This is a genomic window from Ignavibacteriota bacterium, from assembly GCA_016707525.1.
Classification (GTDB): domain Bacteria; phylum Bacteroidota; class Ignavibacteria; order UBA10030; family UBA6906; genus JAGDMK01.
In genome coordinates this window covers 57,672-115,342 of record JADJHP010000017.1, presented here as the reverse complement: position 1 = coordinate 115,342, position 57,671 = coordinate 57,672, and the positions used below count along the sequence as shown (strand labels likewise).

Sequence of the window (57,671 nt, the reverse complement as noted above, 5' to 3'; positions counted from 1 at the left end):
CGTTCTGCCGAGCCATGCGCAGCCGACGGTGGCGCACGACCTTCGTAGCGAGCGGCTGGCCCCGGTGTGGGACGAAGCTCTTCCGTTAGGGAACGGTATGCTCGGCGCACTGGTCTGGCAGAAGGAAGGGAAGATCCGGATCTCGTTGGATCGCGCCGACCTCTGGGATCTCCGTCCGATGAAGGGGTTGGACCGTCCGGAGTTCCGGTTCGATTGGGTGCGCGGACAGGTGGCGAAGAAGGAATACGGGATCGTGCAGGAGTATTTTGATGCCCCGTACGAACGGGAGCCGGCGCCGACAAAGATCCCCGGGGCCGCCTGGAATTCGATACGACAGGATTCGGTACGGTGACGTCGGTGCACCTCTCGCTCGCGACGGCCACCGCGCACGTTACATGGGCGAGCGGGGTGGAGTTGACCGCATTCGTTCATGCGACACAGCCCGTCGGTTGGTTCACGTTCCATGGTGCACCGAAAGGGTTGCAGCCGGTCATCATCCCGCCTGCCTATGCGGGCGGTGCGGATGCGGGGCCTGCAGGTTCCGTGGAGGGCGACAACCTCGTCCGCCTCGGCTATCCGCAAGGGAAGGTGGATGTGCGTCCGGGGAATGCGGTCTATACCCAGGCCGGCTGGGGAGGGTTCCGCTATCAGGTCGTGGTTTCCTGGCGCACGACCGGCGCCGGGGGCGTGGAAGGAGCCTGGAGTCTCAGTTCGCAACGCGGAACGAAGGCGGCCTCCGTTGATGCGCGCGAAGCCTGCCGCAGTGCGCTGGTGCGTGGTGTTGCCGCCGATGTGCGCACGCACAGGCGCTGGTGGGATGCGTTCTGGTCGAAGTCCGCGATCCATGTCCCCGATCCACTTCTTGAGAAACAGTGGTATCAGGAGCAGTACCGTTTCGGCTCAACCTCGCGGCGCGGTGCACCGCCGATCTCGCTCCAGGCGATCTGGACAGCGGACAATGGGCGCATCCCACCGTGGAAGGGGGATTTCCACCACGATCTGAACACGCAATTGAGCTACTGGCCGTGCTATACCGGGAACCATCTGGAAGAGGGACTTGCCTATCTGGACCACCTCGACGGGAACAGGAACGCGTACAAAGAGTATACGAAGCGGTACTTCGGTCTTGAGGGGCTCAATGTGCCGGGTGTGACCACCCTTGATGGCCGTGAGATGGGTGGATGGATACAGTACTCGTGCGGTCCGACGGTTGGCGCATGGCTTGCGCACCACTACTGGCTGCACTGGCGGTACAGCATGGATACCGTCTTCCTCCGCACCCGAGCCTATCCGTGGCTCCGCGAGACGGCGGAGTTCCTCGAGCGCCTCAGCACGAAGAATGCAGCCGGCGTCCGCATGCTACCGCTCAGCGCCAGTCCGGAGATCAACAACAACGACATTACCGCGTGGTTCACATCGATGACGAACTACGACCTCGCCCTGATGCGGTTCGCGTTCGGGGCCGCGGCCGACATGGCATCCGTGCTCGGTCGCAGGAGCGAGGCGGAACACTGGTCGGCGGTGAAGGATGAATTGCCGCAGTTCGTCGCAGAGCCGTCGGGTGCTCTCATGTTCGCACCGACGCTCCCGTACCGCCAATCGCACCGGCACTTCTCGCATGCGATGGCGATCCATCCGCTCGGGCTCATCCGTTGGGAGGACGGCGACGATGCGCAGCGCATGATCCGCGGGACGCTTGCACTTCTGGATTCCGTCGGCCCGGCGGAGTGGTGCGGGTATTCGTATTCCTGGCTCGGGAACATGAAGGCGCGGGCGAAGGACGGCGAGGGCGCGGCCCGGGCATTGGGCATCTTTGCGCGCGCGTTCTGCACATCGAACGGCTTTCACGTGAATGGCGATCAGACGAAGTCGGGGTATTCCAACTTTACCTACCGTCCGTTCACGCTGGAGGGGAATTTTGCATTCGCGGCGGGGCTTCAGGAGATGCTGGTGCAGAGTTACGCCGGACAGATCGAGCTGTTCCCGGCAGTTCCGTCATCATGGAAGGACCTCTCGTTCCGTACGCTCCGCGCCGAAGGGGCGTTCCTGGTCAGCGCGAAACGGGAGGGTGGACAGGTGGCAGAGGTGACCATCACCGCGGAGAAACGCGGCACCGCCCGGCTGAAGAAGCCATTCCGCACCTGGTTCATCGCAGCACAGCGTGGGGCGACGATGACACAGGAGCGTGATCAGTTCGTGATCGAACTTCAACCGGGCGGTACCATCACCCTCAAGAATGGGTACGAATAGCGCCGGTCAGCGCGCCCAGAGCCATCCGAAGGTCCCGGCGGTCACCAGCGCATACAGCAACGCATCGAAGGTATTCTTGAGCGTTGTGGACCACGGGCGTTTGTACCAGATGGATTCCTGCCATCCGCCCAGTGCGTAGGCGACAAAAGCGGTGACGCCGGCAAAACGGAAGACCGCGAGGTAGTGTGCATCCGGTCCGAGTGCGCGCCCGGCGACGTAGGCCGCGAAGATGCCGATCAGAATGGAATAGACGAACCATTGGATCATGGGGCCGGCCATGGAAGGGTTGGTACCTGCCCAGATCGTGATCATCGCATTCGGGCCCTTCTTGACCTTCTCCTGATGCTCCGGAGTGCCGAACTCCTTCATGGAAGCCGCACGGGGCAACTGATACGAGCCGTCGGGGATGGAGAACTTGCGCAGTGCATCGGCGATGCCTTCTTCGTTCGGGAGCTTCTTGTAGTCGCCGGCATGGTAGCCGAAGACCATGTGCACGAGCGAGCTGAGGATGAAGACGAAGATGGCTGACACCAGGATGGGCAGCCAGAGAGCCGGGATGGGGACCATGAGTGACTCCTATGGGGTGTGGAAAGAACAGGTGGATATGTCTGGGAAATACGGCCTTTTAGGGTGAGATGCAAGGGCAGGAAGGTGGATTAAGAATCAAAAGCTAAGAATTCTTCATTGAAAAGACCAGAATAGGAAGCAATGGTGGTGGGAGATACTGAGATGCAAGACAGACGAGGTTTTTTGAAGAACGGAAGTGCCGCAGTAGCCGGGCTGCTGGCCGCGGGATGGACCGCGCCCTCGATCGCCGGGCGCACACGTTCTTCGCGCATTCCGCTGATCCACATCACCGACATGTACCATCCCCCTCAGGACCCGGATGATCATTTCGACCTGGCAACCATTGCCGCCCTTCCGGAGTTCGACCTGCGGGGTGTGATCCTCGACGTCACGCAGAAGTTCCTCGATCCCGCTCCGGCCGGATGGGACATTGCGCGCGATCCGGGCTATGTTCCTGTCGTTCAACTCGGACACATCCTCGGACGCGCCATCCCCGTCGCCGCGGGGCCCGTGGCGCCACTCGACTCCGTCGGCGACGATCTGCGCGGCCGGCCTGCAGCGCAACAGGCGGGTGTCACATTGTTGTTGGAACTTCTCGATGCTTCTCCGGAACCCGTCGTGCTGTCCCTTGTTGGCTCTGCACGGGTGGTCGCCGCGGCGTTCAACCGCGCGCCGGACCTCCTCCGATCGAAGACGGCTGCGGTCGTCCTCAATGCCGGTTCCACAGGAGGGCCGAAGAGAGAATGGAATGTGGGGCTCGATCAGGCAGCCTACGTGAGACTCTGGCGCTCCGGTCTCCCGATCCACTGGTACCCCTGCGGAACTCCCTCAGGCGCATTCGATCCGACACACGAGCGAGGGACATACTGGAAGGCCACTCATGGCAACCTGCTTGGGTCGCTCTCCCCTGCGATGCGCGCGTGGTTTGCCTGTGCGCTCTCGGGTTCGCGGCGTGGGGATGTCATCCAGCTTCTGGCCGACCCGATCGACAGCGCCTTCTGGGAAGGGGCCATGCAGGAGGCGCGGAACATGTGGTCCACGGCCTCTCTCGCAATGACGGCGGGGCGGGATCTTGTCCACACCGGAGAGGGGTGGCGCTTCGTGCCAGGCGGGAGTGCCGGGAGTGATACGGTGTGGCCCTGGCGGTTGGATCCCGTGTCAGCGTCGGTGGACGACGCAGGGGTCGTTACGTGGGCAGTGGCCGGCGGTGCGTCGCACCACCGGCTCTTCGGGAGAAAGGGCGGTGCCGCCTTCGGGGCCGCCATGGGAGAAGCTCTCGGTGCGTTACTCGGTACGATCGGCTGAACGGGAGGCCGCTCAGTAGACGACCACCGTGGTATTGCGGTCTGGAGCCCCGGCCGGATACCGTTGTACACCCCGCGTGGTCGCCGCTTCGATGTAGTATTCAATGTCATCCCGGACCGCCATGGAGCGGATGACGCCATGCCATACTGCGCGGCCCCGGTTGATAAGTGGCTCTGCGCGGAATGCCTTCTCTCCGATCGTTCTCCAGAAGATCCGTGCGGTCTGCATCCCTTCCTGTGGCAGGATCACCTTCAACCGCAGGTCCTCGCCCTTGCGCAGCGATGTCCGTTGCGTGGGCACGATGATCCTGTCCTGATGCATCATGATATTCGCCGGCCAGCACGAGGCAGGGAGTTGCGCACCCAGGAGCGTTTCCATTTCACGGCCGGGAATGGTGACCGTGAGGGTAACGACATGTTGCTGCCAGTTGGCGATGGTCCCGAGTTCGCCGTTGGTGCTGACGGTCTGGAGGAGCAGGGCGATCGCTTCTTCCAGTTCCTTCATCTGCCGCGACCGGAGATCGATGGCTCGCTGGCGGTATCGGGACCGGTCGCCCAGAGAATCGGCGCGCATCGCCTTGAGGAGCCGGTCGATCTCGCCGTACGTGCATGCATAGCGGCCTGTTGCACGGAGATACTTGAACGTGGAAGCCCAGTAGTCGAACCGGTCGAGATGCCATGGACCGATCACGAGCGGGCGGAGGTGTTCGAACTCATCGACGAACCGGTATTCTCCACGGCGTTGTTCCCAGGTCAACGTGTCTGCTTTGATGCCTCCCGGTCCACTCACCCAATCGGCCGGGACCGGCATGTTCATCCGGCTGGCGCGCCCGCGGTCGTACGTGTCGAGTCCATCGATGCGCGAGAAGATCGCCGCGGCACCCGCGCACGGCTCTTCACCGAACAGTGTGCGGCACCAATCAAGATAGAAATCTTCCACCGGCATGTCGCGCACAGGGTCCTTGCTGCGCTGCACGGCTTTTTCGGGAGAGACGCGCTCGCCGGCATCCGGGTTCCAACCCTTCTGTGACCACCCCGCGGCCGCGAGCGAGGCGATGTTCGGACTGAGGACGCGGGTGCGCCAATGGATGCCGATGAGTCCGGTGCATCCGTACGCGAGCGCATCGGCAGCGTCGGCGCGCATGCGTCCTGCCCAGAGTTGCGGAATGATCAATGCGGGATCGTCCTCGAGCCAGGGGATCGCCCAGAGCGGACGGCCGGTGATCTTCGCAAAATCCGGGTCCACGGGATCGTAGCCCACGTTGCGGTTGATGCAGCTCATCGCCCACGACTTCGGCAGGAACGTGTCGAACATCGCGCGGTCCTGTGCCGGCCCGAGCACCCATCCGCATGTGGCGAAGGAGAACGGCGCGTTCAATTTCTCCGCGGCGCGCATGGCCGCGTCCAGGGTCGGCTCGTGTCTGAGCGATGTGCGCATCGTTGGTGCCGCTCCAGGTCCAATCCTCCGGCGTCCAGAACCAGTAGTAGTCCAGCGGAATGGTCTGCATGATCCTTGTGAACATGCCTTCATAGAGGTCACGCCTGAGGATGCGGTCGGTGGTGTCCTTCCCGAGTGCGAGGGCACGTTGTCGTACGGCGGCCGGTACCGTCAGGGGTGTCTCGGTGCCGATGCACATCTTCACTCCGAGTCCGCGTCCAAAGGTGAACGCATTGGCGAAGAGCCTGGCGGTACGGTCGAACAATCCATTCCACCCCTCCGCGGGAAGGCGCGTGGGGTCGGGATGCCGGAGGACATCCGGCTTGTACGGCATGTTGGTGCCGATCGGATCATGCGGTGCGTACCCGGCCATGAACATGGAGCCGTAGGCCTCGGCGTCGAAGTATTGTCCACAGCCGAACAGATACGTACTCGTCAGTTGTGGATTATATCCCCATGCGGGGTCGCCTGCGGTCGTGAAATACCGCGCGGGATATGCCCTGGCAACGCCCGTTCCCGGGAGGATATCTTCAGGATAGCCGATCCATACCGTTGGCTCCGGACCGACGCCGCCTTCGGGATACGTGTGCAGCCCGAAGAAATTCATCCGCATCTTCACCATCTGGGCGAAGAGCGCCTTATAGTCATCCACGCTCCACCAGTCGGGCCCTTCGGGGAAATCATGGAAGGGCTGGAGGCCGCGCGTTGCAAAGAGCGGTGTATGCCATTCGGCGAGGACCGGGGGGGACCAGGTGATGCGGCCATCGGGGATGTCATCGCCATGGGCGGAGAACCGGATGCCCATCGTCTCTGCGAGAGCGTAGGCCCCGTAGAGCGTTGAGATATCCGTTGCGCCGCACACGAGCAGGATCGATCCGGTGGCGGTAGGCAGGGTGCGGAGGCAGAACCCTTCCAGCGGCATGGCGTGGAGCGAGTCACGCAAGCGTTTCTCGACAGGGAGGTTCGCCAGGAGTCGGGACGCATTGGGTGCGATGGCGATCACCGACCGGGCCCGCGGTATCTTCTGGTTGTCGGAGACGATGACGGGCAGTTTTCCGGTGCGGATATAGACATAGCGCCGCACCTCTTTCGAAGCGAGGGTGACCGCCGGGGACGGATTCGTTGGGATAACGATAATGGGCGGTTCCTGTGCGTTACAGATGGTGGCGATACACAGGATCAGTGCGACCGCAGTGGTCTTCATGGATGCTGGCGTCCGGAGGATGGGGGGTTCGGGTTGACAAAAAGTAGGCGAGACGCACCTGAGAAGCAAGAGGGTGGCCCAAACCCCCGGGCGGGGGGGGGGGGGGGGGGGGGGGGGGGGTTGTTTTGCCGGGGGGGGGGGTGGGGGGCCCGGGGGGCCCCCCCGGGGGGGGGGGGGGGGGGGGGGAGTTTTTTGGGGGGCCCCGGGGGGGGGGGGGGGGGGGGGGGGGGGGGGGCCGGGCCCCCCCGGCCCGGGCCGCGGGGGGCCCCCGGGTTTTTTTTTTTTTTTGGGGGGGCCCCTTGTGCTTTTTTGGGGCCGGGGGGGGGGGGGGGGGGGGGGGGGGGGGGGGGGGGGGGGGGGGGGGGCCGCCCCGGGCCTTTGGGGTTTTTTTTTTTTTTGGGGCGGCGGGGGGGCGCCGGGCGCGGCCGGGGGGGGGGGGCCCTGGCCCGGCCCCGCCGGGGGGGGGGGGGGGGGGGGGGGGGGTCCGGGGCCTCGCCGCCGGGCCCGGGCTGGCCCTGGGGGGGGGGGGGGGGGGGGGGGGGGGGGGGGGGGGGGGGGGGGCGGGGGGGGGGGTTTTTTTGTTGGGCGGCCCGCCCCGCGTTTTGCCTTGTGGGGTGGCGGGGGGGGCGGGGGGGGGGGGGGGGGGGGGCGGGGGGCCCCCCGGGGGGGGGCCCCGGGGGGGGGGGGGGGGGGGGCCGCGGGGGGGGGGCCGGGGGGGGGGGGGGGTCTTTGGGGGGTTGTGGGGGAGGGGGGGGGGGCGCGGTGCCTGGGGGAGGGGGGGGGTGGGGGGGGGGGGGGGGGGGGCGGGGGGGGGGCCCTTGGGCCCCCCCGGGGGGGGGGGAAGGGGGGGGGGGGGGGGGGGGGGGGGGGGTGTGGGGGCGGGGGCAGCGGGGGGGGGGGGGGCGGGGGGGGGGGGGGCGGGGGGCGGGGGCGGGCGCGCGGGGGGGGGGGGGGGGGGGGCCCGCCCCCTTGCCCGGGGGGGGGGGGGGGGGGGGGGGGCCGGGGCCCCCCCCCCCCCCCCCCCCCCCCTGGGCGGGGGGGGGGGGGGGGGGGGGGCGGCGCCGCCGGGGGGGGGGGGGGGGGCCCTCCGGGGGGGGGGGGGGGCCCGCCCTGGGGGGGGGGCCCCCCCCGCCGGGGGCGCCCCCCGGGCGGGGGGTTTTTTTTGGGGGGGCCCCCCCCGGGGGGGGGGGGGGGGGGGCGCGGGGGGGGGGCAGGGGGGGGGGGGGGGGGGGGGGGGGGGGGGGGGGGGGGCCCGGCCGGGGGGGGGGGGGGGCGGGGGGGGGGGGGCGGGGGGGGGGGGCCGCGGGGGGGGGGTTGGGGGGGGGGGGGGGGGGGCCCCTTGGGGCCCCCTTTTTTTTTGGTTTTGGGGGGGGGGGGGGGGGCGGCGCGGGGGGGCGGGGGCGGGGGGGGGGGGGGGGGGGGGGGGGGGGGGGGGGGGGGCCGGGGGGGGGGGGGGGGGGGGGGGGGGGGGGGGGGGGGGGCGGGCCGCGGTGGGCTTGCTTCTTTCCCTTCAAAATCATACAATAAATCTGCTAATCTTATCAAGAACGGCTGAGGGAACAGGCCCTGAGACGCCGTAGCAACCGGTCCCGTGAGCGAAACGGGGCGCCAGGTGCTAAATCCTGCCCCGGGGTATTTTTCCGGGGGAAGATGAGGAGAAGACGCGCCGCACGGTTCATGCCTCTTCCGATCATCGGAAGAGGCATTTTTCATTTCACCCTAGAAGGATGAGGAGCAGCGCGATGCGCTTTCAGACCAAAGCGATCCATACCGGTGTGAACAAGGATGCTGCGTACAACAGCGTCATGACGCCGATCTATCAGACGTCGACCTTCCGGTTCGAGGATATCGGGACCACCAAAGGGTACGACTACACGCGTACCTCCAATCCGACACGCAAGGCGCTTGAGGAGAACATCGCGGCTCTGGAAGGCGGTGCGGGTGCGGTGGCGGTGGCAACAGGGATGGCTGCGATCGCGACGACCCTGCATCTGTTCAAGTCGGGCGACCATATCATCGTCACGCACGACTGCTACGGCGGTACGGACCGCATCATGCGGACCTACCAGGAGCAGTTCAACATCCAGCTCAGCTACGTGAACATGCAGGATCCGGCCAACCTCAGGAAAGCGTTGCGGCCTGAGACAAAAGGCGTGTGGATCGAGACGCCGAGCAATCCGCTCCTGAACATCCTGGACATCCGCGCGCTCGCCGATATTGCACGCGCGCACGGGGCGCTCTCGATCGTGGACAATACGTTCCTGACCCCGGTGAACCAGCGCCCCTTCGATCTGGGCGCCGATGTGATCGTGCACTCCACAACGAAGTATCTCAATGGCCATAGTGACGTGGTGGGCGGTGCGGTGGTTGCGAAAGAGCCGAAGGTCGCGGAGCGGATCGCCTATCTGTGCAATGCCCTCGGACAGGGGCAGGCACCCTTCGATGCGTGGCTTGTGCTTCGAGGCATCAAGACCCTGGTTCCCCGCATGGCGTTGCATGAGACCAATGCCCGTGCCATCGCGGAGTATCTGACGAAGCATCCGCGGGTGAGCAAGGTGTACTACCCGGGACTTCCCGGTCATCCGCATCACGCCACGGCGAAGGCGCAGCAGAAGGGGTTTGGCGGCATGGTGTCCTTCGAGGTGAAGGGGACCATCGACGATGTGCACCGGCTCCTGCGTGGTGTGAAGGTGTTCGCGCTTGCGGAGTCGCTGGGTGGCGTGGAATCCCTGATCGATCATCCGCAGACCATGACCCATGCTTCCATGGATCCGGTCCTGAAAGCGGAAGCGGGTATCACGGATACCACGATCCGGTTGTCCATCGGGCTGGAGGATGTTCAGGATCTGATCGAGGACCTTGACGCCGCGCTGCCTCCCCGGACATAAGGGGGGCACGTACGCGGACCACGGATATCAGGAACCTTTCCCGGGCAGGGGACGTTACACTGACATGAAGAATCGTGCAGCACATATGACCAATGGCACGGGGGCCTGCGCCTGTTGTTGTCCCATTCTACACCGGAGGGCGGCGGCCGTGCCATGCTCGTAAGAGCGCACTGACGTTGTATTCATTGTTGAGGCCCTTCGGACGACCGGGGGGCCTTTTTAATTATCCATGATCCATGGATAATCGATAATTGATAATTCCAATGGACAATTGATAACCACATTCGAATAGAGGAGGAAGGATGAAAGCACAGAACATTCTCGGAACGATCGGCCGGACACCCGTGGTGCGGCTCAGCAAGTTGTTCCCTGGCGACCGTGAAGTGTGGGTGAAGTTGGAACGCGCCAATCCCGGCGGGAGCATCAAGGACCGCATTGCATTGTCGATGGTCGAGGATGCGGAGAAGCGCGGGGTGTTGAAGCAGGGGAGCGTGATCATCGAGCCGACCTCGGGAAACACCGGTATCGGGCTGGCGATCGTTGCGGCCGTGAAGGGATACCGGCTCATACTCGTGATGCCTGAATCGATGTCGGTGGAACGCCGCCGGATCATGTCGGCGTATGGTGCCGAGTTCGATCTGACGCCGAGAGAGAAGGGGATGAAGGGAGCGATCGAGCGTGCGAAGGAACTTGCGGCGGCGACTCCCGGCGCGTGGATCCCCCAGCAGTTCGAGAACCAGGCGAATGTGGAGGTACACAGGAATACGACTGCCCGGGAGATCCTTGAGGATTTTCCGGAGGGATTGGATGTTCTCATCACCGGCGTCGGGACCGGCGGGCACATCACGGGCGTCGCGGAAGTTGTGCGGGCGAAGTTCCCGGACCTGGAGGTCTTTGCCGTAGAGCCGGCCCTGTCACCGGTCTTGAGCGGCGGTGCGCCCGGCCCACATCCGATCCAGGGGATCGGTGCAGGATTCGTGCCCGCGATCCTGAAAAAGGAACTGCTGGACGGTGTCATCCAGGTGACGAAGGAAGAGTCGTTCCAGTACGCGCAGCGTGCGGCGAAGGAAGAGGGGATCTTCCTCGGGATCTCGTCCGGTGCATCGCTCGCTGCCGTGGCAAAGAAGCTACCCGAGCTCCCGGCAAAGTCCAGGGTACTGACCTTCAACTACGACACGGGAGAGCGGTATTTGTCGATCGATGGGTTATTCGCGTAGTGCATGCGTAGAGGTTCTGGGGTGGGGTCGTTGTAGGGGCCGAGCATGCCCGGCCCCTACACGTGCATTCGGGGCATGATCAGGCAACGGATCGCGGATGCCTCGGATGTGGATTTGTTGTAGGGGCCGGGCATGCCCGGCCCCTACGGGTGTATCCGGGCACCAGGATAGTCAAACCTGTCAGTGATATTGATAGTTTCATAGAGTAAACAGCGTTTCATTCCTTGCATTTGGTCACTCGACCGTCGTATATTTCTGTCAATCTCGCCATATTCCGACAGGACGATCCACATGACCAACTCCTACTCTTCGCTTGCGATCAGCGATCCTGATGCGCTCTGTTTCGGCCACTCACCCAAACCCGTGCACTGCGGGTTCGGCATCACCATCGGGGGTGGGCAGGTCTATCCTGAGCTGAACTTCACGCTCCCCACGATGACCATCGAGCAGGCCACCTGGGCCGATGTGCGGAAGCACTATCAGGAGATCGCGGACATGGTGATCCGCGCAGGGAAGCGCCTGCATCTTCCCGGGTTGGTGTTGGAGTTCGAGTTGTTGCCTCCGATGACCGAGGCGCCGGAGTGGGGAGCGGAGATCACGGCGATCCTCCATGAGGCGTTGAAGAAAGCCCACGAGGCCTATGGACTGCCGTGTGCGCTGCGCGTGACGCCGACCGACGTGCGCGACCGCCAGCGGCCACCGCTTCTCCGTTCCGGCGAGGAATGGGATGTGCTTCGTTCATCGTTCGAACAATGCTCGAAGGCCGGTGCGGACATCCTCTCCATCGAATCGGTGGGCGGGAAGGAAGTCCACGACGAGGCGCTGATGTACGGCGACGTCCGCGGTGCGATGTTCGCGCTTGGCGTTCTTGCCCCCAGGGACATGGAGTTCCTCTGGACCATGATCGTTGATGTGGCATCGAAGCACAGGGTCGTGCCCGGGGCGGATTCTGCCTGCGGATTTGCGAACACCGCGATGCAGCTTGCGGGTCAGGGGATGTTGCCGGAAGTGCTTGCCGCGGTGATCCGTGCCGCCAGTGTGGTGCGGAGCCTTATGGCGTACCGTGTCGGAGCGAAGGGCCCGTCGAAGGACTGCGCGTATGAAGGCCCCGTCATCAAGGCGATCACGGGAACGCCGATCGCGATGGAAGGAAAGTCGGCGAGCTGCGCACACTTCAGTCCGGTCGGGAATGTCGCCGCGGCGATGTGCGATCTCTGGAGCAATGAGTCGGTGCAGAACCTGCGGCTGCTATCGGGCTCCGCGCCGGAGGCCTACCTGGAACTGCTGGCATACGACTGCCGTATCTTCAATGAAGCGACACGCCAGAAGAAGACCGCCGAGTACCGTTCGCTGCTGGTGCAGTCGGATATCGGGCTGAGCCCGCAGGCACTCGTCCTGTCGCCGGAGTCGACCGTTGCGATCGCCCAGGCCATCGTTGGCGCGCCCGATCCATACCGTCAGACCGTGGCCGCTGCCCGCACCGCCGTGACCCTCATCGCGCGGGCGCAGCAGGAAGGGAAGCTCTCGCTCGTGCCGAGGGAGATGGAGTGGCTGGGCAAGATCGCCGCGGCGCTTGACGACATGCCGGAGACCGAGGGAGAACTCATCGGTGAGATGGCCGATACCTACGGCCACAAGTTCCTGCCCTCAAGCTACGGCCTCTGATCCCACGGGGAGAGGCGTGCAACTCAACGGTGCTGGACGATGTCCCGCACCGTTTCTGTTATGGCGCGGAAGTCGATCTTGCCGCTCCCCATCTTCGGCATCTCATCCACATAGACGAAGCGCGAGGGCATGGCGATCGGCGGGAGGTGCAGCGCGAGCTGCTTCATCACGGCCTTCTCGTCGATGCGGCCGGTCAGTGCCGCAACGATGCGCGCGCCACGAAGTGCGTCCGGGATCTCAACGACGCAGCATTCGATATCCGGTGCGATGACCTTCTGGATCGCGTCCTCGACACGGATCAGCGACACCATCTCTCCACCGATCTTGAGGAATCGCTTCAGCCGGCCCACGTGCCACAGGTATCCATCAGGATCCACATACCCCATATCGCCTGTGTCGTACCAGCCGTGCCGGATGCTGAGCGATGTCTGTTCGAAATCGTCGAAGTACCCCTTCATCACGCTCGCACCCTTCACGAGGATCTTGCCGATCTCGCCGGCCGCGCAGGATTCGCCGGTCTCGTAGTTCTCGACGCGCACCTCCATGCCCGGAATGGGCCGTCCCACGCTGCCGGGGCGGTTGTGGTCCACCGTATTCATGGTGATGGCCGGGCTGGTTTCCGTTGCGCCGTACGCTTCCAGCAGGACCTTGTTGTGCTTTGCGAGGAACCCGTCCCGCAGGCCGTCGGGACACTTGTCCGCGCCGGTGAGGAGGATACGGACCGTATCGAAATCACCCTCTTTCCCGTTCCGCAGATATCCCCAGAAGAAGGTCGGGGTCCCTGCCATCATGGTCACTTTTTCTTCGCGCACAACGTCGCAGATGGTCTTGAAGTCGAGCGGGTTGGCGTAGGTGACCAGGGTTGTCCCGACCACGAGCGGCACCCAGAGGTTCGCCGTCTGTCCGAACACATGGAAGTAGGGGAGATTGGCGAGGAAGATGTCCTCGGGAACGAACGTGAACGCCTTGGTGATGCCTTCGAAATTGGCGGTGATGTTCCGGTGTGTGAGCTGGACGGCCTTGGGCTCCTTCTCGCTCCCACTGGTGAAGAGGATCACCAGCGTCTCATCCTCATCCCCGCGGTGGATGCGGGTCAGGAGCTTGTCGGTGGGGAGGTGCGCTTTGAGTGCCGCGCGCACTTTGTCCACCGGCCCGATGCTCGCCATGATGTCTTCGAGAAAGACCATGCCCTCCACGGGGCGGCACCCGATCTTTTCGCACAGGGCGCGCGAGGTGATGATCGTGCGGAACGCGCATTTCTTCTGGGCGAACTCGCAATTCCCCGCAGCGCCTGTTGCATAGTTGATCATCACCGGTGTCCGCCCGCTCATGAGCGTCGCGAGGATCGCGAGGATCGATCCGGCGGAGTTCGGCAGCATGATGCCGAGGAAGCCAGGATCGTAGGCGCCAAACTTCCGCGCCAAAATGAGTGTACCGATCAGGGCTTTGCCATACGTTACGCGGCGGCCCAGGGTGCGGTCGATGATCGCGAGCTTGCCGGAATACTTTTTTGCGCTGCGGACGAACGCTTGATGTAGAAGCATGGGGGACCTCCCGGTAGGTGCAGAATGATGGTAGCCAGAAGCCCCGTAAAAAGCCACAAGAAAATCTGTCAACCGCAGGCAAACGCAAAGCCGACACGATCGGTTCCCGGGTCCTGCACGTCCCGTGACCATGGTCACATGCGTCGCGCTTCTCGTGTGCTATATTGTTCCACGCTTCACCTGCAGTACGCCTATGACGCTCTATCACATGAATCGCACTTCCGGAGGTTGCATGAACCGCTTCATGGTCCTCACATTGACTGCTGCATCCCTTTGTCTGCTCATTGGTACTTCAGTGTTCACAGCGAATGCCCAGATCACATTCACTCCGTATCAGATGACCAGCAATGCCATCGATGACGGCTCTGTCGATGCTGCCGTGGATGGTGACGGCAACACCCATGTTGCGTATGCACGTGACGGGAACATCTATTATAAGTTGAACATCGACGACGAAGAGCTGGTCGGTCCGGGATCGAACCCTGCGATCGCCGTCTCCGGCGCGAGTATTCCGCATATCGTGTACATCTCGGGTGGATCGGCCATGTACGCCCACCGTGCGTCAGGAAGCTGGAGCACGCCGGGTGCCCTTGCCTACAGTTCGGTCGGATTCGTGGACATCGATGTGGATGGGTCGGGTCACGCGCATATCGTGTATTATTGCAATACGGACGGGGACGGATATGGCGAGATCGTGTATGCGAAGAATACCACCGGCTCCTTTGCCGAGACGGTGATCGCCGATGGGTGGTACGACTCCGGTTCGGGTAACTACTTCTATAATCCGAACATCAAGATCGATGGGAATGGGAAGTACCACATCGTGTTTGAGGCGCAGAATTGGGGCGGCAGGGCGTCCTGGAGCAGCAAGAACCTGGCCTTCGTCACTGATGCAGCGTCCGGCTCCGGTGGCAGCGAAGGATTCGATTGGAACGCCGGCGTGACCACGGGCAAGAACAGCCTCGCCCTCGATGCATCGGGGAATGCGTATGTTCTGTACTACTCGGGCAGCATGATGTACTTTGGTGTGATGACCACTTCCTGGACCGGTGGCGCGCTCGTTACGGGTTCACAGGGCGCGATCGCTGTCTATGGTGGGACCGTTGCCATTGCGTACAATGACGGCACGGACCATATCGCCTACAATGAGAATACTGGTTCCGGCTTCGGTGTGCCGCAGACCGTGGACGCCGGCCGCTCTCCGTCGGTTGCGCTGGACTACGCCCGCCACATCTTTTATGACAAGAGTGACGCCAGTGACAGGGAGATCTTCCTGGCCTCGGATGCAGCACCTCTTCCGATCCAGCTCGCGTCCTTCGTCGCAGCGCAGACCGGCGAGAGCGTTTCGCTCCAGTGGCAGACCGTCAGCGAGCTGAACAACTATGGATTCTTCGTGCAGCGCCTTGGCACCGACGGCGTCACGTATACCGATCTTCCGGGGAGCTTCGTTGCCGGGCACGGTACGACGGGTGAGGCGAACGTCTACACGTTCGTTGATCGCGCGCCGGAAGGTGAGGGCTGGTACCGGTTGCGCCAGGTCGACCTCGATGGTTCGGTCCATGTCAGCGAACCGATCCGTGTGATGAGCACGACGGGAGTGGAGTCCGACGGGCCCGTGGCATTCGCGCTGTCACAGAACTATCCCAATCCGTTCAATCCGGCAACGCAGATCGCGTTCCAGACCGCGGAAGCGGGGCAGGTGCGGCTCGTGGTCTTCGACCAGTTGGGCCGGGAGGTGGCGACCCTCGTGAATGGCGACATGCCTGCGGGCCGCCATGCGGCGTCGTTCAACGCCGGCGGGTTCGCCAGTGGCGTGTACTTTGCCCGGCTGAGCGCCGGCAGTCAGACGAGCATGATCCGCATGATGCTGATGAAATAGGTGGTGGTGTGGTGAAAGCGCGCGAGGGCCCGTCCCGTTGTTCCGGGGCGGGCCTGTTGCGTTTCATCCGTACCACCCGATACTCGTCAACCCCCGTCTGCTTATCGCCGGAGTCTCCGGGAGATCTGGACGATGACCACGGAGAGCACCAGGACGCCCGCCGTGAAGATCGTGTCGCCCACCACGCGTGACCACCGGAATGCAGCGATCACGTCCGTCTGCAGGAATTCCGCACTCCGTGCATACCAGTAGCCATGCTCCACGGAGGCCCACGTTTGCATGAGTCCGACGGGCAGGAGGCTGATCACCACCATCGCCATCAACCCGATATTGATCGACCAGAAGGTGAAGGACAGTGCGCGATCCGGCCAGACCGCCGCCGGTCGGAGCGCCCGGAGGCAGAACAACATGAGTCCGATCCCGAGCATCCCGTACACGCCGAACAGCGCTGCATGTGCATGCACCGGGGTCGTGTTCAACCCCTGCATATAGTACAGCGCGATCGGGGGGTTGATCATGAACCCGAAGAGTCCGGCACCCACCATGTTCCAGAACGCGACCGAGACGAAGAAGTAGATCGGCCAGCGGTACCGCACCACCCATGCCGTTGTGCGCGAGAGCCGTATATTCTCCCACGCTTCATACCCCACGAACACCAGTGGCACGACCTCCAGAGCGCTGAAGACCGAACCCAGCGCGAGCACGATCGTCGGGGTGCCCGAAAAGTAGAGGTGGTGCAGAGTGCCGATGATCCCGCCCGACAGGAAGATCGTTGCGGCGAGGATGGTCGCTTTGCCGGCCGCGACGACGCTGACGAGCCGCAGCCGGGCGAACAGGAACGCGATGACCACCGTCGCGAACACCTCGAAGAAGCCTTCCACCCACAGATGCACCACCCACCACCGCCAGTATTCCGCGATCGCCAGGTTGGTGTGCTTGCCGTACATCAGGGCAGCGGCATAGAACGAGGCGATCGCAACGGAAGAGATCAGGAACAGGGTGAGGATCGGTTTCTGTTCATCTTTCTTCCGCAATGCCGGGAGGATCGAGCGGACCAGCAGGAAGAGCCAGAGGAACAGTCCGACCAACAGTGCGATCTGCCAGATCCGGCCCAGATCGATGTATTCATATCCGCTGTGTCCGAACAGGAACCAGAGTTCATCCGGGAGCACGTTCTGTATGCTGAGCCACTCGCCTGTCATGGACCCGAGGACGACGACGACGAGTGCGCCGAAGAGGACATTCACGCCGAGGCGTTGGCCTCTGGGTTCGACGCCGCTCACCGCGGGCCCGATGTAGAGGCCTGCGGCCAGCCATGCCGTCGCGATCCAGAAGATCCCCAACTGCGTATGCCACGTCCGCACCACGCTGTAGGGAAGTATCGACGACAACGGGAAGCCGTAGAAGGCGTCGCCCTCGACGGCATAATGGGCTGCCACCACACCGGCGATGATCTGCAACAGGAACAGGGCGGTGACGGTCCAGAAGTACTTCACCACTGCCATTTGTGATGGGGTCGGTGACGCATCGAGGAGTGGATCTTCTTTGGGGATCTCGCCCAATGCCGGCGTCCGCTCGAGCGATGCATGATACCACGCCATAGCGCCGATGCCCGCAAGCAGCAGGATGATGCTCACACCGGTCCATACCACTGCGTCGCCGGTGGGAACATTGCCGATGAGAGGCTCGTGCGGCCAGTTGCTCGTGTAGGTGACATTCTCCCCCGGCCTGTTGGCAGCGGCGGCCCAGGAGGTCCAGAAGAAAAAGGCCCCGAGTTGCTGCAGCTTCCTGGGATCCGGCTGCGCGTTCTTCGGTATCGCGTACTCGGGACGCCCGTTGGCGAAGATATCACTGTAGTATGCCACGTTCGCACGGAATGCCTCGGCGCGGATCGGGTCGATGGTCAGTGTGCCGGTCGCCGGATCATACGTATTGGTCCGGATCAGTTCCTGCAACCGCCGGGCGAGCTGCGCCCGCTGTTCAGGCGCCAGTGACTCGTAGCTGTGGCCAAAGTCGCTTCCCGCCCACCGTTGGAGTATGAACATGCATTCCCTATGCAGCCAGTCAGCGCTCCAATCCGGCGCAACGTAGCTCCCGTGCCCCCAGACGGAACCGACCTCCATACCGCCGAGTGCCTGCCACACATTCTGGCCAGCACTGATCGTTCCTTCGTCGATCACGACGGTTCCGTCCGCCGTGATCACCCTGTCGGGGATGGGCGGGGCCTTCTGGTAGATCGAGACGCCGACCCAGCCCAGGACGGCGAAGGAGAGGATAAGTACAGCGGCGAAACCTGTCCAATATGCCTTCATGATCGTTCCCTTATGCGATAGGTGACCGGTGCGCCGCTGCCGCCCCGTTCTCCAGCGCGATGGCACCGGGGAACAGGATGTTGTTCTCGAGGTGAACATGCGTATGGAGGTCCTCTTCGAATTGCCGGAGCTCCTGATACGTCACCTGGTACGTCGTGCATGCATCCGCAGGGGTCGTGTAGGTGTCGCTCAACGACCGGATGGTCGCGAGGGCATCTCCGGCAGCAACATGTTCTGCTTCCATCATGCGAATGGGGTTCGCCGCGCTCCCGAACGGCGGAGGAGCCATGTGCCGTCCTTCACGGCGTGCACGCGCGAGGGCGGTGACGTAGGGGAAGAGGATGCGTTCCTCTTTCATCATGTGATGCTGGAGTTCCTCGGCAACGGCAGCGAATCGTTCCGCGATCGTGACGACTTCAGGGTGCCGTTCGCCGTGGACGCGCGCAACCTTAGCGGTGTGCGTCAGGAGTGTGGGGATCGCGTCCCGGACATAGGAATGGTGGACGGTGACGATATGCTCGATGAGGTCTTCGAGGGCCAGCCGGGTGAAGCGGTCGTCGGGAGGGAGCGGGGAGCGGCCGAGGTTTCCGAGAGCTGCGATGATGGGCGCCGCATCGAGGCGCCGTGCGGCACATGCCTGTTCGATCGTGACGCCTCCGTTGCAGCAAAAATCCAGCGCATACTTCTCGAAGATCGCCGCGGCGCGGAAATCCTGCGTCACGATCTCTTTGAGCGTTGTGGTGTTGAGTGATGTCATGGCCCTGCTTCCTTCTGTTGTGTCTGCGCGTGTCTCCAAACGATCTTACCGTCGGTATCGATCGAAAGGAGTCTTCGTTGTTCCATTGCTTTGATGGACCGGATGACCGTTTCCACGCGGAGGCCGGTCATATCGGCCAGCAGTTGGCGGGTCAGCGGGACCCGGAATGACCGTTTGGTCCCTGTTCCGCTTTCTGCCCGTCGAAGATACTCGATCAGGGTGGTGAGTCGGTGCTCGGCCTCTTCCACCGCGATCTCGGTCAGCATCATCGACTTGTACAACAGCCGGCTGCTGAGTCCCTGTGTCACTGCGAGGTGTATCCCCGGGTTCTCCCGCAGTAGCGTGAGGAATCCGTCGCGCGGGCATGCCCAGACCTCACCGGCGATCATGGCGACGGCGGAGGCGGGGTAGGGTTCGTTCAGGAAGAACGGGGGCTCCCCGAAGCTCTGGCCGTCGGTGAAATACCCCTGGACGAACTCGCGGCCTTCTTCCGTGTGGGTCATCATTTTTATCTTGCCCGTGCGGACGATGTAGAAGTGCGATGCTGTATCACCCTGTGCGAACAGGACCTCGTTCCTGTCGAGGTGCCGGAGGCGTGCGCCAAATGTGGTGACGATATCATCTGCGATCATGTCGGGATCCTGCTTTCCGGAAGCACCGGGCTTCCGTGCTGGTGAGAGAATCTCATCATTCCGCGGATGAGGTGTATATGACCTATCTCATAGAACGAGGTGTGCCGTGGTTGATTCCCGGGTAGCACTCTGTGCGGCCGGAGAGTGGCATCCGGCCGTCTGGAGAGTGGCAGCGAACCCGCATTGTTCGTATATTAATACTTTATGCATATCCATCAGGGACCATGGGGCTGAAAGACGATATCCTGCGCCGCCGGACGTTCGCGATCATTTCGCATCCGGACGCGGGAAAGACAACACTGACCGAGAAGTTCCTTCTCCATGGCAACGCCATCCAGCTTGCCGGCTCCGTCACGGCGCGGAAGAACCAGCGCCAATCCACATCGGACTGGATGGAGCTCGAGCGCAAGCGCGGCATCTCCATCAGTTCCACCGTGTTGCAGTTCGATTACGACGGGTACCGCATCAATCTGCTGGACACCCCCGGGCACCAGGACTTTTCCGAGGACACCTATCGTGTGCTCACGGCGGTCGATGCCGTGGTGATGGTCATCGACTCGGCAAAGGGCATCGAAGCACAGACCCGGAAGCTCTTCGAAGTATGCCGGCGCAGGCACATTCCGATCTTCACGTTCATGAACAAGCTCGACCGTCCGACCATGGACCCACTGGAGCTTCTGGACGAGCTCGAGCATGTGCTGGGGATCGCGGCGTTCCCGATGGTGTGGCCTCTGGGGACGGGCTTTCATTTCCGCGGCGTGTACGACAGGATGAAGAAGGAGGCGCATCTCTTCGAATTCGGATCGAACGGTGCCTACCGGGTCCCCGAGCAGGTCGGTTCTCTTTCCGACCCGATCGTGAACGAGCGGATGGACCCGAACGAGCATGCGATACTTCTTGAACAGATCGCGATGCTCGACCATGCCGGAGCGCAGTTCGACCTTGACGCGGTGCGGGCAGGCCGCATGACGCCCGTCTTCTTCGGAAGCGCGCGGAACAATTTTGGCGTCCAGCTCCTGCTCGATGGGTTCCTGAAGTATGCGGATCCGCCGCGCCCGCGGTCGAGCAATGGCGTGGAAGTGCAACTCGACAGCGAGACCTTCTCGGGTTTCGTGTTCAAGATCCAGGCGAACATGGATCCGCGCCACCGCGATCGCATCGCGTTCCTCCGCATTTGTTCCGGCAGGTTCGAACGGGATATGACGGTGACGCATGCGCGGAGCGGCAAAACGATCCGTCTCTCCAATGCGTCCAAGTTGTTCGGACGCGACCGTGAAACGGTGGATGAGGCCGTGGCGGGCGATATCGTCGGCTTCGTCGGCCAATCGATCCTTGGTATAGGCGATACGCTGACGGAGGATCCGGCGATCGTGTACAATGAAATCCCCCGGTTCCCGCCGGAGTGCTTCTCACTTCTGAGCAATCCCAACCCGTCGAAATTCAAGCGGTTCCGCGAGGGTGTGGATCAGTTGCTGCGCGAGGGCGTTGTTCAGGGATTCCAGCCGAGGGGTTCGGCGACCCAGATCCCCATCCTTGCCGCCGTGGGTCCCCTGCAGTTCGAGGTCTTCAAATTCCGATTGGAATCTGAATACGGGGCCGAGGTGGATCTGGGTGCGACGGATTGGAAATTCGCCCGATGGGTGCACCCCTCGGTCGACCGATCGACCCTGACCCCCGGCATCCTGCCGACCGGCGCGATCATTGCTGACGATGCACGCGGGCAGACCGTGATCCTCTTTCCCGGGGACTGGGCGCTTTCGGTCTTCACGCAGAAGCATACGTCGATCCTGCTGTCGGAGGCCCCGTATGACGACGGTCCGGGAGCCTGAGTCTTGCGCTTCACGTTTTTTCTCTCTATAGTAATGGTATTCTCATGATGCGGGTGAACAGACGCCCGCACTCCCCGTATCCACGCAAGGGACATCGTACATGCGCATCCTGATCGTCGAAGACGACCAAGCGAGCATGCTGGTCCTGTCAACGTATCTCACACAATTCGGTGCCGTGTCGACCGCTCCTGACGGTGAAGCGGGAGTGGAAGCGTTCCGCACGGCGTTGGCGGAGGGGAACCCGTTCCAGTTGGTTTGCCTCGACATCATGATGCCCAAGCTCGATGGCCAGGCTGCGCTCAAGCAGGTCCGTGTGATCGAGAAGGAGTTCAGTATCCCGGCGGCGAAGCAGGTGAAGGTGATCATGACCACGGCACTCGGCGACCGGGAGAATCTTCTGGAAGCGTTGCCCCAGTGTGATGCCTATCTGCAAAAGCCGGTCGACCGGGCACAACTGCTTTTTTATATCAAGCGCTTCGGTCTGCTGAAGGCGTAGCCCTCCGTCCGTTCCTTCTGCTGATCCCCCGGGCGATGCCCGAGCAGGTCCCCCCAGAGACATTCAAAGTGTGATGTGCTGCCGTGATCCCGTGGATCCCGTGTGATCCACCGTATGGTTGCGTCCCGCGTTGCCGTTCCGTACATTCTGTTGGGGTCTGCTCTCCCTCTTCGTAATCCCAATCCGATGGACAATCATGTGGAGGTGCCATGTACTTCCAGATCCAGACGTCCTCACTCCTCGTTGTTGCCGTACTGATGCTCTGCAGTGCAATGTCGTCACCGGCCGCGGATATCCGCGAGACCATCCGGTCCGCAAAGGCCGCCTTACGTGCTGCAGAGAACACCAATGATGCCCAGGTCAAAGCCACGAAGCTCAGCGAAGCACGCTCTCTCATCGATCAGATAAAGGCAGCGGAGCCGGGCAACAGTGAATTGCGCACTCTGGAAAGCAAGTACCGCTACCTTGCGCCTGACGCTGCACCTGCCACCCCGTCGTCCTCGGCAACGCCCGTTGGTGCGGGGGGGTCCCCGGAAGCGCTCAAAGATTGGACCGCGATCGTTGAGATGCACAAGGCACTCCGCGACAAAACGCAGCGGTTCTTCCCGAATGCCGTGAACATCGCCTATGGTCCGGAGCAGACCGCTGAGGTCATCGCTCTTGCCGCTGATGTCATGAAGAATGACAGGCCGCGCATCCTGGGCTTCCTCAAGGAGTTCGCCGCGAAATACGGCCAGCCCGATGATGCCATGGACCGGAAGATCATCGCCTTGACGCCAAAGGATCCGAAGAAAGGGATGTATGATGAGGCCAACCAGCGCCCCGACGATCTTCCGAGTCAATGCTATCTTGGCCTGGTCGACCGCCTGACGTGGGTGCAGGAGAACACGGCGCAGGAAGCGAAGAACATCATGCGTGATGCCATGCTGAAACTTGCCGATGCCGAGTTCATCATGGACACGCACCGCGATGCACAGTATCAGAGCATCGAGGCCGAGCTCAAACGCGCGCTGCAATTCAACCCGAAGGATGCGGAGATCTCCACCGCGCTCGGGAACGTGCAGGCAAGCAGGAAGCGGTCCGCCGCCGATGCGAAGAAGGCACTCGAGTCGGCGCGCTTCCCCGCGCATGCGGCGGGATTCGCTGGACCGGGAAGCGTACCGGACCTTGTTGCGGCAGTGCGTCAGTACTACGCCGGCGCCTACCCGAAGGAACGTGTGCTTGCGGTTTCTGTGTCCGGTGGATGGGTCGTGACCAAGACCACCATCCTGGGCGCACCGATCCAATGGGGATTGCCGGTGTACTGCGCTGCACAACAGAACGAAGCCGGGATCTGTCGGGTCTTCAAGATGACCATCCTGACCGGGATCGGTGCAGGCATCGCAAAGGCTCCGCCGTTCACCGACCACTGGACAGGGGATTCCTACCGGATGCTTGTCTCGAACGTGAAATGACCTTGATGGGATATCTGCCTCCTGGAGTGGAAGGGGAGAGAAGGCAAGATCTGCGAGCGGGGGAGGAGGCAGATGGCTGATTTTAGCCATGCGGGTGGATCGAGGCGCTTCCTCCCCTGCATTCCTGCTGGAAATCTCCACGGTTTGTAGGCACGCAGTTTGCAACTCCAACTGTGACGAACAATGTCGTCCCCGGAACCCGGGCAAGGCAGCGAGCGGGAGTCCCTGGTGGGATACCGGGATCGCAGCAGAGTAAGATCACGAGCGAAAGGACGAGCCGGTCATGCGGATCCTGGTCGTTGAAGATGATAGTGCGAGCAGCTTCGTTCTCACCACATTGCTGAGTCCGTATGGTGAGACGGCCGCTGCCGTTGATGGGAAGGCCGGGCTCGATGCATTCCGACAGGCACACGCCGAGGGGAAACCCTTCGAACTCATCTGCCTTGACATCATGATGCCGCAACTCGACGGTCAGGGGGTGCTGCGGGCCATACGTGCATTCGAGGAAGAGAAGAGGATCGACAGGAAGAAGGCCGCACGGGTCATCATGACCACGGCATTGGGCGACAAACTCAATGTGATCGAGGCACTGCCGCGGTGTGATGCATATCTGCAGAAGCCCATCGACAGGAAGGAACTGCTGTTCTACATCAAGAAATTCGGTTTGCTCAGCCCGGCGGAGCAGCAGGAGATCGCGGAGCGCGAGCGCAAGCGGGCGGCGACAGCGGGTCTTCCCGAGAAGACCAAGGACATGCCCTGGGTGGATTGAGTGAGAGGGGCCACCAGGTGAGAAGGGCGTGCCCTTGCTCACTGGCCGATGAGCCAGGCTTTTGCTTCCTCTGGAGTGTCGAACCGCGCCAGCACCCTTCCCGAGAACTTCATCACGATGTCAAATTCCAGTTTGAGCAACCCCGTTGCTCCGATGACCGCGCCCGCCTTGACGTAAGGCTTGTTGAATGTGGTGAATTCCTTCAACACCTTTGATGTCATCGGGTTGACACGCGCGCCTGCCACGTTCGTAAGGGTGAGCACCGAACCCGGAGCCTCCTTCGAGATCAGCTTTTTGCTCTCCCGAATGATACCGACAAGGTCTTCGAATTCCACGCCACCGAAATCGATGAAGAGGATCCGCTTTCCTTCGTATTCAATGAATCGTGCACCACCCATGCATCTTTCCCCTATGTTGCGGGATCGCCTGCCAGTATGTTGGATCAGGCCATGCCCATCCACTGGCAATATCAAGCAAACAGGATGCCCGCGAGAAACTGTCGGAGAATCCCGTTTTTTTGCGCACGTATGGCGACTTCTCTGGATCTGCACTCGTCAATTTGAAGATTGCGCAACACGTGGTCAACCATGACCACGATGTCGGGTGCCCCCGGCGATCAGTTCTCGCTGATCATTCCTGTTTCGCGGTAGCTGCCATCCTTCTCAATACGATACGTCTTCACCTCGAACGGCGCACATGCGAAGTTGATCGTTGCCGCAGGGGCCCTCAGAACCAGCGTACCTTCCGTGCGGGTCCCTTTCGTTTCCTGCACCCTGACGATCAACGCCGACCTATCCCACGACTGCTTGCATGCAAGGAGCCGGATGGTTCCCGGGGTCAGTGTCAGAAGTTCCTGCCGGTCGGGGACCCCGGCCCCGATAGGATAGTGAGGAAGGACATACGGAGGCGCGGCGAGGCCGTCGGCCAGGCCGGACACACGTTGCCGCACATCTTCCGGCGACCCGGTGGTCACGAGGATCCTTGCCTCATGGACGCCGAGGTCCATCACTTTGTATGATGACCGCGAGCCAAGATCGAACGTCCGTTCAAAACAGTACGGAGCACTGCGGAGGATGGAGAGGCGGACCTCGCCGTTGCTGCAGTCGAACCCGTGCTGACCGCTGTTCACGATGGCGAACGCCGCAGGCACCCCTCCGGCTGTGTCTTCCAGGATCAGCCAGCGTCCGTGTGTGTATTCCTCGCCATCCGCAGGCCGGTGGATCGCGCCTGCGGGTACTTCACAAAAGACCCCGGGGCTCTTCAGGGATGTCGGGAAGGAAAGTTTCAGCCTCTTCCGTTCCTCATTCCAGACGACGCGGATCCGGAATTCGATGTAGGGGTGATGCGCATAAGCTATCGTACGAACCGTGAGGAGGCTTGTGCCGTAGGTGAAGCGGGCGTCGTGGATCGTCCGGATGGCGCCTGATTCTGCGACCCGCGATGCGCCTGGCACGGGGACGAATTCTCCGAGCACATCCCTGTAGCTCCACTTTTCCATGCCCCATGAATCCCCATCATCGTTCACCACGAGCGCGCGCAGAAGATCTCCGGAAAGAATATTGGCGACGGTTCCGGCTGCGAGGGATGTGATGCGGCCGCTCGCCGGGTCGATCCTGTGGGGGATCGCTGGTGCTGCCGGCGCAGGTTCATAGGGGCCTTCGTGCATCTCCATGCGGAAATGGGCGGCCCCGACCTGAGGGAGGGTGGCGGTGAAACTTACCTTGCGGCGCCATTGGTCCGCCAGGAGAAGCATTTCCGCGTTCTCTTCCTGGACCGGCAGTTCCGTCCCGTCGATCGTGAAGAGGCGTGCGTGCCACTTCCCTTCCCACCGCGGCATGTGATCGATCATGTACTCACATTCCACGGGGACGTGCGTGCTGGCAGGGTTGGCGTTGAGCACGGTGACCGGGATCTGCAGGGGGCGGGGAGGGCCCTGAGAGAATGCGCTGACCGCTCCAAGGCGGAGCCGACGGTGTGTTTCGGATGAGCGGCCGTAGAGATCGAGGGCATCGTGTTCCGCGATCTCCACCGACGATCCCGGGAGAATATCGTGGAAATCGTTGAACAGATGATCGCGCCAGGCGTCCGTCAATTGCTCCGCAGGATACGGTTGTCCCTTGAGCCACCACGATGCCGCGCGTGCACTTTCCGTCTGAAGAAGCCCGGCCAGGTTCTGTTGCATCCGGCGTTTCAGCCGCGCCATGGACGTATAGCATCCGGTGAAGATCCGATTCACGTCTCCTTCCAGCAAGGGGGCGGAAGGGATCCGGTCTGCGATGGCTTCATAGAATCGTTCGAGAGAGCTATGGACGATCGTCACACGCTTCTCGCGCTGCATCAATTCGCGGATGGATTCGAGTTCCGCCCGTGCCGCCCCGCCGCCATGGTCCCCCATGCCCCAGAAGACCGGCGTGTCCCGTTCTTCACGGAGGGCGATCTCCGCGGCTGCCATGATGCGCTCCACGGTCTTCCCGGGATACGTATTGTACGCGGAGAACGGGATGCGATACACCGGGATCTCCGACCCGTCAACCCCGCGCCAGCGGTACAGGTCCGAGCCGATAGGAAGATCTTTCTCTTCCGGGCGCATATGGACGTACAAACGGTAGCCGGCACGCACCAGTAATTGCGGCAGTCCTCCGGAATGGCCGAAGGAATCGAAGTTGTACGCGACGGCCGGGGTGACACCGAAACGGTCGTGGAAATAACGCCGCCCTTCAGCGATGTGGCGTATCAGCGCCTCCGTGCCCGGCATATTCACATCCGGCTGGAGGTCCCATCCGCCGGTGATGCACCAGCGTCCTTCCCGCACGAGTGACCGGATCTCCGTGAACAACGCCGGATCGAGTTCTTCGACCCAGCGGTAGAGGATGGCCTCGTTGTGGTTGAAGACGAAGTCCGGGAATTCCCGGAGGAGGCGGGCAGCGATGCCGAATGTGGTCACGGCCTCTGCCGCACCTTCATCCCACCGCCATTGCCAGACGGGATCGAGATGCGCGTTGCATATCAGGTGAAGCTTCGGTGTGGTCATGGTCGTCTCAGAACGATAGGTGGAATCAGGTTGTCAGATCTCATCGGCAGAAGGAAGATTCTTGTACCAGGTGAAGTAGAGGACGATAGCGACGATAAGGGTCACTGCGGCCCACAGTCCCGCCTGCGTCCAATTCTTCAGGAACATATAGAACGGGAGGATCCCCAGACAGAGTTGGAAGAACGCAGCAATGAACCCATTGAGGATATCCACGCGGGGCATCGGGTCGTTCACCGGGATGAGTCCGCGGCGCTCGGCCTCTTCGCGCACCGGCTTCCAGAATCCGAAGGGGCGGACCCGCGCATAGAATGCCACGAGGGATTCCATGTCCGCGGCAGGAGTGAGGTATGTGATCACGACGGTGACGACCGTTGATGCCGTCATCAGGAACAGGATGGCCTCGTGCAGGGGGAGGAAATCGAGGAACAGCTTGTGCACGCCGACGACGATCGCCGATCCCAGCATACTCCAGATGAAGGACCGGGCCCCGAACCGCCACCAGTGCCAGCGGAATGTCCCGGGGACGAGCACCACGGTCAGCATCACGTACAGGAGCATCTCCCATGCGGCGATGATGCTGTCGTACATGAAACTCATCGCGAATCCTATGATGATCACGAGGCTTGACACGATCATGCCCAGATGCACGAGCGAACTCTCGGACATCTTCCGGGCGACATAGCGTTTGAGGAAATCGTTGAGGACCACATTGCTGGAGACGTTGATGATGGCGCTCAGGGTGGACATGAGGGCGGCGAGGAGCACCGCCATGACGAGTCCGGCAATACCCGCAGGCATGCTCTTGACGACCAGCGGCATGATCTTCTCCGCATCGAAGGAGGCGCCGGTGCCGAGATAGTAGACTCCAAAGGTGAGGAACGACCCGGCGACGAGCCAGCGCACCGTATGGCCAAGGGTCCACATACCTGCCGAGAGCGACGCCTCCCGCGGGCTCTTTGTCGTGAGGAAGAAGGCGAAGTCCCACCCGAAAGGCCCCAGGAGCAACTTGTACGCCAGCCAGAGCAGGCTGGCGCCGAGGTAGGGGCCGAGTGGCGCGTACTGGTGGAATTGCGCTGGAACCGTCGAGGTGTAGTCGGGCCAGAGGTTCCAGGGGATCGCGAGCGAGTCCCAGCCGGGACTGCGAGCCGCGAGGGCAGAGAGTCCATCCGGCAGTTGGAGGGCAGCAATGGTCATGCACACGGCGCCGACCATGATAAGCAGCGTCTGGAAGAGGTCGGTCCAGATCACGCCGAAAAAACCGCCGAGGGTCACATAGATGCCCACGACGATGAAGAGGATGAGTGTGGATTCCCAGCGGGGGAGGGGGACGAACTCTTCCACGAACTTCCCGGTGCCGACCGCGACGTAGATCAGCATCAGCATCATGGAGAGCAGGATGAACGCCGCGATGATGGTCCGGAGGATCTCGGTCTCACGCCCCTTGCCGAAGCGGGTTTCCATCCACTCGGCGGGGGTCATGACCCCGGACCGCCGGATATACTTCGCCTGGAAGGCCATGAACATGGCCATGCCAAAGAAGCCCCAGCCGAAGTGGATGATCCAGATGGACTTGAGTCCGGTGTAGAACATGACGCCGATGATGAGCATCGTGCCGCCAATGTCGACGTAGCTGGAGCATCCGGAGAGGCCGATCATCCACCACGTCGCCTGACGGTTGGCGAGATAGTAGGCATCCAGCTTCTTTGAGGCTCGCCGCTGGAAGGCCGTGCCGATCGCCATGGTAGCGATCAGGTACACGATGATGATGGCAATGTCGACCGGTGCTAAGTGCATCGCATGGATCTCCTTGGACGGAACGCGGGCAGCGTTGGATGAACTGCTGAAAGAGCGGGTAGAGTGGCCGTGGGGTGCGTCTCCCGGGCGTGGCCGGGAGCACCACCGGAATATCGACAGAAATCAGGAGAAAGTCAGGTAGGAAATGCTGTTTCAATTGTGGAATGATCTGCAGGTGCCCGATACGCGACGTATGGTGCTGGCAGGTCGTCCCCGAATACGGTATCATCTACGAAACCCTGAATGCCGTTCCTTCTCACCATATGGAGCCTTCTCATGCGAGCGACCACGTTCTCCGCCGTGTTCCTGCTTCTCGTTTCCGTCTCCGGAGTGTGTCCGGCCCAACAACAGAAGGGGGATGTTGAACTGCAATTGCAGGGCTCCTACTTCACGACCTTTGCCACGGATGTGTCGGTCAACGTCGGCACGATCGCAGGGAAGTTCGCCCCCTTCATCACGGACAATATTCAGATCGGCATTGGCCCCACCCTCACCATCACCACCGCCACCGTCACCACAGTGGCACCCCTGACAGGTCGGACGGAGCAGAAGAGCAATACAACACTGACCTTTGGCAGTACGGTATTCGTCACATACTCATTTCTCATGAAAGATGCGCGGGCGGTGCCGTATGTGGGGGCGTCCTTCTACAAGGTGGATTTCAAGAATCCTGCGGAACGTGGATGGGTGGGGGTGAATGGCGGGATGCGCTATTACCTGACACGGCGGACAGCCTTGGATGTCAGCGCAAGCTATTTAAAGACACTGACGGAGGAGAAACGGGGAAGCATGCTCCTGTTCTCGTTCGGCCTGAGCTTCCTCGTGTAGACTCCAGGCGTCCGTCCGGGGCCCGGCCGGCGGGTTGTACCCGGGGTCGGGGCTCGCGACGTCAGGTGATCGTGATGGTGATGGCGGGGCCAGCGTCCATCACTGGCTCAAACGGCTGAGAAGTCTTCCTTCACGCCTCATGGCGTAGAGTATCCTTCGCACGCTCTTGTGCCAGTGGGGTACACGGGCGATCCGGCCGGAGCAGCACCGGTCGTCGGCATCGAGGAACATGCGGCGTTCCACCATGGTGTAGATGTCAGCGATCGGTACCCATTGGTGGCGGGGTAAATGTTGTGCGAGTGTGTCGCGGAGTATGGTATCCTGCGTCATGGACGTTGTTTCCCTTCTCCTGTGTCCCTGCGTTTTTGTGCATCACTCTTTCGTGTCCGGACCACATCACTCACGATCTTCCGGAATCGTTTGCCATTGAGAGGGTGAGGGGCGAATTCATCGTTGCCTGCCGACCGGCGGAGCGCCTCGTGAAACTCTCCGATCGATGTCGGGTTCAGGATAAAGCTACGGACGTTCTTTCGCACGTCGTCGAGTTTGGAGGTCGGCGGGTCGGGCAGTGTGAGACGTGTACGGGGCCGTTGCGTTCGCCGTTCGGGCATGAAGCGTACTACCTTTCTGGGTTCTCCGGTCGAATGACCGGGGACAAAAAAACCCCGGTCGTTGAGCGACCGGGGTTGTGTGGCCTGGGGGGCCGGGGCGATTATGCCCGTGTCACGCCGGTGGCCTGCAGACCCTTCGGTCCGCGCACCACCTCGAACTGGACGCTGTCACCCTCGTTGAGGGTCTTGTAGCCGTCGCCGACGATCTCTTTGAAATGCACAAAGATATCCTCGCCGGTTTCGCGTGAGATAAATCCGAAGCCTTTGGCTCCGTTGAACCATTTGACTGTTCCTTTTTCCATGGAACACGTCCTTTCAAGTAATGTACATCCGCAGCCGGCGGACACGGTCATCCACAATCAGAAGTGTGCCTACAAACGAAAAAACGCAACCCTGTCTTTACTGACCATGGTAGCGTTCTCTGCCGAAAGCCGCGGATTTGACTGCCGGGTCCTTGCGAACCCCACGCCGATGATACGGCGTCAGTGAAAACCACACAACGATCACAAATGATCAATGAGTAAGTATACAATTTCCGGCGGCCAATAGCGAGAAATAAATGGACTATTTTGGGTGTGACCAACCCTGGAGGATCTAGCTCCATTTTCATCCTTTTGATGGATGCGGTCATCATGCACGTCGGCGTAGATTTGTGCAAGAGATGAGTACCCTGTGTATGCACACTGTCCGGCGATCCGTGGGAGGCCCCCGATGAACATCCTTCTCGTCTGTCCCGAATATCCCGATACGTTCTGGTCCTTCAAGCACGCCCTCTCGTTCATTTCGCGCAAGGTGGGGCAGCCGCCTCTCGGGTTGCTGACGGTTGCGGCACTGCTCCCGCCGGAGTGGACGAAGAAGCTTGTCGATCTCAATTGTGCACCCCTCGACGAGCGGGATCTCCACCGGGCGGACTACGTCTTTCTCGGGGGGATGTCCGTGCAGGCAGATTCCGCACGTGCCGTGATCGCGCGCTGCAATGCTGCCGGTGTTCCCGTCGTGGCTGGGGGGCCGCTCTTCACGGCGCGGCATGCCGAGTTCACGGGTGTTGCGCATTTCGTTCTGAATGAAGCCGAGATCACCCTCCCGATGTTCCTGGAAGATCTGCGGCGCGGTACGCCGCAAGCGTGCTATACGACGGCCGCATGGGCCGATCTGTCCACGACCCCGCTTCCGATGTGGGAGTTGATCGACCTGGAGAACTATGCCACGATGAATGTCCAGTACTCACGCGGCTGCCCGTATGATTGTGAGTTCTGTGACATCACCGTCCTCTACGGACGCCGGCCACGCACGAAGTCCGCGGAACAGGTGATCGCAGAACTGGAGGCCGTCTATGCAACGGGCTGGCGCGGCCACGTGTTCTTCGTGGATGACAACTTCATCGGGAACAGGGACAAACTGAAGCAGGAGGTCCTGCCGGCGCTGATCGCGTGGATGGAGGGTCATGGGTATCCGTTCTCGCTCGGGACCGAAGCCTCGCTCAACCTCGCCGATGATGATGAGTTGCTGCAGATGGTGGCAAGGGCGGGATTCGAAGAAGTGTTCGTCGGGATCGAAACCCCGAATCCCGGCAGTCTGGATGAATGCAAGAAGACCCCGAACAGGGGGCGCGACATGATCGCGAGCGTGAAGGTGCTCCAGAAGGCCGGGTTGCAGGTGCAGGGGGGATTCATCGTCGGGTTCGACAATGACCCCCCGGCGATCTTCGATGCACTGATCCAGTTCATCAGGGAGAGCGGCATCGTGGTAGCGATGGTCGGGCTGCTGAACGCACCGATCAACTCGAGGCTGCATGCACGGTTGAAGAAGGAGAAGCGCCTGCTGGATGTGTTCACCGGGAACAATACGGATTTCTCGATGAACTTCTCACCGCGGATGGAACGGGCGGTCCTCCTGGAAGGATACCGGCGGATACTGGCCACCGTCTACTCGCCCCGGGAATACTATCGCAGGGTCACGGAGTTCCTGCAGACCCACGAACCGCAACAATTGCACCGGGCCCCGATCGGGTTCGTGCAACTCGCTGCTGTTGTCAAGTCAATGATCCTGCTCGGCATGGTGGGGAGGGAGCGGGCGCAGTACTGGCAATTGTTCTTCTGGTCGCTGTTCCGCCGTCCGCGACTGTTCTCCACGGCGATCACCCTGGCCATCTACGGATCGCATTTCCGGCGGGTGTTCGAACAGCACTTCTCATGAAGGGGGTATGTGCCAGCGGCCGGCCGTGAGGTGGGGCCGGCCGAGCCCCGGGGGGGGAGGGGCTAGGGCAGAGTGATAGCAGTGATATCCGCTATCCGGCGCAGGCGCGACATCATCTCCGAGCGTTCCTTTCCGAAATGCTCAAAGGTTCCCGCGATCTTTTCCATCCATATACCGATCTGTGCTTCCTTCCGTGCGTCCACGACAGGGACCTCGCGAGCTGCGTTGGCCAGTTGGCCCTCGTCGATCCCGTGTGTTGCCGCGAGCAAACGGATGCGTTCCTTCTCTTCTGTGCTGTCGGGAGCCGATGCATAGAACTGTCCCGCCACGAACATCGCCACGAGCGTGTCGCCTATCTCGACGCGGGCCCGGGCATAATGCAGCCCGGCGTGGCACGTGACGAAGCGGGGTTTCACTTCCGGTTGCGTTGCCAGCTTCCGCCATGAGGCGATGCACGCCTCCTTCCCGGACTCCGAGCCCAGGATCAACGAGCAGAAAGCGCAGGGGCTGCTGAGTCGTGTGAGGGGAGTCCCGTCAGGTGCGGTGGTGAGTGAGCTGACCTGCGTGATGTCGGCAAAGACGTCCTGGATGGGCTGGATGCAGTTGATCGGGAGGACCTGGTGCGATACCCCCGGCTTTTCCTGGTCGTCCGGTCGAACGCCTGAAAGCAGGGCGTCGACGGCATCCTTGGGAAAACGCCACTGGTTGCCCACTTTTACCCCCTTGAGACGACCATCCGTGAGCATCCGGTAGATAGTGGTCCTGTCGATCTTCAGGAGATCTTGAAGCTGCTTAGCGGTTAGGAGGTCAGCCATATTGCATCAGATACCATTGTTTGCTATATTATACTATAGCAATATACTGCAGTAAGTACAAGCTGTCAAGTTCATTTCCTTGGATCTTATCCCCCTGTTTACTTCACGACTGGAGTCACCATGAAGCGCCTTGGGACCATTCTCCTGGTTTCTCTGCTTGCGGCAACGGCTTTTGCAACGAACGGAACACGTATTGTCGGCTTCAATGCCAAGACCATTGGCCGGGGAGGCACCACGATTGGCTTGTTCGACAGTCCGATGCTGATGATGACCAATCCGGCGGGGATATCCTTCCTCAGCGGATCCTCGATCGATGCGAACTTCTCGCTGATGGTTCCGTCCCTGAAGTTCACGAATATACTCAACTCCGAGGTGGAAGGAAAGACGAACTACTTCCCGATGCCTGGCCTCGCGTACGCGCATCAGTCTCCCGACGCTCCTCTTGCCTGGGGAGTTGGTGTCTTCACGCAGGGAGGGATGGGAGCGGACTTTTCGCTCAAGCACCAGCTCTTCCCGACAGCACAGGAGTATCATTCGAAGCTTGCCGTCATGCAGGGTGGCCCCAGCATCGCCTACAAGCTGACGCCCCAGTTGTCCATCGGCGTCTCCGCGCATCTGGTGTACAGTCAGCTCGAATTCAAAATGCCCTACAGCCTTCAGCCCTCGATCATGCAGGGCATTCCGAACGGTGTACCCGCGGGGATGACCTTCGGGGCACTCTTCTCGGCGCCGCCGGCGATGGGTGGGTTTGGGTATTCCGAAGTGACCGCGTTGGCCGACATGAGCGATCTCACCGGATTCAGTTTCGGGGGGAAGATCGGGATGGCGTACAATCTCAACGACGACCTCTCCATCGGCGTGTCCTACACACTGCCGACCAGTGTGACGTACAAAGGCGGCAAGGCATCGATGGACATGACCGCACAGATGAATGATGCGTTCGGCCGCGCGATGCAGGGTTACATGGCAGCCAATCCGACGGCCACCCAGCAGCAGGCACAGGCAGCGGTGATGGCGCAGTTCGGCGGCATGGGGATCGACATGACGAAAGGTGTTGTGGCGGCCTACGACCTCAATGTGACGTTGAAGTTCCCGCAATCGATCGGCGCGGGGTTCTCATGGAAGCTGGCGCCACAGTTACGCATTTCCGCGGAGGCCGAGTGGATCAACTGGGCCAGCGCCTTCGACAATATGACGCTGTCGATGTCCAATGGGAACAACGTCAACATCAACCGCATGCTCGGGAACAGCGGCAGCTTCGAGATCCTCTTCCCCATGCAATGGAAGGATTCCTACAATGTGCGCTTCGGTGGCGAGTATGACCTGTCGCGCATGTTCACGGTGCGTGCCGGCTATTCGTACGGCTCGAACCCTGTGCCTCAGGAAACCATCTTTCCGGTCTTCCCTGCGATCGTGGAGAACCACCTCATGGCCGGCGCAAGCGTGAACATCGCGGGCCCGCTGAGCGTACACGTCGCCTATGAAATGGCGCTGAACAAGAAGCAGACCGCGGCGGCGGCGAGTCAGATCGCGCAAGAGTACAACGGCAGCACGAGTGAACTGGGAGAGAACCTCTTCCATATCTCCCTGTCGTGGATGCTGCACTAACACGAGCGCACCCGACCGTCCTTTCCTTTGCTCCCCGGCCGTGACCCCGGTCCGGCCGGGGGACAGGGGAGACCCCGGGTGCAGTGCCTGGTACTGTCCGAACACATGAAAGCGTTACGATGAAAAAGATCGTCCTCATTCTGGCATTTCTTGGTCTCGCCATCCTCCTTGCCGTCGGCTCGTTGTCGCGGAAGGAATCAGAGGCCACGACCCTGATGACACTCAAGCAGCGGTACGCGAAGAAGCCGGTCCCTTCTGTGAACCATGCGCTGTTCCCGTCTCTCCAGGAGGTCTTTTCCTCTCCGCAGCAGGTCACGGCGGCGTGCATCGCCTGCCACAATCAGCGCCATACGGAAGTCATGGAGTCGAATCACTGGAACTGGGAACGGGAAGAGTACATCGCCGGCCGGGGCGTCGTCTACCTCGGCAAGAAGAACGCCATCAACAATTTCTGCATCGGAACGCGCGGCAACGAGCAGAGCTGTGCAAAGTGTCATATCGGCTATGGCATGGATGCGCGGGGGAAGGTCTTCACGGACTCCACCAACATCGACTGCCTTGTCTGTCACGACAATACGGAGACGTACGCGAAGGCCCCCGAGAAAGGAGGCGCGCCGGAGCCCACGTTGGACCTGAGGGCGATCGCGGAGCATATCGGCAGGCCCCGCAGGGCGAATTGCGGTGTGTGCCACTTCTTCGGGGGAGGTGGGAACAACGTCAAACATGGCGACCTGGAGATGTCGATGTTCGAGCCGGCGGCGGCCACCGACATCCATATGGGAACGGATGGGATGAACATGGTCTGTGTGGATTGTCACCAGACCGAAAAGCATGTCATAGCCGGCAAACTCTATTCGCTGGCGTCCACGAATCAACATCGTGCCACGTGCGAACAGTGTCATACCGAGACACCGCACGCGGATGAGATCCTGAACGAACACACGCTCAAGGTGGCATGTCAGAGTTGTCACATCCCGACCTATGCGAAGGACAATGCAACAAAGATGTTCTGGGACTGGTCGACGGCCGGGCGCCTCAAGGCTGGCCAGCCCTTCGTCGAAGAAGACAGCATGGGCAATCACGCGTACATGTCGATCAAGGGGAGCTTTCAATGGGCCAAAAATGTCACGCCCGAGTATGCCTGGTTCAACGGCACCGCATCGCACTATCTGTTGGGGGACAGGGTCGATGATACCACGCGGGCCCTCGTCCTGAACCAGTTGCACGGGTCGTATGCGGATGTGTCGTCCAAGATCATTCCCGTGAAGATCCACCGGGCCCGGCAGCCATTCGATCCGGTCAACCGGATCCTCATCCAGCCGAAGCTGTATGCCGACAAGCAGGGAGAGGGGGCGTTCTGGAAGGACTTCGACTGGTCCACTGCAGCGACAGCCGGCATGAAGGATGTCGGCTTGCCCTTCAGCGGCAAGATCTCATTCATCACGACTTCGATGTACTGGCCGGTGAACCATATGGTCTCATCGAAGCAGGAGACCGTTCCTTGCGCCGAGTGCCACGCGCGCACGAACGGCAGACTCGCATCCCTGACGGATTTCTACATGCCCGGCCGGGACTATTCGGATCTGGTGGAGACCGGGGGCATTTGGCTTCTGATCCTCACCCTGGCAGGGGTCGTGGTCCACGGCTCCATTCGAATGGTTCTGGCACTCAGGGCACACAGGAGGAGGTGCACAATGAGCACACGATCGGTGGTGGTCTACAAGGCATTTGAACGGTTCTGGCACTGGCTGCAGGCGGTCCTGATCTTCTTCCTGGGATTCACCGGGTTCGAGATCCATGGGGCCTACACGTTCTTCGGATTCCGGGATGCGGTCCGGTACCACAACGTTGCAGCGATCATGCTCCTCCTGCTGATCGTGTTCGCCATCTTCTGGCACCTGACGACGGGTGAGTGGCGGCAATATGTGCCGAGTCTCAAGAACATCCGCTCCCAGCTCAACTACTATCTGTTCGGGATCTTCCGGAATGCACCGCATCCAACGAGGAAGACGGTGCTCAGTAAACTGAATCCGCTCCAGAAGATCACGTACTTCGGGTTGAAGGTGCTTGTCATCCCCATCATCGTCACTTCGGGGCTGCTGTACATGCTGTACCGCTATCCCCAGCAGTACGGGATCGCAGCGCTGAACATCGAGTCGCTGGAGGTCATTGCGATCGCGCACACCATCGGCGCATTCCTCCTGCTCTCCTTTGTGGTCGGACATCTGTACCTCATTACCACGGGCGAGACCGCGACCTCCAATTTGAAAGCAATGCTGACGGGTGTCGAAGATCTTGCAGACCATACCGCCGGACCGGACGCAACGCCGCACACCACTGGAACGGTGATCTCAGAGGAGAACGTGTCATGAAACCGAGACCATATATGAATCCGTATCTGGCGGGGGCCCTGTTGGGCCTGCTGCTGACCGCTACCATCTACATCACGGGACGCGGGCTGGGGGCAAGCGGAGCATTCAAGAGCGCTGTGGTGGCGGGTGTCGGGACCGTCGCTCCTGCGCATACCGCGTCGACGACATTCTATAAAGAGTACACCGGCGACCACGCGGGGAATCCCCTCATGAACTGGCTGGTGTTCGAGGTGGTGGGCGTCGTGATCGGGGCATTCGTCTCCGGCGTGATCTCCGATCGCATGGACCTGAAGCTCGAGTTCGGCCCCCGGTCGACCGCAAAGGTCAGGATCGCGGGTGCACTCGGCGGAGGGTTGCTCTGGGGCATCGGTTCCCAGCTGGGACGCGGGTGTACGAGCGGAGCGGCCTTGAGCGGGATGGCGGTCATGTCGACGGGGGGCATCATCACCATGCTGGCGATCTTTGCCGGGGCGTATATCTTTGCATATTTCTTCCGAAAACTCTGGATCTAAGGAGAGACGACCATGGGACCACTGGTTCCGGAGATCATCGGCAATGATCTGAATTTCATCGTTGCACTTGTCATCGGCATAGCATTCGGCGCGATCCTCGAGCAGGCCGGGTTCTCCACCTCGCGGAAGCTCGTCGGACTCTTTTACGGGTACGACTTCACCGTGCTCCGGGTCTTCTTCACGGCAGGGGTCGTCGCCATGATGGGCGTCATGGGGCTGGAGCATTTCGGATTGTTGGATATCAACCTCGTGTATGTGAACCCGACGTTCCTCTGGTCGGCCATCATTGGCGGACTCATCATGGGGCTCGGTTTCGTCGTCGGGGGCTTCTGTCCGGGAACAAGTGTCTGTGCCGCCGCGATCGGGAAGGTCGATGCTATGATCTTCATCGGCGGTGCCGTGCTGGGAGTGTTCGTGTTCGCTGAAGGGTATCCTGTTTTCGAAGGACTCTACAAGGCCACCAACTGGGGGAGTCCGCGGATGTTCGAGACCCTTGGTATGCCCCAGCATCTCTTTGCGTTCCTTCTGGCCATCGTTGCACTCGGTGCCTTTGTCGTCGTCTCCATCGTCGAGAATCGGGTGAACGGCATTGACACAAAGCCGATCCGGATGACCCGGTACTATGTGGGGCTTGCCTCTATCGGGTTGCTGGTTGCTCTCTCCGCGTTCATCTTCCCGGAGCGCAAAGCAGCCCTCCAGGAGATGGTCAAGGATGAGGAGCTTGTCCGTTCCTACCCTCTGGACACCATGGCGGTCGATGAACTGGCATACCGGCTCATCCACGAGGACGCTGCGCTGCAGGTGATCGACTTCCGGCCTGCGGATGCATTTGCACGATTCAGTCTGCCGGGGTCGACCTCGTTCACCATCGACAATCTGTTCGAGAAAGAACCGAACCAGGCCCTGACCCTGAGGGGCAAGACGAACGTCGTGGTCACCGAAGACGAACCCACGGCGCGGCGGATCGCGATCATGGCGACCGAGCTCGGGTATACGAACCTCCGTGTGTTGAGGGGAGGGCTTGATGCTTTTCGCAGCAAGTTCCTTGACGTCGCAGTGCATCCCGCGTCCGCCTCTTCGGGTGCGGAGCATACCACGCGCTTTGAGGAACATGCCCGAAGAGTGCTGCCAGAGCTGATCCGGAAGAGGACCTCCAGCGGACCGGTAAAAAAGACCCAGAAGCGTGTGCTGGGCGGTTGCTGACATACGACAGTACTCCTGCTGATCGTTGAGATCTCACGTGATCCTGCCGGCCCCGGGACCTCTCCCGGGGCCGCATTTCCTTTCCCCGTAAGGGATTAACTACTCTTTCATCCCTTCAGCCGATTCAAGCCACCTGGCCTTCCGGTATACTGTATCACGTCCAATAGGCCCGACCCCCCCATGGGGATCCCGGGAACGTCCATGTCGATGATTGGCGCGTGCATGAAAGGAACGTGTTGATGAACTGGGATCGGATCGAGGGAGAATGGAAGCAACGGAGGGGAAAGGCCGTTCATCAATGGGGGAAAATGATGAATGACGAGCTCGCGGCCATTGCGGGAAAATACGAAGAACTCGTTGGAAAACTTCAGGAGAAGTACGGCATCGCCAACGACAGATCGAAGACGCAGCTGGATGACTTCAAGAAACTCGTGATCCAGCTGAAGAAGTCCAATGCCAAGCTTATGGTCCTGCAGTCCCGCCTCAACCTGATCCAGTCGTCACCATCCCGGGCCCGGACTGCCGCCGCCACAGGCGCAAAACGCCGCCGGCCGGCGGCAAAACGCACGTCAGCCCGGTGAGGAGCTGACACCGCGCATTGTCGGCGCTGCAAAGATGAGAAATTTGTATCGACCCTGATGGACACCCCGTCCTGACCGGTCAACAAAGCACGCAAGTTCCAGGAGGGCCGCATGACAACAACACTGATACCACGCACAGGGTCGGCATTCATTGCCCCTGACATCCGCATCGAGCGTATGAATACAGACAAAACAAGGAAGGTGACCGGGTCTGATAAGGAATACCAGATCTTCCTGGATCTGTCCGGTACGCCTGCCCCCGAATGGAGGACCCTCTTCTTTCACGAATGGAAGAAGATCGGATCCTTGCACCATACGGAGCTTGATGGACCCTTTCTCATCGTGCATTGTCCGCTGCACGAGATGACCCCGACCGAACTCGCGAATCTGGAAAAGGCTGCTGCCACCGCCAACGAAGCGTACCACCGCTTTGCGCAGATCGAAGTGACAGAGGTGACACGCCGTGAGGAGGAATGGAAAGCGGAGCGGAAGACCGTTGAGGCTGTCGCCACCTCCCTGCACTTCGGGTAGCAGGGTCGCGCGTGGATGCCGATGAGACGTACTATGGTGCGCACCCCGGCCCGCACGTAGACAAAGATTCTGAATGATTTGATCATCACATAAGGAAACCCCCATGTTCTTTCTCCTCTCTATCGTTATATCAGTGATCGCCTTCATCGTCTGGGTGAACGCGTCACGGAAAGTTCGTCAGAATGACCTGAGCTTCCGGCCCGTTGCGCGGATCAGCATCCTCGGCGCGGCGGTATTCGGGATCCTCGCGGTCCTCCAGTGTTTCACCCAGATCCCCGCCGGCCACGTCGGCGTCGTGGATTTCTTCGGCGTCGTTTCAGACCAGACCCTGCGTGCAGGCATCAGTCCGGTGAATCCGCTGGCGAATGTGATAAAATACTCGATCCAGACGCAGGAGCACAAGGAGGCCATGCAGGTGCTCTCTCGCGAAGGTCTGACGATCGGACTCGAGGTGAGTGCCTTGTACAGACTGAATCCGGATTCTGCAGCCCGGGTGTACAAGACCGTCGCCGGCGGCGACTACCAGACCATAATTCTGATACCGCAATTCCGGTCCATCTGCCGGGCCGTGACAGCGAGCTTTCAGGCCAGTGCACTCTATTCGACGGAGCGTGAACGACTGGGTCTCTCGATCCAGGAGGAGCTGGCCCGGACGGTCGCCCCCCGCGGGGTCACGATCGAGAATACACCGATCCGGAATGTTGCACTTCCGACCCAGCTGACGGAAGCTATCGAGCAGAAACAGCGGGCCGACCAGGAGAGTCAGAGGATGGAGTTCATCCTGACGAAGGAGAAGCAGGAAGCGGACCGGAAGCGCATCGAGGCGAAGGGGATCGCGGATTTCCAGACGATCGTTGCCGCGGGGATCAGCGAACAGCTCCTGCGCTGGAAGGGGATCGAGGCAACGGAGAAGATCGCGCAGTCACCGAACACCAAAGTGATCATTGTCGGTGCAGGCAGGGATGGATTGCCGATCATACTGGATACAAAGTAGGGTATCCCGGGCACGGGAACCGAACGGGGAGGACAGCATGGTAGATGCACTTCGCACATGGGCACCACAGGTGCAGGATGTACCGGAATTGGATGCGGTATTCGCGGGCTGGCAGGAAACCGGGTCGGGGGACACGTTCGCGCTGTATACGATCGTTGCGCACGCCAACCCCTTCCGCGGATCGACAGTGTCCGCAAGCACATTGCGAAAGATGCATCTTCGCGTCCCTGAGACCCCGCCACATGCAAACGAAGTGTCAGACGATCCTTCGTCGGGCAGTTGCGGAGGATGTCCTGTTGAGACGCAGTGCATCGGGCCCTACCGGAGCAGAACAGGATGCAGTGCTTTTCCCGTGGTCGAGAGACGGGGTGCTGTGCAACGCAGAGAGGACGATCATGAGCACATCGGATCCACATCCACACCCTGACACGAGCGACCACCACCGCAGGGGGAGCACTCCGGCGGTCAAGGAGCCCAGCGAGCCCCGTGACGAACAGGGGAGATCGCTCCCGCCTCACATGCACACCGGACCCATCGACATCCCGGTGCTCCACGCCCCACGCCGTCCGAGGTCGAAGCGGCTCCTGACCGTTGATGTCGCACAGAGACCGTTGGATCCCGTGGTCCCCTCCTCTGGCAGGAGTGATCCGGCTCCGGGGTTGTCGAAGGGTGTCTTCGAATAAGGAATGCAGAGTATGCGTAATGGGACCGTCCTCCCTCTCAGACTGATCATGCTTGTCGCTTGTATGCTCTGTGGTGTCCGCGGATCGTTTGGTCAGGACCACGGGATCGGGCTCGGGGTGATCATCGGTGAACCGACAGGCCTCAGTGCGAAGGTCTGGATCTCTCCGGTGCATGCGCTGGATTTTGGTCTCGGCTGGTCCATCGGCAGCAGCTGGGTGGGCAAGCCCCGTGGACACGATGATCGCGGCCGCCGCGTACACTATCATATGGATCACCTCTGGCATTCGTTCACCGCGATCCATTCCAATCAACGGTTCCCGCTGTATTACGGGATCGGCGCACGGCTGAACGCAGGTGCGGGGTATGATGAATCCATCGCTCTGCGGGGGGTGATCGGTATCGTCTGGTTGCCGGTCGACACCGTGGCGGATTTCTTTCTCGAGATCGCGCCATCGTTCGAACTCCTCCCTGCATCGGCGTTCAGTCTGGACGCCGGCCTCGGGGTCCGGTACTACTTCTAGCCCACTGAAGCGCCCATCGGGGCAGGCAGTGCCGTGTCGTTCCGGTGGGGGGCATGATCGGTAACGTGAGAGGAGATCATCAGTGCCGAAGAGCGAACCCGGTGTACAGCCGGATCTGTTGCCACCGGCAGATCTGGCCCGATACATCGATACCCTGGACGAACAACTCTTCAAGCATAGCCCGGTCGGACCATGAAGTACAAGGATTACTATGCGGTTCTCGGCGTGGCACGGACCGCAACTCCGGCGGAGATCAAAAAGGCCTATCGCGCACTTGCCAAGGAGCATCACCCCGACAGAAGCAACGGGGGCAAAGGTGGTGAGGACCGGTTCAAAGAGATCAATGAGGCCAATGAGGTCCTCAGTGATCCCGTGAAGCGGCAGAAGTACGATCAATTCGGGGTGGATTGGAAGCGTTTTGAGGAGGGCGGATCACAGCCCGGAGGATTTGACTGGTCGAAGTATGCCGCCGGAGGCACCGGTCAACAGCGTACGGCAGACACCGGTGCCTTCGATCACGGCTTCGTGGATGGAGATGTTGGTGATCTGTTCGAGTTACTGTTTGGGCAGCACACCGGGGAGCGCCGGAAACGGCGGAGCAGCGCGCGCAAAGGCGGGGATCTTGAGACAGAGACGGTCCTCTCCCTGGAGGAAGCGTACCATGGATCAACCCGTCTCATTTCACTGGACGGTCAGACGATCAGGGTGACGATCAGTCCCGGTATCGCTGACCAGCAGGTGTTGAGGCTGGGGGGAAAAGGTGGACCCGGGACGAGTGGGGGCCCGCGAGGCGATCTCTATCTTTCGGTCAGGATCGCGCACCATCCGACATTTCGTCGGGAGGGCGATGACCTGCATGCTGTTCTGGCTGTTCCCCTCTACGATGCCGTGCTCGGAGGAAAGACACAGATGCACACGCTGAAAGGGAGCATCGCCGTCACCCTGGCCAGGGGGACGGTCAATGGCAAGGTGTTGCGGCTTCGTGGGCTCGGCATGCCTCATTACGGCAAGAAGAGCCGCTTCGGCGACCTGCTTGCGACCACTGAGGTGACGTTGCCCACACAGTTGACGGAGTTGGAGCTTGGGCTCTTCGGTCAACTGGCCGCTCTGCGGAAGTAGCATTGCGTCATCGCTACCGATGTGACCACGATCGCCACACAGAGAGGGCTGTATGACGGGAGCTACCATGGACAAAAAAAGGGTCTTTGAATCCCGCACTCTGGGACATATGGGCCACTTGCGCCGGTACGGCGTGCATCTGACGGGGAATACGGCAGATGCTGATGATCTTGTGCAAGAAACATACTTGAAGGCATTCAGGCACTGGGAAACGTGCGACCCGGAGACGAATGTCCGCGCCTGGCTCTTTCGCATCCTGAAGAACTCTTTCATCAACATGTACCGGAAGGACGCCAGGAAGGGCATTTCCCTTGAATACGTGGAGGGGGTAGGCCCTCATGGGATCGGGCACCCGGGTGCGACCTGTTCGCCGATCCAGGATCCCGTCTTCTCTCACCTGTTGGATGATGATGTGGTCGGGGCTCTCTCGGCACTTCCGGACAATTGCAGGACCGTTCTGATCATGTGCGATATTGAGGGAATGCCGTATGACGAGATCGCTGAGTTTCTGGATTGCCCTCTTGGCACCGTCCGATCCCGTCTCCACCGTGCCCGAAAGTCGCTCCGTGTGGCACTTGCCCGCCGTGCATCGGGACGCGGCTACGGAGCGGCGAATGGGGTCGCGATGGCCGCTGCACGGTGCGCCGTAGGGGAGTAGTGATCACCGTCCAGGATCCGTCCGGCGTGAGGCTGCCCGCATGCGGTGCTGATGCACATCGAACGTGTTCACGCCCGGTTCACCGTGTGGTCTGTTGTCCTTTACCGCGAAACCTGCTATCTTAATGACAGTGGTCGTCGGCTCAAAATCCACGCTCGGACACCCCAAGAGTCGATGGTACCGTATGAAGAAGCTGAGGATCCTGCTCATCGAGGACAACCGCATCCTGCGCGATGGCATCAAAGCCATGATCAACAAGCAGGCGGACCTCAGGGTCGTCGCAGCAACCGGGGGGAATCATGATACTCTCCTGCAGGTGCGGACGTCCAAGCCCCATGTCGTACTCATCGATCTCGGATTGCGCAACGAGAACGGCGTACATGTGGTCACCATTCTGACGAAGGAACTGCCGCAGGTCAAGGTGATCGGGATGGGACTCATCCCCTCGCAGCAGGATATCGTGGAGTTCGTCGAAGCCGGCGCTGCAGGGTTCATCCTCAAGGATGCGACCGTGGCAGATGTCCTGGACACCATCCGTTCCGTCGCGCGCGGCGCAAAGGTCCTCCCACCTCTCCTGACAGGCTCCTTGTTCACTCATGTGGTGAATCATGCTCTCACAAGAGGCAAGAGATCACTTGCGAGCGCGGTGCGCATGACGAAACGCGAGCGTGAAGTGATCGTCCTCATTGCGGAAGGGCTGAGCAACAAGGAGATCGCGAGCAGATTGAACCTGTCGACGTATACGGTGAAGAGCCACATACACAATATCCTCGAAAAGATGGCGCTGCATAGCCGGCTGGAGATCGCCGCACATACATACGAGAACAAGGACCAGTCGTAGCGTTCGCTGCATCGTTCAACGTTCCCATCGCCGTTCTGCCTCCGCTTCCCTCTGATCGCCCCCGGTCCTTCCTCCTTTGGGGAATTAACCCCCGTTTCATCCTTCCGCCCGATTCATCCTTGCCCGGTTTCCGGCACACTGTATCCATCCCCCTGCGACCGTCGTGCGCGGGATGAGCCGGAGAGATCCGGATCCCGGCACGATGGTGATGACCGAACAGCCCGTGGTCGTGCAGATGTGGAGACGGGCGTGGAGCGGCAGCGTGAGCACATCGACAGCACAAGACAGAAGGTGGTGGCCGGGGGCGAGGACCGTCGGGCGCACGGGAGCGGTCGTTGCTGCCGTGCTCGCTTTCGGCGTCGCCGCTCTGGTCCTGTTCATTGACCCCATTGTGAACAGCATGGTCAAACCCCGACTTGTGCGGGCTTTCGCCGAGGCATATCCACAATACGAACTCCAGCCTGGCACCCTCACGATCGGGATCATCAGCAACCGTGTGGAATGCGATTCCCTCGTCGTTGCCTCGCGGGACACATCGTGGTCGGCCCGCGGTGGCCCCATTGCCGTGAGTGGTATGGATTGGTGGTCGTTGATCTGGCATCGGGAGATCACGTCCGCGCACCTTGCCGCTGTGGTCATCGAGATACGGCAGGGCACGCTGGTGCTTCCGGGATCGGACTACGAAGTCCAGTATGATTCCCTCCGGGTATCGGTGGCCGACTCGACCTTCTCCATCTCTTCGTTGTCGATGCTCCCCTCGCATGAGGATGAACTGTTCTTCGCATCGAGTCCCTTCAGGAGGACCCGGCTGCGGATGGCTGTGCCACGCATTGAAGCGTCCGGCGTCGCATGGCTCGCTCCTCTCAACGGGGGATCATACGGTGCCCGATCCATCCGATGCCAGGATCCGACCTTCGATATCCTGCTCAACAAAGAAAAGCCCTTCTTCAAAGATCCCGTGGGCCCCATGATGCCATCGGAACTCCTCTCCTCGACCGGGAACGATGTGCGGATCGACAGCCTGGTAGTGACGAACGGACAGTTGCGCTACGGTGAGAGGTCCGGCGTTCGGCAACAACCCGGCGTGATCTCGTTGGACAGTGTGCAGATCGGGGTGGAGCGTGTCGTGACTACCGCAGACCCTGCTGACACCGTGTTTGTCCGGGCCAGTGGCCGCTTCATGAACGCCGGGGAGATGACCGTTGCGATGGTGATACCGATCGGCTCTCCGGGGCTTTCGTACAGGTTCTCCGGTTCGCTGAGAAGGATGGGGCTCCAATCATTGAACGCCTTCCTCGAACGCGCGGAGCATGTACGCATCACCGGAGGCGTCTTGCATGATGCGACCTTTGCGATCACTGTCAGCGGGGGACGTGCCCGTGGGAGCGTGCGGGCGTACTACCGGGATCTCGCCATTGCGATGATCGATGGGAGGACCGGAAGCGCAGAGGGGATCGTGAATAGGATCGCATCGTTCATCGGTAACAAGATCACGATGCGGGGGACCAACATGCCGGATGGGTCCGGTGCCGCGGCGATCGGGGCTGTCCGATACGATCACCGGAAGGGCGAAACGTTCATCGAGTTCTCGTGGTTTGCGCTGCGCAGTGGGGTGGGCGATGTTGTTGGTTTCTGAATTCAGAGAGGTGTGATCCCGATGGCAGGTGTCCTGATGTCGCATGTGGGCTCGCGTCCCATTTTCCTTGCTGCTGCTCTGGTGGTGATCCTCTGGGGGATCAATCAGGCGCAGTATGTCCTGGTGCTCCTGCTCGTCTCTGTGTTCCTGGCCATCCTGGGCACGGTACCATTGCGCTGGATGGAACGCCACCGGGTTCCCTCCGTGCTGGCCGTTGGGGTCGTGATGGTCGTTATGCTGGCATTCCTCGTGGTGCTGGGAGGTGTTGTCGGCGCATCTCTGACGAATTTCTACGATGCCTTGCCCGCGTACCGGATCAGGATGCACGACCTGGTCCTGTCACTCAAACACGTGTCGAAGGCGCATGGTGTTGTGATCACCGATGAGACCCTCCTGCGGTCTCTCAACCCTGCCGGAGTGATGGACCTGACCGCCTCTCTCCTGTCATCGCTGGGTTCAGCCCTGTCCAACGTTCTGCTCATCCTCTTCACGGTCCTGTTCATCCTGCTTGAAGCATCGAGTTTCCCGATCAAACTGCGGTCGATCCTGGAGCAGCCGCATGCCGTGTTTCCGGGGGTGACCCGGTTCGTCGGCCAGATCAAACGCTACATGGTCATCAAGACCCTGATCAATCTCGTGGCCGGCGTGTTAACGACACTCTGGCTTCTGATCCTGGGGGTGGATTTCCCGGTGCTCTGGGGGTTCCTGGCGTTCCTGTTCCACTATGTGCCCAACGTCGGTTCGATCGTTGCAGCTGTTCCCGCGATGCTGCTCGCGCTCGTGCAATTCGGACCGGGGTCGGCAGCATTGACGGCGGGCGGATACATTGCCATCGGGGCGATCCTTGGCAACGTGATCGAACCCCGGATCATGGGGCGCCGGCTCGGGTTGTCCACGCTTGTCGTCTTCCTTTCCCTGGTATTCTGGGGCACGTTGCTCGGGGTCGTTGGCGCGCTGCTCTGTGTACCATTGACCATGACGCTGAAACTCGCATGTGAGTCCAGGCAGGATACACAGTGGATCGCTGTGCTGCTCGGGTCGGAAGTGGTGCCCCACGAATCCCCCGGGCAGCGGGGGTAATGGAACTCCGGGCAGCGGCCACACGACGTTGTGGAGCACTGCAGGGCACCGGCTGCATGCGATCGCAAAGGATTAGCTACACGTTCATCCCTTCGACCTATTGGGTTCGACGGGATCTTTCGGTAGACTCATACAACGCACTGCGGGTCTCACCGTGAGCCCCGAACGAAAAGATGAATCGCATTGCTACACAAAGGAGAACACCATGCGAAATCTACATTTGGCTGTCTGGGGAAGCACCATAGTACTCGGCATCGCGATGGTCGGGTGTGGGAGCAGTCCGACGCTGAATAAGGAAGCTCCGACATCGGCGATACGTGCCGCGGAGGAAGCAGGGGCATCCGCCGTACCCACGGCGTCCCTGTATCTGCAGCTTGCAAAGGAACAGCTCGTGAAGGCGCAGGAACTGGCGGCCGCGGGGGAACAGGCTCAGGCCGAGTCGATGCTCCTGCGTGCGGAAGCCGATGCCGAAGTGGCCGTTGCACTGTCACGGGGGGATGCTGACAAGAAGGAAGCTGCACAAGCGATCGAGCGGGTCCAGCAACTCCGCAAAGCCAATCAATTACCTCCGGAAAGAAAATAGATCATGAAAATCATCGGAACGATGGTCGTCATATTCACGCTGCTGGGCCTTGCTGGATGTGCGGCAACAGCACCGCCGTCAGAGCTCGTTTTTGCCCGCGCGGCATATCAGCGTGTCAGCACTGGTCAGGCCCAGCAATTGGTGCCGGCAGAAGTGCACAAGGCCCGGCAGGCCCTGGTCCTTGCCGAAGAATCATTCAAAGATGAACCGAAATCCTTCATGACCCGGGATCTCGCCTACATCGCGGGCCGGAAGGCCCATCTTGCGGATGCGTTGGCCGTTACCGCAGCCGGTAATGCTGCCACCGCTGCTGCAAAGACCTCTCTGGAGGCAACACAGGCGGAGATCGCCAAGACCGCGCAATCGAATCTTGCGGCCTCGGAACAGGAGAACAAGGAAAAGTCGGATCAGCTGGCCATTGAGCAGACCGCACGTCGTGAGGCAGAAGTGCGGGCAGCAGTAGCGCAGGCCGATCTTGTCAAGCTTGCCGGGGCAAAGGAAGATGCGCGTGGCCTTGTGCTGACCCTTTCGGGCAGCGTGCTGTTCGCATCGAACCGGGCGGAACTTCTGCCGGCAGCGCGGGAGCGGTTGAATCAGGTGTCCACGGCCCTCCTGGCGACGAAGGACAGAAGGCTTACGGTGGAAGGGTTCACGGATTCGCAGGGATCCGCCGAACATAATATGGACCTCTCGCAGAGGCGTGCAGATGCGGTACGGTCCTATATCATCTCCCGCGGATACGCCGGCAATCTGGTGATCGCTTCGGGTATGGGCGAAACGCGGCCCGTCGCGGACAACGCCAGCAGCGAAGGGCGTGCGAACAACCGCCGGGTCGAGATCATCGTTGACCGACCCGTCGTGCAGAGGTAGACGTTGAGCACTATCCTCACAGCGCAGGCAGGGTCCGGATATGGTCCGGACCCTGTGTGAGGATCGGGATCTGCGGGACACTTCCTGATCAAGAGAGATGGGTATGGATGCAACGGTACTCTTCAAAGGTCTGATCATCGGATTCGCAATGGCGGTGCCTATCGGGCCGCTCGGCGCACTGTGCATCCGCAAGACCCTCGCTGAAGGGCGTGCCCGGGGCATGGTCATTGGTCTCGGCGCCGCCACTGCCGACGCGTTGTATGGCGGCATAGCGGCCTTTGGATTGACGTTTGTGCAGGATGTGATCGATAGCCACGCGTTCTGGGTTCGTTTGATCGGTGCTCTGTTGCTTCTGCTTCTTGGCCTCAGGACACTGCGGGCGAAACGGGCGGATCCACTGAAGTTCTTCGACTCGCGGGGAAGATGGAGCATCTACGTGTCATCGTTCCTGATCGCACTGACCAACCCTCTTACCATCTTCGCCTTTCTCGCTGTCTTTGCGACATTCGGACTCGCTCACGACCGGGGGAGCGCTGAAGCAATCCTTGTGGTGCTTGGCATCTTCACGGGTTCAGCACTCTGGTTTGTGACCCTGGGTGCCGTAGCGACGATGTTCCAAAGCAGGGTCACCTCGGGCGGTCTGCGTTGGGTCAATCGGGTCGCGGGTGCATTGATCATTGTGTCGGGTATTGTTCTTTTTGCGGGTGCGATCTGACAAACGCAGTGGTCCCGTGGGGAGTGTATATACAACAGGAGGCATCAGTGACCGGAAACGTGGGGTTGTGGATCGATCACCGACATGCAGTGATCGTGAGAGGGATCTGTACAAGAAGATCGGATAGATCATGAAGATCGGACAGAGGACATTGACCATGGACAAACTCACCATCAAAGGCAATTGGAACGAGATGGCCGGGAAACTCAAGCAGCAGTTCGCCGGACTGACGGATGATGATGTACTGTTTCTGGATGGCAAGGAAGAAGAGCTCCTGGGGAGGCTGCAGAAGAAGCTCGGGAAGACGAAGGAAGAAGTGCGCGGGTTGATCGCAAAGCTGTGAGGCGGGGTCGGGCCGTAGCATGTGCCGTGTGAACATCGTGGTTGAAGTCTACAGATGCCGCCGTCCCATTTATGGAAAGGTACCGCAATGAAAGTTCGCAACGTTGTCGCCGTAACCATCATGATGTCCCTTCTCGGGCTGTCGGCCCATGCCGATGGGAAAGGGGACCTCCAGCAATACCTCAAGGATACCGCCCACAGAGTGAAGAGCACGAATGTGGCGGCTGAAAAGCGTGCGATACTCACCGGCTCCATGGGCACCATGTCCCGGGTCCTGGATATTCTTCATGAATCACCGACCCTCTCGAGTGCCGATGCGATCGGGATCGAACGCCTCAGGACCTCGCTGCTCGACAAACAGCACCAGCTCTCCGGCACCAACGGCTATGAAGCAGTCCCGGATGCGCGGCTCAATGCGTTCGCAGAGTACATCGTGCAGGACACCGAACAGGCCGACCAGGTCATCACCATCAGCCTTGTCACGCTGCTGGTTGGCATCATTGTGTTGATCCTCCTGCTCAGGTAAAGGATCTCCCATGCACAACCCAGTGGCGAACATCGGGCGAAGAAACGTCAGCACCGGGAGTCAGGGCCGGAGTGCCCTGGCTCTCGTGTACATCATCCTTGCACTCGTTCTCTCCTCCTGCGGCGCCGGTACTCCGCTTCAGCGTGACATGGTGCAGGGGCGGGAAAATGATCCGCCGGTGCGGTTGTCGATCGTGTGCGTCATCCATGGTGATGGGAACTATCTCTACCATGACACCAGCGGGAACGGCCACATGGCAGACGAGGAAGCGCTCTCGGGCATGAAAGTGATCGCAGAGAGCAATCCGTCGGCGGAGGTCTGGATCTTTCACCAGAAGCAGGCGAGCACGGCGTGGCTCTTCTTCCCGGTGAGCGATGGTGAATTGTTCTATTACCGGGGCGGGCGTCTTGTCGTGCACGAGAACTACTGGCGTGACCAGGAGCGCTCTCACTTTGCCCCCGAAGGGGAACTGTTCCAGCGTTTCCAACGGGGACAGGGATCCGGGGCAACAACATTGTTCATGTATTTTGGCCATGGGATCCCGGAGTTTGGAGGGACGGGTTATGACGCGTCCTATCCGGACCGGCCATTCACGGTGCGTGATCTGGCGGAAGGCGTGCAGGGATTCACCCAGGGTAACGACAGGTACGATCTCATGATCCTGTCGACCTGTTACGGCGGGACCCCGTACACCATAGGGACTCTGGGGTCATCAGCGCGGTTCATTGTTGCCTCGCCTGACAATCTGCATCTGTCGTACTTCGCCCTGCACTCGTTGGAAGGGATGGACTCCACGTTGACGCGTGGGGATGTTCCGGCACTCGCAGGCCGATTTGCCCGACATGCGTTCGACAGGTTGACGACGGAAGTTCAAACAGCCGTGAGCGTGGTGGTGTACGATGTGGACAGTGTGCAGGAGTACGTACGGGCGGTGGGGAAGACGTATGATGCCGCTCTGGCGACGGCATCCCGAACGATGCAGGTGAGGGGACTCGCGCCTCGATATTGCGATTGTGCTGATGTCCCCGGGTATGTCCTCCCGGCCATGAACGAGGGGATCAATGTGTTCTACCGTCCCCCACGGTTCGGCCGGTCGAGCCAGAAAGAGGACCATTCGGGATGGGAATGTTTGTGGGAAATGGAGCGGCAGGCAGAGGGCATCCGGTTCTACGGGACGATCCACAAGTAGCAGGGTCGCTTCCTGAATTCTCTTGAGGTCGGGGCGACGGAAGCTCCCGACACCAGCAGGGATGGCTGGAAGTGTATTCCGTACCAGATACCGAAGTACGTGGTTCACAATAGAAGGATCACCACCATGTTCTATACACTTGCAGTCGTTCTCGTCGTCCTGTGGCTTCTCGGGATGGTCACCTCCTATACCATGGGAGGATTCGTTCATTTGTTGCTGGTCCTGGCGATCATTGCGATCCTGGTTCGGGTCATCAGCGGCAAGAGACTCGTGTAGCGTACCTGGAGGTACCGTGCACTGTCGAGGTGCCAGGAACGACCCGGGATGAAACACCAGAAGCTCAGGGGAGGGTTACCGGGCGCGGGTATCGGTTCATCCGCCCCGCAGGGACTCGAGCGAGTGCGGAGGAGGGGGTCAATGTGCTGCGCATCTTTCCTGAGAGAGGTTTGCTATGAGATTCCATCACAAAGGAACACTCGCCACGGTGCTCTGCTTCGCCACGATCATCGTGGGTTGTTCAGCGAGCAATGCGGTGAAGGGCGGAGCGATCGGCGTGGGCGGTGGGGCGGTGGTCGGCGGCCTGATCGGCAAAGCGGCAGGGAACACGGCGCTTGGTGCGATCATCGGCGCGGCTGTGGGTGGCACCGCGGGAGCGATCATCGGGAACAACATGGACAAGCGGGCAGAAGAACTGAGGCGGGACCTCGCCAATGCGACCGTTGAACGCGTCGGGGAAGGGATCAAGATCACATTCGACTCCGGCATCCTGTTCGTCACGAATTCGTCGGAACTTCAACCCGCGGCCAGAGCGAACATCGACAATCTCGCAAGGATCCTGAACAAGTACCCCGATACCAATATCCTGATCGAAGGTGCGACGGATAACGAAGGCACGACCCAGTACAATCAAGCGCTTTCGGAACGTCGTGCACAGGCGGTTGCCGACTATCACAAAGGCCAGGGCGTCCCGGGCTCGAGGATCTCCACTGTCGGGACAGGCGAACTGCATCCTGTGGCGTCGAATGACAATGCCGCAGGCCGCCAGCTCAACAGGCGTGTCGAAGTCGCCATCTTTGCGAATGAGAAAATGAAGGATGCCGCGGAGAACGGCACACTCCAGTAGAGATACCGGGGAAATGCAGTCATCGAAAAGGGAAAGCGGGAAATGCACATCCACGAACAGGCTCCCGTGATCCGCACAGAACCGCTTGATCAGGAGCTGCTCGGGAGGATCGACGCCTATTGGCGCGCCGCCAACTACCTTTCGGTCGGACAGATCTATCTTCTCGATAATCCGTTGCTGAAGGTGCCGCTGACGCTCGCCCACATCAAGCCCCGGCTGTTGGGGCACTGGGGGACGACACCGGGGTTGAACTTCATCTATGTGCATCTGAACCGGATCATCAAGGAGAGGGATCTCAACGTCATCAATATCACCGGCCCCGGCCATGGTGCGCCGGGGCTGGTCGCGAATGCGTACCTCGAGGGGACCTACAGCGAGGTGTACCCGGGAGTACCTCAAACGGAAGAGGGGATGAAGCGCCTCTTCAAGCAGTTCTCCTTCCCGGGCGGTATCCCGAGCCATGCAGCCCCCGAAACACCCGGCTCCATCCACGAGGGTGGTGAACTCGGCTATTCCCTGTCGCATGCCTACGGCGCGGTATTCGACACTCCCGGCCTCATCGCGGTGTGTGTCGTTGGCGATGGCGAGGCCGAGACCGGCCCGCTTGCCACCAGCTGGCATTCGAATAAGTTCCTCAATCCGGTGCTCGACGGCGCGGTCCTCCCCATTCTGCATTTAAACGGCTATAAGATCGCAGGCCCGACGGTCCTGGCCCGCCTTCCCCATGAAGAACTGGATGCACTCTTCCGCGGCTACGGATACACACCGTATGTTGTAGAAGGTTCTGATCCTGAGACCATGCACCAGCGCATGGCGTCCACCCTGAATGACGTTATCGCCGAGATCCAAGAGATCCAGCGCGATGCCCGTGCGCAGGGCTTCAGGAAACGTCCGCTCTGGCCGATGATCATTCTGCGTTCTCCGAAAGGCTGGACGGGACCTGCCACGGTGGACGGCCTGAAGACCGAAGGCACGTTCCGCTCACATCAGGTGCCGATGGGCAATATGTCCCATCCCGGGCATGTTCATGTCCTGGAACAATGGATGAAGAGTTATCGCCCCGGCGAGTTGTTCGACGCCGCAGGCGCACTGCGTGCTGATCTTGCGGCTCTCGCGCCAGCGGGCAACCAGCGTATGAGCGCAAATCCTCACGCGAACGGAGGCCTGCTCCTCCAGGAGCTGGATCTTCCGGACTTCCGGGAGTACGCCCTCCCCACCACACTGCCTGGTGCGGACGACGGCGAAGCAACCAGCGTGCAGGGGCGCTATCTCCGCGATGTTGTCCGTCGCAACCCGATGAACTTCCGTGTCTTCAGTCCGGATGAAACCTCTTCGAATCGCTGGGGGGCGATCTTTGAGGTCACGAACCGTTGCTCGACCGGGGAGATCATCCCCGGCGATGACCATGTGGCACCCGATGGACGGGTGATGGAGATGCTGAGTGAGCACCAATGCCAGGGGTGGCTCGAGGGCTATCTTCTGACCGGCCGGCACGGCTTCTTCTCATGCTACGAGGCCTTTGTCCATATCGTCGATTCCATGTTCAACCAGCACGCAAAGTGGCTGAAGGTGGCACGAGAGATCCCCTGGCGCCGCCCGATAGCTTCGCTCAACTATCTGCTGTCGTCCCATGTCTGGCGTCAGGATCACAATGGGTTCAGTCATCAGGATCCGGGATTCATCGATCTCGTCATGAACAAGAAGGCCGGGATCGTACGTGTCTACCTGCCGCCGGATGCGAACACGCTTCTCTCTGTCACCGACCACTGCCTCAGGAGCCATGATTACGTGAATGTGATCGTGGCAGGAAAGCAACCGGCCCCACAATGGCTGGCGATGGATGCCGCGGTTGAGCACTGCCGGACGGGGATCGGCATCTGGCGGTGGGCGAGCAATGACGGAGACGATGAGCCGGACGTGGTCATGGCCTGCGCGGGGGATGTTCCCACGCTTGAGGTTCTCGCTGCGGTCTCATTGCTCCGCGAACATCTGCCCGCGGTGAAGATCCGGGTGATCAATGTGGTTGACCTCATGAAGCTGCAGCCCCGGAGCGAACACCCGCATGGACTGAGTGATGTGGAGTTTGACGCGCTCTTCACCGCCAACAAGCCGATCATATTCGCCTATCATGGCTACCCGCTGTTGATCCATCGCCTGACCTATCGGCGGACGAACCACCGGAACCTTCATGTGCGGGGGTACAAGGAGGAAGGTACCACAACGACGCCGTTCGACATGACCGTGCTCAATGACCTGGACCGTTTCCATCTGGCCATGGATGTCATCGACCGTCTTCCGGCGACCGGTGAGGCGGGCGTGCGTGTCAGGAAGGGACTCAGCAACAAATTGTTGGAACACCGGCGATATATCATGCTGCACGGAGAAGACATGCCTGAGATCATGGGTTGGCGGTGGACGCCGCCACCCTCACGAGGGTCCGCGTGACCGGCATAGCTGATTTTCTCTCGTGGGTGGGGGTCACCCTCATTACGCTCGTCCCGATCATCAACCCCGTGAGCACTGCGGTACTCCTGCTGAGCATCAGTGCTCATCTGACCGCGGCGGAGCGCAACAGGCAGATCACATGGGCCTGTCTCTATATGACGGGCATCCTTGTGACGTTCCTCCTTGCCGGGCATCTCGTCATGGTGATCTTCGGCATCTCCATTCCCGGCATCCGCATCGCAGGCGGGCTCGTCATCGGTATTCTCGGATTCAGGATGCTGTTTCCTGATGAGGATCAGGTTCCTGTTGTGAACAAGGCGGACGCTGAGCAGAAGCGGGACATCGCGTTCAGTCCACTGGCCATGCCGAGCCTGGCCGGCCCGGGTGCGATCGCGACCGTGATCACCATGTCGTCGGCGATCAACGGCCGCCATGGGAATGATAAACCCTGGGCCTACGCCGGAGTCGTCATTGCCATCATTGTTGCCGCGCTTGTCTCATGGGCCGTTCTCCGGGGAGCGGGAGGTCTACGCCGCGTGCTTGGAATGAACGGAGTGAATAGTCTCTCGCGGATCATGGGATTCCTTCTTGTGTGTATTGGTGTTCAGTTCGTGATCAATGGGGTGCGGGACCTCGTGCTGGACGCGAGTTTCTGGAAATAGTGGAGATCGCACACACAGGTCATCAGGAAGCGGAGCGGCAATGAAAACTACATCGATATCGCCCGTCATCTGAAGATCTCTGCTTCCGCAGTACGCAGCTTTATCAGCAATATCCTCGATAAGATGGCCCTACGCAGTCACCCGCAATGCGGGGACGATCGGCGTGGCCCCCCCGGAGGTCGTCACCGAACGTCCATTTTCCCATGCCCCTGTTCATCCCCGACGGATGCCACCCTGGTGGTCACCGGGAGGCGTACCAGGAGGTCCCGGCAGGGATTAGCTACTCTTTCATCCTTCCAGTTGATTCATGGTTCCTCCAGGAACGGTATATTGTGCCAGCCCTCTGTGGACGGCGATGCACGTTCATGACGAGGCGTCATGCCGGGTATATCGGGGCTGCCCCTTCCATGAACAAAGGAGATCGTGCATGAGCACAGAACACGTGTTGCTTTTCCTCGTGATCGGCGTTTTCGTTGGATTCTTTGCCGGGAAGCTCGTCAAGGGTTCGGGGTTCGGGATCGTCGGGGATGTGATCCTCGGTGTCTTCGGGTCCTTTCTCGGCGTCTGGCTCTTCGGCCTTCTGGGTATTGGAAGTGGTGGGGTGCTCGGGCTGTTCCTGGCTGCGCTGGTCGGAGCGCTGCTCCTCCTGTATGTGATCCGGTCGTCGCGGCTCGCCTGACCCCGCAGTTGGAGCGGAGAGTCCGTTCCTGGTGCCGGCAATTCACACTCGTCTCAACGACTCAGGAACCCGTGATGTACTCAGGCATACTCGTTGGTTACTTCGGCGGGCAGGATGGAGCAGGCAAGGCCTTCCGCCATCTCCGCGGGAAAGGCTTCCGCGTCGCCGCGCATGCGAGCAAAGGTGCAGACGGAAGCCTGATCGTCGGGGATTCGCCCGGTTGGCGACTCTATGCCGGGGCGCTGACGGTGTTCGTTCTCTTCGGGGCGACCGCGCTCGCGGCATTGTTGGCGGGCGCATGGCCTCTGCAGCATTCGTGGAACACACTCCTGATCCCATCGGTCCTCTGCGGTGTGATCGGAGCTTCACTGTATCTGATGTGGCAACGCCGCACGGGTGCACGGATCGGTCCGTCCATCATTCGAGAGCACGCGCGATGGCTGGTCTCCGGCGAAAGTGTCCTGATCCTCCAGGTCCCATTCGCGAACATGCATGTCCCGGTGACACTTCTCACGGAATTCGGCGAGATCCCCCCCGCACTCTTCATCGAGTATCCTGATCGGGTCGGCGAGACCAAAGAGGCCGGGAGAACGGTGAGATCTCTGAGATCTCTGAGCGGGACCCAGCTTCAAGAACATGCCCGACGCCTGTCTGTCACCCACCGGTTGGCTCCCGGCGCACGCCACGATCCCGCGCTGCTCAAGCGTATCGAACAGG

At 60.9% G+C, this 57,671-nt stretch carries 49 protein-coding genes, 1 pseudogene and 1 riboswitch (2 of these 51 cut by a window edge); of the genes and pseudogenes, 37 read left to right on the top strand and 13 right to left on the bottom strand.

Features of this window, described 5'->3' with window-relative positions; genetic code table 11:
* Window positions 1-2,250: pseudogene (locus IPI01_20425) on the top strand (glycoside hydrolase N-terminal domain-containing protein); it begins 65 nt to the left of the window's first position.
* Window positions 2,251-2,256: 6 nt separating this feature from the next.
* Here the strand turns inward: IPI01_20425 and IPI01_20420 are convergent.
* Entirely contained in the window at window positions 2,257-2,817 is a 561-nt protein-coding gene (locus tag IPI01_20420) for a hypothetical protein (GenBank protein MBK7260121.1), read from the bottom strand.
* 294 nt (window positions 2,818-3,111) lie between these two features.
* On the opposite strand from IPI01_20420, the gene IPI01_20415 reads away from it, so the two are divergent.
* On the top strand, window positions 3,112-4,122 hold the full coding sequence (locus IPI01_20415) for a hypothetical protein (GenBank protein MBK7260120.1): 1,011 nt from the start codon (window positions 3,112-3,114) through the stop codon (window positions 4,120-4,122).
* Window positions 4,123-4,134: 12 nt separating this feature from the next.
* Here IPI01_20415 and IPI01_20410 read toward each other — a convergent pair whose 3' ends face one another.
* Both IPI01_20410 and IPI01_20405 read right to left on the bottom strand, forming a co-directional pair.
* On the bottom strand, window positions 4,135-5,097 hold the full coding sequence (locus IPI01_20410; GenBank protein ID MBK7260119.1) for a hypothetical protein: 963 nt from the start codon (window positions 5,095-5,097) through the stop codon (window positions 4,135-4,137).
* Entirely contained in the window at window positions 5,042-6,763 is a 1,722-nt protein-coding gene (locus IPI01_20405) for a hypothetical protein (GenBank protein MBK7260118.1), read from the bottom strand. The genes IPI01_20410 and IPI01_20405 overlap by 56 nt, the downstream gene beginning before the upstream one ends.
* 1,535 nt (window positions 6,764-8,298) lie before the next feature.
* Window positions 8,299-8,420: riboswitch (SAM riboswitch) on the top strand.
* 85 nt (window positions 8,421-8,505) lie between these two features.
* On the opposite strand from IPI01_20405, the gene IPI01_20400 reads away from it, so the two are divergent.
* From IPI01_20400 to IPI01_20390, 3 genes are all read left to right on the top strand, one after another.
* Window positions 8,506-9,651 (top strand): PLP-dependent transferase, encoded by a 1,146-nt coding sequence (locus IPI01_20400; GenBank protein ID MBK7260117.1) that lies wholly within the window; start codon window positions 8,506-8,508, stop codon window positions 9,649-9,651.
* 302 nt (window positions 9,652-9,953) lie between these two features.
* The gene (cysK, locus tag IPI01_20395) at window positions 9,954-10,868 is read left to right on the top strand and encodes a cysteine synthase A (protein ID MBK7260116.1); all 915 of its coding nucleotides are present in this window, start codon (window positions 9,954-9,956) and stop codon (window positions 10,866-10,868) included.
* 291 nt (window positions 10,869-11,159) lie between these two features.
* Window positions 11,160-12,533 (top strand): hypothetical protein, encoded by a 1,374-nt coding sequence (locus IPI01_20390; GenBank protein ID MBK7260115.1) that lies wholly within the window; start codon window positions 11,160-11,162, stop codon window positions 12,531-12,533.
* 23 nt (window positions 12,534-12,556) lie between these two features.
* Here IPI01_20390 and IPI01_20385 read toward each other — a convergent pair whose 3' ends face one another.
* Entirely contained in the window at window positions 12,557-14,077 is a 1,521-nt protein-coding gene (locus IPI01_20385; protein MBK7260114.1) for an AMP-binding protein, read from the bottom strand.
* 232 nt (window positions 14,078-14,309) lie between these two features.
* On the opposite strand from IPI01_20385, the gene IPI01_20380 reads away from it, so the two are divergent.
* A complete protein-coding gene (locus tag IPI01_20380) occupies window positions 14,310-15,956 on the top strand; it encodes a T9SS type A sorting domain-containing protein (GenBank protein MBK7260113.1) in 1,647 nt (548 codons plus the stop codon).
* Window positions 15,957-16,057: 101 nt separating this feature from the next.
* Here IPI01_20380 and IPI01_20375 read toward each other — a convergent pair whose 3' ends face one another.
* The 3 genes from IPI01_20375 to IPI01_20365 are packed head-to-tail and all read right to left on the bottom strand — an operon-like array spanning window position 16,058 to window position 19,657.
* Window positions 16,058-18,268 (bottom strand): nitric-oxide reductase large subunit, encoded by a 2,211-nt coding sequence (locus IPI01_20375; GenBank protein ID MBK7260112.1) that lies wholly within the window; start codon window positions 18,266-18,268, stop codon window positions 16,058-16,060.
* A gap of 10 nt (window positions 18,269-18,278) precedes the next feature.
* Complete coding sequence (ric, locus tag IPI01_20370; GenBank protein ID MBK7260111.1) at window positions 18,279-19,025, bottom strand: iron-sulfur cluster repair di-iron protein; 747 nt, start codon at window positions 19,023-19,025, stop codon at window positions 18,279-18,281.
* Window positions 19,022-19,657, bottom strand: a complete 636-nt coding sequence (locus tag IPI01_20365) for a Crp/Fnr family transcriptional regulator (GenBank protein MBK7260110.1) — start codon at window positions 19,655-19,657, stop codon at window positions 19,022-19,024. The genes ric and IPI01_20365 overlap by 4 nt, the downstream gene beginning before the upstream one ends.
* Before the next feature lie 224 nt (window positions 19,658-19,881).
* Between IPI01_20365 and IPI01_20360 the strand changes: the two genes are divergently transcribed.
* The 4 genes from IPI01_20360 (at window position 19,882) to IPI01_20345 (ending at window position 24,205) form a co-directional block, all read left to right on the top strand.
* A complete protein-coding gene (locus IPI01_20360; GenBank protein MBK7260109.1) occupies window positions 19,882-21,486 on the top strand; it encodes a peptide chain release factor 3 in 1,605 nt (534 codons plus the stop codon).
* A gap of 100 nt (window positions 21,487-21,586) precedes the next feature.
* Window positions 21,587-21,982, top strand: coding sequence for a response regulator transcription factor (locus IPI01_20355; protein ID MBK7260108.1), 396 nt, complete (start codon window positions 21,587-21,589; stop codon window positions 21,980-21,982).
* Between the two features lie 209 nt (window positions 21,983-22,191).
* A complete protein-coding gene (locus tag IPI01_20350; protein ID MBK7260107.1) occupies window positions 22,192-23,436 on the top strand; it encodes a hypothetical protein in 1,245 nt (414 codons plus the stop codon).
* Window positions 23,437-23,719: 283 nt separating this feature from the next.
* Window positions 23,720-24,205, top strand: coding sequence for a response regulator transcription factor (locus IPI01_20345; protein ID MBK7260106.1), 486 nt, complete (start codon window positions 23,720-23,722; stop codon window positions 24,203-24,205).
* 38 nt (window positions 24,206-24,243) lie between these two features.
* Here IPI01_20345 and IPI01_20340 read toward each other — a convergent pair whose 3' ends face one another.
* The 3 genes from IPI01_20340 to IPI01_20330 form a co-directional block, all read right to left on the bottom strand.
* Window positions 24,244-24,603 (bottom strand): hypothetical protein, encoded by a 360-nt coding sequence (locus IPI01_20340; GenBank protein ID MBK7260105.1) that lies wholly within the window; start codon window positions 24,601-24,603, stop codon window positions 24,244-24,246.
* 218 nt (window positions 24,604-24,821) lie between these two features.
* Window positions 24,822-27,236: a hypothetical protein gene (locus IPI01_20335; protein MBK7260104.1), complete on the bottom strand. Its 2,415-nt coding sequence runs from the start codon at window positions 27,234-27,236 to the stop codon at window positions 24,822-24,824.
* 33 nt (window positions 27,237-27,269) lie between these two features.
* Entirely contained in the window at window positions 27,270-29,030 is a 1,761-nt protein-coding gene (locus IPI01_20330) for a hypothetical protein (protein ID MBK7260103.1), read from the bottom strand.
* 276 nt (window positions 29,031-29,306) lie between these two features.
* Here IPI01_20330 and IPI01_20325 point away from each other — a divergent pair, with 276 nt between their 5' ends.
* Complete coding sequence (locus IPI01_20325; GenBank protein ID MBK7260102.1) at window positions 29,307-29,858, top strand: hypothetical protein; 552 nt, start codon at window positions 29,307-29,309, stop codon at window positions 29,856-29,858.
* Between the two features lie 99 nt (window positions 29,859-29,957).
* On the opposite strand, the gene IPI01_20320 is transcribed toward IPI01_20325, so the two are convergent.
* Both IPI01_20320 and IPI01_20315 read right to left on the bottom strand, forming a co-directional pair.
* A complete protein-coding gene (locus IPI01_20320; protein MBK7260101.1) occupies window positions 29,958-30,188 on the bottom strand; it encodes a hypothetical protein in 231 nt (76 codons plus the stop codon).
* A gap of 382 nt (window positions 30,189-30,570) precedes the next feature.
* Window positions 30,571-30,771, bottom strand: coding sequence for a cold-shock protein (locus tag IPI01_20315; GenBank protein MBK7260100.1), 201 nt, complete (start codon window positions 30,769-30,771; stop codon window positions 30,571-30,573).
* Window positions 30,772-31,180: 409 nt separating this feature from the next.
* Between IPI01_20315 and IPI01_20310 the strand changes: the two genes are divergently transcribed.
* Window positions 31,181-32,665 carry a B12-binding domain-containing radical SAM protein gene (locus tag IPI01_20310; protein MBK7260099.1) on the top strand — a complete coding sequence of 495 codons (1,485 nt, stop codon included), beginning with the start codon at window positions 31,181-31,183 and terminating at the stop codon, window positions 32,663-32,665.
* Window positions 32,666-32,727: 62 nt separating this feature from the next.
* Here IPI01_20310 and IPI01_20305 read toward each other — a convergent pair whose 3' ends face one another.
* Entirely contained in the window at window positions 32,728-33,480 is a 753-nt protein-coding gene (locus tag IPI01_20305; GenBank protein ID MBK7260098.1) for a PocR ligand-binding domain-containing protein, read from the bottom strand.
* A 120-nt stretch (window positions 33,481-33,600) separates the two neighbouring features.
* Between IPI01_20305 and IPI01_20300 the strand changes: the two genes are divergently transcribed.
* The 25 genes from IPI01_20300 to IPI01_20180 all read left to right on the top strand — a co-directional run.
* Window positions 33,601-35,088: an outer membrane protein transport protein gene (locus IPI01_20300; GenBank protein ID MBK7260097.1), complete on the top strand. Its 1,488-nt coding sequence runs from the start codon at window positions 33,601-33,603 to the stop codon at window positions 35,086-35,088.
* Between the two features lie 119 nt (window positions 35,089-35,207).
* The gene (locus IPI01_20295) at window positions 35,208-37,460 is read left to right on the top strand and encodes a tetrathionate reductase family octaheme c-type cytochrome (GenBank protein ID MBK7260096.1); all 2,253 of its coding nucleotides are present in this window, start codon (window positions 35,208-35,210) and stop codon (window positions 37,458-37,460) included.
* Window positions 37,457-37,972 carry a YeeE/YedE family protein gene (locus IPI01_20290; GenBank protein ID MBK7260095.1) on the top strand — a complete coding sequence of 172 codons (516 nt, stop codon included), beginning with the start codon at window positions 37,457-37,459 and terminating at the stop codon, window positions 37,970-37,972. Before IPI01_20295 ends, IPI01_20290 begins: the two co-directional genes overlap by 4 nt.
* Window positions 37,973-37,984: 12 nt before the next feature.
* Entirely contained in the window at window positions 37,985-39,175 is a 1,191-nt protein-coding gene (locus tag IPI01_20285) for a YeeE/YedE family protein (GenBank protein ID MBK7260094.1), read from the top strand.
* Between the two features lie 239 nt (window positions 39,176-39,414).
* Window positions 39,415-39,756 (top strand): CsbD family protein, encoded by a 342-nt coding sequence (locus IPI01_20280; GenBank protein MBK7260093.1) that lies wholly within the window; start codon window positions 39,415-39,417, stop codon window positions 39,754-39,756.
* A 111-nt stretch (window positions 39,757-39,867) separates the two neighbouring features.
* Entirely contained in the window at window positions 39,868-40,287 is a 420-nt protein-coding gene (locus IPI01_20275) for a hypothetical protein (protein ID MBK7260092.1), read from the top strand.
* Between the two features lie 103 nt (window positions 40,288-40,390).
* Window positions 40,391-41,281 carry a prohibitin family protein gene (locus tag IPI01_20270; protein MBK7260091.1) on the top strand — a complete coding sequence of 297 codons (891 nt, stop codon included), beginning with the start codon at window positions 40,391-40,393 and terminating at the stop codon, window positions 41,279-41,281.
* 695 nt (window positions 41,282-41,976) lie between these two features.
* Entirely contained in the window at window positions 41,977-42,486 is a 510-nt protein-coding gene (locus IPI01_20265) for a hypothetical protein (GenBank protein MBK7260090.1), read from the top strand.
* A gap of 192 nt (window positions 42,487-42,678) precedes the next feature.
* Window positions 42,679-43,605, top strand: a complete 927-nt coding sequence (locus IPI01_20260) for a DnaJ domain-containing protein (protein ID MBK7260089.1) — start codon at window positions 42,679-42,681, stop codon at window positions 43,603-43,605.
* 67 nt (window positions 43,606-43,672) lie between these two features.
* Window positions 43,673-44,263, top strand: coding sequence for a sigma-70 family RNA polymerase sigma factor (locus IPI01_20255; GenBank protein MBK7260088.1), 591 nt, complete (start codon window positions 43,673-43,675; stop codon window positions 44,261-44,263).
* A gap of 184 nt (window positions 44,264-44,447) precedes the next feature.
* Window positions 44,448-45,104: a response regulator transcription factor gene (locus tag IPI01_20250; GenBank protein ID MBK7260087.1), complete on the top strand. Its 657-nt coding sequence runs from the start codon at window positions 44,448-44,450 to the stop codon at window positions 45,102-45,104.
* 202 nt (window positions 45,105-45,306) lie between these two features.
* Complete coding sequence (locus IPI01_20245) at window positions 45,307-46,740, top strand: hypothetical protein (protein MBK7260086.1); 1,434 nt, start codon at window positions 45,307-45,309, stop codon at window positions 46,738-46,740.
* A 21-nt stretch (window positions 46,741-46,761) separates the two neighbouring features.
* On the top strand, window positions 46,762-47,820 hold the full coding sequence (locus tag IPI01_20240) for an AI-2E family transporter (protein ID MBK7260085.1): 1,059 nt from the start codon (window positions 46,762-46,764) through the stop codon (window positions 47,818-47,820).
* Between the two features lie 205 nt (window positions 47,821-48,025).
* Window positions 48,026-48,403 (top strand): DUF4398 domain-containing protein, encoded by a 378-nt coding sequence (locus tag IPI01_20235; protein MBK7260084.1) that lies wholly within the window; start codon window positions 48,026-48,028, stop codon window positions 48,401-48,403.
* 3 nt (window positions 48,404-48,406) lie between these two features.
* The gene (locus tag IPI01_20230; GenBank protein ID MBK7260083.1) at window positions 48,407-49,273 is read left to right on the top strand and encodes a DUF4398 and OmpA-like domain-containing protein; all 867 of its coding nucleotides are present in this window, start codon (window positions 48,407-48,409) and stop codon (window positions 49,271-49,273) included.
* 103 nt (window positions 49,274-49,376) lie between these two features.
* Window positions 49,377-49,988, top strand: coding sequence for a LysE family transporter (locus tag IPI01_20225; protein MBK7260082.1), 612 nt, complete (start codon window positions 49,377-49,379; stop codon window positions 49,986-49,988).
* Window positions 49,989-50,145: 157 nt separating this feature from the next.
* Window positions 50,146-50,331 (top strand): CsbD family protein, encoded by a 186-nt coding sequence (locus IPI01_20220; protein ID MBK7260081.1) that lies wholly within the window; start codon window positions 50,146-50,148, stop codon window positions 50,329-50,331.
* Between the two features lie 87 nt (window positions 50,332-50,418).
* Complete coding sequence (locus tag IPI01_20215) at window positions 50,419-50,856, top strand: hypothetical protein (protein MBK7260080.1); 438 nt, start codon at window positions 50,419-50,421, stop codon at window positions 50,854-50,856.
* A 10-nt stretch (window positions 50,857-50,866) separates the two neighbouring features.
* A complete protein-coding gene (locus IPI01_20210; protein MBK7260079.1) occupies window positions 50,867-52,045 on the top strand; it encodes a hypothetical protein in 1,179 nt (392 codons plus the stop codon).
* A 126-nt stretch (window positions 52,046-52,171) separates the two neighbouring features.
* The gene (locus IPI01_20205) at window positions 52,172-52,321 is read left to right on the top strand and encodes a lmo0937 family membrane protein (protein ID MBK7260078.1); all 150 of its coding nucleotides are present in this window, start codon (window positions 52,172-52,174) and stop codon (window positions 52,319-52,321) included.
* Between the two features lie 175 nt (window positions 52,322-52,496).
* A complete protein-coding gene (locus IPI01_20200) occupies window positions 52,497-53,168 on the top strand; it encodes an OmpA family protein (protein ID MBK7260077.1) in 672 nt (223 codons plus the stop codon).
* A gap of 42 nt (window positions 53,169-53,210) precedes the next feature.
* Window positions 53,211-55,613: a phosphoketolase family protein gene (locus IPI01_20195; protein ID MBK7260076.1), complete on the top strand. Its 2,403-nt coding sequence runs from the start codon at window positions 53,211-53,213 to the stop codon at window positions 55,611-55,613.
* On the top strand, window positions 55,610-56,275 hold the full coding sequence (locus tag IPI01_20190) for a MarC family NAAT transporter (protein ID MBK7260075.1): 666 nt from the start codon (window positions 55,610-55,612) through the stop codon (window positions 56,273-56,275). The genes IPI01_20195 and IPI01_20190 overlap by 4 nt, the downstream gene beginning before the upstream one ends.
* Window positions 56,276-56,702: 427 nt before the next feature.
* On the top strand, window positions 56,703-56,954 hold the full coding sequence (locus tag IPI01_20185) for a GlsB/YeaQ/YmgE family stress response membrane protein (protein MBK7260074.1): 252 nt from the start codon (window positions 56,703-56,705) through the stop codon (window positions 56,952-56,954).
* A gap of 74 nt (window positions 56,955-57,028) precedes the next feature.
* Window positions 57,029-57,671, top strand: partial view of a glycosyl transferase gene (locus IPI01_20180; GenBank protein ID MBK7260073.1) — the 5' end (the start) only. Its footprint extends 8,588 nt past the window's final position; 643 of the gene's 9,231 nt are visible here — the first part of the coding sequence; it begins with the start codon at window positions 57,029-57,031; its stop codon lies off the right edge, out of view.

What these genes read in the sequence shown, in the direction of transcription:
- IPI01_20420 (MBK7260121.1), bottom strand. Translation starts at nt 2,817, where the DNA reads ATGGTCCCCATCCCGGCTCTCTGGCTGCCCATCCTGGTGTCAGCCATC.
- IPI01_20415 (MBK7260120.1), top strand. Translation starts at nt 3,112, where the DNA reads ATGTACCATCCCCCTCAGGACCCGGATGATCATTTCGACCTGGCAACC.
- IPI01_20405 (MBK7260118.1), bottom strand. Translation starts at nt 6,763, where the DNA reads ATGAAGACCACTGCGGTCGCACTGATCCTGTGTATCGCCACCATCTGT.
- IPI01_20400 (MBK7260117.1), top strand. Translation starts at nt 8,506, where the DNA reads ATGCGCTTTCAGACCAAAGCGATCCATACCGGTGTGAACAAGGATGCT.
- cysK (MBK7260116.1), top strand. Translation starts at nt 9,954, where the DNA reads ATGAAAGCACAGAACATTCTCGGAACGATCGGCCGGACACCCGTGGTG.
- IPI01_20390 (MBK7260115.1), top strand. Translation starts at nt 11,160, where the DNA reads ATGACCAACTCCTACTCTTCGCTTGCGATCAGCGATCCTGATGCGCTC.
- IPI01_20385 (MBK7260114.1), bottom strand. Translation starts at nt 14,077, where the DNA reads ATGCTTCTACATCAAGCGTTCGTCCGCAGCGCAAAAAAGTATTCCGGC.
- IPI01_20380 (MBK7260113.1), top strand. Translation starts at nt 14,310, where the DNA reads ATGAACCGCTTCATGGTCCTCACATTGACTGCTGCATCCCTTTGTCTG.
- IPI01_20375 (MBK7260112.1), bottom strand. Translation starts at nt 18,268, where the DNA reads ATGAAGGCATATTGGACAGGTTTCGCCGCTGTACTTATCCTCTCCTTC.
- ric (MBK7260111.1), bottom strand. Translation starts at nt 19,025, where the DNA reads ATGACATCACTCAACACCACAACGCTCAAAGAGATCGTGACGCAGGAT.
- IPI01_20365 (MBK7260110.1), bottom strand. Translation starts at nt 19,657, where the DNA reads ATGATCGCAGATGATATCGTCACCACATTTGGCGCACGCCTCCGGCAC.
- IPI01_20360 (MBK7260109.1), top strand. Translation starts at nt 19,882, where the DNA reads ATGGGGCTGAAAGACGATATCCTGCGCCGCCGGACGTTCGCGATCATT.
- IPI01_20355 (MBK7260108.1), top strand. Translation starts at nt 21,587, where the DNA reads ATGCGCATCCTGATCGTCGAAGACGACCAAGCGAGCATGCTGGTCCTG.
- IPI01_20350 (MBK7260107.1), top strand. Translation starts at nt 22,192, where the DNA reads ATGTACTTCCAGATCCAGACGTCCTCACTCCTCGTTGTTGCCGTACTG.
- IPI01_20345 (MBK7260106.1), top strand. Translation starts at nt 23,720, where the DNA reads ATGCGGATCCTGGTCGTTGAAGATGATAGTGCGAGCAGCTTCGTTCTC.
- IPI01_20340 (MBK7260105.1), bottom strand. Translation starts at nt 24,603, where the DNA reads ATGGGTGGTGCACGATTCATTGAATACGAAGGAAAGCGGATCCTCTTC.
- IPI01_20335 (MBK7260104.1), bottom strand. Translation starts at nt 27,236, where the DNA reads ATGACCACACCGAAGCTTCACCTGATATGCAACGCGCATCTCGATCCC.
- IPI01_20330 (MBK7260103.1), bottom strand. Translation starts at nt 29,030, where the DNA reads ATGCACTTAGCACCGGTCGACATTGCCATCATCATCGTGTACCTGATC.
- IPI01_20325 (MBK7260102.1), top strand. Translation starts at nt 29,307, where the DNA reads ATGCGAGCGACCACGTTCTCCGCCGTGTTCCTGCTTCTCGTTTCCGTC.
- IPI01_20320 (MBK7260101.1), bottom strand. Translation starts at nt 30,188, where the DNA reads ATGACGCAGGATACCATACTCCGCGACACACTCGCACAACATTTACCC.
- IPI01_20315 (MBK7260100.1), bottom strand. Translation starts at nt 30,771, where the DNA reads ATGGAAAAAGGAACAGTCAAATGGTTCAACGGAGCCAAAGGCTTCGGA.
- IPI01_20310 (MBK7260099.1), top strand. Translation starts at nt 31,181, where the DNA reads ATGAACATCCTTCTCGTCTGTCCCGAATATCCCGATACGTTCTGGTCC.
- IPI01_20305 (MBK7260098.1), bottom strand. Translation starts at nt 33,480, where the DNA reads ATGGCTGACCTCCTAACCGCTAAGCAGCTTCAAGATCTCCTGAAGATC.
- IPI01_20300 (MBK7260097.1), top strand. Translation starts at nt 33,601, where the DNA reads ATGAAGCGCCTTGGGACCATTCTCCTGGTTTCTCTGCTTGCGGCAACG.
- IPI01_20295 (MBK7260096.1), top strand. Translation starts at nt 35,208, where the DNA reads ATGAAAAAGATCGTCCTCATTCTGGCATTTCTTGGTCTCGCCATCCTC.
- IPI01_20290 (MBK7260095.1), top strand. Translation starts at nt 37,457, where the DNA reads ATGAAACCGAGACCATATATGAATCCGTATCTGGCGGGGGCCCTGTTG.
- IPI01_20285 (MBK7260094.1), top strand. Translation starts at nt 37,985, where the DNA reads ATGGGACCACTGGTTCCGGAGATCATCGGCAATGATCTGAATTTCATC.
- IPI01_20280 (MBK7260093.1), top strand. Translation starts at nt 39,415, where the DNA reads ATGAACTGGGATCGGATCGAGGGAGAATGGAAGCAACGGAGGGGAAAG.
- IPI01_20275 (MBK7260092.1), top strand. Translation starts at nt 39,868, where the DNA reads ATGACAACAACACTGATACCACGCACAGGGTCGGCATTCATTGCCCCT.
- IPI01_20270 (MBK7260091.1), top strand. Translation starts at nt 40,391, where the DNA reads ATGTTCTTTCTCCTCTCTATCGTTATATCAGTGATCGCCTTCATCGTC.
- IPI01_20265 (MBK7260090.1), top strand. Translation starts at nt 41,977, where the DNA reads ATGCGTAATGGGACCGTCCTCCCTCTCAGACTGATCATGCTTGTCGCT.
- IPI01_20260 (MBK7260089.1), top strand. Translation starts at nt 42,679, where the DNA reads ATGAAGTACAAGGATTACTATGCGGTTCTCGGCGTGGCACGGACCGCA.
- IPI01_20255 (MBK7260088.1), top strand. Translation starts at nt 43,673, where the DNA reads ATGGACAAAAAAAGGGTCTTTGAATCCCGCACTCTGGGACATATGGGC.
- IPI01_20250 (MBK7260087.1), top strand. Translation starts at nt 44,448, where the DNA reads ATGAAGAAGCTGAGGATCCTGCTCATCGAGGACAACCGCATCCTGCGC.
- IPI01_20245 (MBK7260086.1), top strand. Translation starts at nt 45,307, where the DNA reads ATGGTGATGACCGAACAGCCCGTGGTCGTGCAGATGTGGAGACGGGCG.
- IPI01_20240 (MBK7260085.1), top strand. Translation starts at nt 46,762, where the DNA reads ATGGCAGGTGTCCTGATGTCGCATGTGGGCTCGCGTCCCATTTTCCTT.
- IPI01_20235 (MBK7260084.1), top strand. Translation starts at nt 48,026, where the DNA reads ATGCGAAATCTACATTTGGCTGTCTGGGGAAGCACCATAGTACTCGGC.
- IPI01_20230 (MBK7260083.1), top strand. Translation starts at nt 48,407, where the DNA reads ATGAAAATCATCGGAACGATGGTCGTCATATTCACGCTGCTGGGCCTT.
- IPI01_20225 (MBK7260082.1), top strand. Translation starts at nt 49,377, where the DNA reads ATGGATGCAACGGTACTCTTCAAAGGTCTGATCATCGGATTCGCAATG.
- IPI01_20220 (MBK7260081.1), top strand. Translation starts at nt 50,146, where the DNA reads ATGGACAAACTCACCATCAAAGGCAATTGGAACGAGATGGCCGGGAAA.
- IPI01_20215 (MBK7260080.1), top strand. Translation starts at nt 50,419, where the DNA reads ATGAAAGTTCGCAACGTTGTCGCCGTAACCATCATGATGTCCCTTCTC.
- IPI01_20210 (MBK7260079.1), top strand. Translation starts at nt 50,867, where the DNA reads ATGCACAACCCAGTGGCGAACATCGGGCGAAGAAACGTCAGCACCGGG.
- IPI01_20205 (MBK7260078.1), top strand. Translation starts at nt 52,172, where the DNA reads ATGTTCTATACACTTGCAGTCGTTCTCGTCGTCCTGTGGCTTCTCGGG.
- IPI01_20200 (MBK7260077.1), top strand. Translation starts at nt 52,497, where the DNA reads ATGAGATTCCATCACAAAGGAACACTCGCCACGGTGCTCTGCTTCGCC.
- IPI01_20195 (MBK7260076.1), top strand. Translation starts at nt 53,211, where the DNA reads ATGCACATCCACGAACAGGCTCCCGTGATCCGCACAGAACCGCTTGAT.
- IPI01_20185 (MBK7260074.1), top strand. Translation starts at nt 56,703, where the DNA reads ATGAGCACAGAACACGTGTTGCTTTTCCTCGTGATCGGCGTTTTCGTT.